We start from the raw sequence: 57,671 nt of genomic DNA on the forward strand, positions 1-57,671 counted from the left end.
TCTCCTCTCCCATTTCAAATATAGGAAATTGCACTCTCGCAGATGGGCAAATATAAAGGTATAAACACCATGCCACGGCCGACGGCCTCGCACGCTGTTTATACGAGACCGTTGGCGGTAATAGAAAACAAAATTAAAAATGAGTAAATATGATGAAGGTGAGTTAAATAAATTAAACCTAATGGTTGTTGCACTTTACTGTAGATACAGAAAGAGGGAAGATAGCTGGCTAAGCGGATTTTGGGCGAGGTCAGTAGTTGGTGCAGCCATAGTATTTCTGTTATTAACTTTGCTAGAAGTTGGACTAGTTTTATATGGACATGCGGGTTTAAGGACGTTTATTACCGATGCCTATTTATTTGTGTTTTTCATTCTATGGGGAATTAGCACGTTTAGTGTTTATAGGTTATCAATTCCAAACGATTTGCTATACAAAATATATTTACCTGAAGAGGATTATGTTAAAGGAAATATTATTGCCTTTTTATTTCTCTTTACAGCTTTATCTATTTGTGTGTCTGTCATGTTCTATACTGACAATATGTAATATTAGTAATAAGCATAAAACTACAACCGCCAACATTGTATAAAAATCATGCTACGGCCGACGGCCTTGCACGTTTTTTATACGAGACCGTTAGGTAAAATTATAAGAAATGAATCAATTCCAGGTACTGTTCGGACGATTGAAAAGAAAAGTAGATGAATTAGGAATTGTATTCAATAAACCTGCCACAGAAGAAGAAATATTTAAATTGGAGGAATCGGTTAGTCAAAAACTTCCCAATGAAATTCTCGAATTCTACAGTTTATGCAACGGATTTGAATCAGACGACTTCCTTTTTCGTGCGATTCCAATTTCAGAAATACTTGAATATAAAGCAGAGTTAGAAACATCTTCTTTTTACTTTTCAGAATACATGATATACAGCGACTCGTGGACAATTCAACTAAAAAGTGAAAAAGAATATTACATAGTAAATGGGAATCATGATACTGAAGAAGAAGTAATTCTCACTCAGTCACTCTATGAATTTATAGAAAAGTACCTAACGGAAGAAGGCATATTTGGGGACAATGGTCTTTATAGCTGGTTTGAAGAAATCAAAAAAGAAAAAAATAACTTTACCTAACACTGTATAAAAACCATGCTTCGGCCGACGGCCTCGCACGTTTTTTATACTAACCGTTATGTGCAATTGTAAATAGAAGTTATCGCGACGGCAAGCAAAAAATCAGCAGAAGCCGTCAAAAAATCAGGAATTGCTGCAAAAGTGAACCGGCAAAAGGTTAGATTACTTCAGCAAAAGAAAAGGAACACCGCCCGACTTTCATCAGCTAATGTTGCAGAAGAGGAATTGACCAGGCGTTTGAGCAAAAGGAATTTATCGGCAACGCGTGCAAACCGACCGATTCAAAATGCGTTTCTGGCCTCGTTTTCGGAAATGAAGGCAAAAACAGAAAGATAAAAGAAGCGGCTGATTCCCGTTTTTGGGCTCGTTTCCTGAAATCAGGCCAAAAACAGAGAAAAGTAAAATAGAAATCGGCTGCGGGCGCAAAGAAACAACTGCACATAACAACACCTAAACGTCACGCTTCGGCCGACGGCCTAGCGCGTCGTTTAGCATAGACGTTGGCATAAATGCTAAAAATGAAATATTTAATAGTAATAACCTTGCTTTTCACGTTCAACTTAAGTTTTGGACAAGTAAAAGACCCATGGAAAGGTAAGCCAAATTCTATTGAGGATAGCTTTCTGTGCCTCGACAGGATGTTTGGGGATACTGCAAAATACACATTTGCGACTTTGCCAGAGGACATATCAACTTTTCGACTTCACCATGGATTCGGCACATGGATAAGGAATAATTGGGGGCTTTGGGGCTCTAGTAAATTGAAACAAGAGCTAACTGGTTTAGGCTTTGTCCATCCAGATGATATGTCTTCATTTTTACTAAAAGCTTACCACCGAAGACTAAATAACAAACCGCTCCAGATAGAGGAAGAAGCAAAAGCTTACCAGGCTTATTGGAATAAAGCTGGCAGAGAAGGTTTTTCGGCAGGCGATTTAGGGAATGACCATACGAAGCGCACTACAAACCAAGAACTACTAGATTATTTTCCAGTGGGAGATACAATTGTCGTTAATCTCTACGCAACTCATAAAAAGCTATTCCAAAATTATGCATCTAGTGTGGAAGGCATAGCTGTTATAAAATCCCATAATACCGAAAAATTGAACATTAGGCTACTGTCAGTAAAACAAAAGGAAAAGCATTTGCCAGAACACAAAGCAGGACAAGAGTTTGAGATCTCTCCTATCAGTTGCAGTTTGATACCACCAAAAGGATGGAACGTTAAAAAATAAAAAGCACTTATGCCAACATTGTGCAAACACCATGCTACGGCCGACGGCCTTGCACGTTGTTTGCACTAGGCCGTTACCCGCAATTGAAAAAATAAAATCTGGAGCCGCTCCTGAAAAGAATCGCGGACTTCAGGAAGAAGAAATCAGAAGAGTTAGATTAGTCTTAGTAACGCCGACGGACGCAAAATGTGCGGGAAGAATTTATCAGCAATGTGCGCAAAACGGACGGACGATTCTGCGAGCGTTTTCGGGCTGTTTTTCCGAAAACAGGTCAAAAACGGAAAATTGAGAACCCCGATTCTGACCTGCAAAAAAGCAGGAACGGACGGAAAAAATAACGAAGTGCAGACTTAAAAAGGAATTGCGTTTCTGGCCTCTTTTCACGAAATGAAGCCAAAACTGGAAATCCAAGAATATAAGCAGAAGTTAAAAGAACAACAGCGGGTAACAATGTGTAAACGGCAGCTGGGTTTTATCCAGGCCGACGTTCCATCTCTGCCTGCCAGCGGTCAGCCGTCCGACATGAAACTGCGTTTCAGTCTCCCAGCCGACCGCTTACACGAGGCCGTTGTGTGGTATTATAAGAATTTAAAATAAATGGCTCTTGACTTTTATCGCCTTGATAATAAAGAATATCTATTTGGCTTAAATGACAAACAGTTTGATGAGCTAACAGAAATCTTTACAGATTTTCAATATCAGACAGGATTTGTAATTGACCAGTATGGCGACTTTAAAATGACTGTAGAAAATCAGGGAGCCATTATCAGAATCATCGACCGATACATTGATAAGACTGATTTGAATAAGAACAAATCTAAAACTTTGACAATTATCGAATTTAGGACTCTTTTAAAATATTACTCCCAAAGAAGGTTAGAACTGCAACTAAAAGGTGATTAGAATAAGAATGGAAATTATATACAGCATAGTAAAAAGAAAATAACACCACACAACCACAGCTAAACGTCAGCTCGGCCGACGGCTCTCGCCGCCGTTTAGCTAAGTCCGTTAGGTCTAATTTTAAGAATAAATCTAGTGCAACTGATAAGGCCAAAAATTATAGGAACACTTAAAATTGAGACGATGATGGCGGGCAATCTCGCGGTCATTAACGACATTAAAAATGCCCCAAATAAAATAATCATTCAATGCCGCTCGATTGAACACGGCGAGGAAATCATCAGAAAAATTAAAGCTGCGAAACCAGGCGAAAAGATTTTTCTATAGAGAACAAAAATCCACATTGTGTAAACCCGACTTCAGGAATGCATTTCTGGCCTGTTTTTTCGTATTTCAGGGCAAAAACGGGCGCACTGGGAAAGCAGGAAAGTTGATTACTCTCGGCAAGCTGTTTTCGGGCTCATTTTTCCAAAACAGGCCAAAAACAGAAAAAGACTTGCGGTCATCGCATAGAAAAAACTAGGCCTAACAACGTGTAAACACCAGCTAGGCCGACGGCCGTCGCCGCCGTTTACACAAGTACGTTATGGGCAATTATAAAAATTAACCTTTGAAGAAAATACTGATAGCAATATTGCTTTCATTTGCGAGCTGCAAATCAATTTTTAGGCAAAAATACGTTGAACCTTCTTGTGAGCTGGTAAGCGTAGAAAATGAAACACCAGTAGACAGCAGTAGTTTTTTTCAAGTTCACTACAAAAGCTTTGCAAAATCAGCCGAGCCAGGAATAATGTGGTATTCAAGAGGTAATGGTAGCGCAAGAATAGCTGTGTTTCAAGTTACTAATGCTGATATTTTCGGTAGTGTAGTAAGCGAAAGCGGACATAAGCAAAGTATTAGTTTCTTTGGTGAGGAAAAGCAGATATACGATAGACTTCTTTCCGACATTAAGTATCTAAACGTTGTTCAGGATTGCAAAGAATCTTTACCGACTCATGTCACCGTTACTGATGTTTACATAAAAGATAAAATCTCAATTAATTTTACCTACTATTCATTCCATTCACCTTTCAAATTAGGTCAAACCTCTAGAATGAATTTGGGAAACGCTTACAAGCTAATGGAATTGACTTACTATAAGATGCATAACCCAAATAGTGTAAAAAAATAACAGCCCATAACAACACCTAAACACCAGTCTCGGCCGACGGCCTCGCACGCTGTTTACACGAGACCGTTGTGCGTGATTATAATTATGAAAGAAGAAGATCTATATGATAGCTATAGATGCCCCAACTGCAATCTATCAAGGAAATTAAATGAGTTGACACATCTATTTAAATGGAATGAGCAATTCAAATCTCCCTACATGATTTCAGTTCTGGCTGCAGCAAGGCAAGGTCATCTGAAGTGGGCATGTGATGATTGCATTAAGAGTGAGAAGGTCATCGTGGGCAAGCCAGAAGAGCAGGATTGGAACGGAATCACTTATCCCTTCTTCACCCATAACGACGAAACACTAGAATGCCAGACCTGTAGATGCATGTTTGAGTTTTCCAAAGAAGAAAAGAAGTTCTGGTATGAGGACTTGAAATTCATAGTATGGTCATACCCAAAGAACTGCCCCTAATGTAGAAGAAAGATAAGGGAGCCAAAGGTAAAAAGTAAGAGGCTCACCGACCTGATTACAAACATTGAACAAACCGACTCTACAGGAATAGAAGAAATAATTGACATTTTCTTGAAGTACGGAAATTTTGAAAAGGCAAGATATTACCTGTCTGTATTGAAAAAGAGAGAAACTGCAGATGAAGGCAGAATAAATCTTATTAAAAAAAGAATAAATAACCTCGCACAACAAAGTGCATAAGCCATGCTCCGGCCGACTACTTACACGCAGCCTATACAAGTTTGTGGCGCGTCTTAAAAATGACACCGCATAAAAGAGGTACTATCTTTAAAGACAGTACCTCTTTTTTATTATAAATCTTCCAACTTCAGGACTTGATTTCCGTTTTATCTTGCCACTTAAAATCGCCTACTCTTCTGGAAACTAACCATCTATCGTTTACCCGAATGTAGTCATCTTCATAGGTAGCCCCAATGGTGGTCTTCATTTTCCTCCCCTTATCATTGCCTATGAGCGTTATCCAACAGTACCATTTTCCTGTAGCCTTATTGCCATCGATCTCAACCACCTGCTGGCCGTTACAATGATATACAGTTTCCATATCATGGAGGAATTCTGCAAAGGCCTGCGCCATTTCTTTTCTTCCTTCCAGCTTTAAAATTGTTTTTCCTTCTACTATCGTTTCAGAGATCGCATTTTCAGAGAACAGTTGCACCTGTCTTTCAAAATCCTTTGTATCCCCAAGAATTGAAATAGTATCAACGAGTTCCTTTAGTGCAATTCGATCGGCTAATTCATGTATCTCCACCTCTCAATTGATTAGATAGTAAGTGCTATTTTCCCTTGTATATGCCCTTCCGCTGCTCTTTCGTGCGCTTTACGAGCTTCGGCTAACGGAAAAACACTGTCTATCACAACTTTAATGGTGCCATCATCTAGCAAATCAGCTAGTGCTGAAAGTTGGGCGCCGTTTGAACGTACTTGGGTGGCAGAGACAGTAACGCCCAGTTTCTCCGCTTCATCAGCACCAGCAAATCCTAACGGGAAAATTGGAAATAAAGCCCCGCCTTTTTTAAGTGTTTTTAAGAAGCGGCCGGTGGTGGAACCGCCAACAGCATCAACGACCAAATCTAAATCAGACACAACCTCTTCCGCGTTGTATTTGGTGTAGTCAATAAATTCATCAGCACCCAATTCCCGCAACATACTTTCTTGCTTTGCTGAGGCAACGGCAATAACGTGTGCTCCTTTCCATTTTGCCAACTGCAATACAAAATGCCCAACTCCGCCGCCAGCGCCATTGACAAGAACTTTCTTGCCCGCCAGAGGAACAGGTTCATGGCGGCTAGGTTGAAGTGGATTAGGTTCATTGTGGCCAAGGTCAATTAAAAATTGCCAGGCAGTAAGTAAGGACATGGGCGCAGCAGCCGCTTGAATGAAATCAATGTTTTTGGGCTTTAAGGCTAATTCTGTAACGGGTACACGAACATATTCTGCATAGGCTTGACTCGGGCCGTAACTGGGAAACCGGACCATGGCATACACCTCATCACCAACAGAAAACTCCTGTACACCCTCACCCACTTCGACAATTACCCCCGAAATATCGGTACCCAAAATAATAGGAAATGGTACTTGGGGTTGCCATTCCGGCGGTAGCATTTTATATCCGTCTCGCAGATACCAATCGGGCGGATTTAGCCCGATCGCTTTCACTTTCACTAAAATTTCTCCTTTTGTTATTTCTGGGACAGGCGCATCTTCATACCGGAGAACTTCGGGACCGCCAAATTCGTGTTGTCTGACGGCTTTCATGATAGCAGGTCTGTCATTTTTCTGTTCTAAACTCATTTTCTTCATTCTTCAGTGAGCTTCAAAAGTAAAATGACAGCATACTTTCGGCAAGTATGTACTTTTTTGTATGCTACCTACCAGAAATAATGTAATATTGAGTATCAAGCATTTAAAATGAAAAAGAAAGAGAAGATTTGTCCGGAGGTTGCCACTTGTTCTGTTGATTACGCCTTCAAGCGGATTGGAGGAAAATACAAAGGCAGAATCTTATGGTATTTGCACGAACACGCCATTTTGCGGTATGGCGAGTTAAGCAGAACGCTGCCTGACATTACAACTAAAATGCTGACCCAAACTTTAAGGGAATTAGAGGCAGATAATTTAATTGATAGAAAAGTATACCACGATATTCCGCCCAAAGTAGAATATACCTTGACCGAAGTAGGCAATGAACTCATCCCCTTTATTAGTTACCTAAAAGAATGGGGCGACAAACAAATCAAAGAGGAACAGAAAAAAGCGCTATAAGCACGATGGCACAACATCGGTTTTGCCTAACGGCTGGTTAAGTGTGACCATTCAACATCGGTAATTCAGTTCCGCCACGATGCAAAGCCGTCAACCGTTGGCAAACAAATTATTACTCTCTCTTTAAATATGGAGAATGGATAAATCGAACGGTTAAGAAGAGATAGCGACAACTTTTATCAACGCTCGCGGAAGGACCATTGGAGTAACATCGGTTCGTAACTGGGTTCGGACACTGCCGCAAAATTCTACTGTACTAGACCTTGGCTGCGGAACGGGAATTCCGATCTCCAAGGTATTGCTGGAGGAAGGCATGACCGTTTACGGAGTTGATGCCTCACCCACGTTAGTGAATGCTTTTCGGCAACATTTCCCTCATTCACCTGTGATTTGCGAATCAGTAGAAAACTCTTCATTCTTCCAGAGGAAGTTTGACGGCGTTATAGCATGGGGGCTACTGTTCCTGCTGCCGAAGCAAGCACAGGAGAAAGTAATAGAGAAAGTAAGTGACACCCTGGAAATTGGAGGGAAATTCTTGTTTACTGCTCCTGCAGAAAAGACTCAGTGGAAGGATGTATTAACCGGGTACCATTCCATCTCACTTGGAGCAAAAACATACAAAGAAATAGTAGCAGCATCTGGATTATCTTTGATAGAAGAGTTTGAAGATGAGGGGAGAAACCATTATTACATTACAGTTAAAAGTTAACCAAACCATTCCCTAATCGGCACACAAAAAGAAACGACTCCATTTTCCGCTGACAGCTAACAGCTACAAACAGGAGACCGATACCGGCTATAGAACTTATATGAGATACAGAGAAGCGAACATTGAAGACATCAAGCAAATACAGGTTGTTCGTCATTCAGTAAAAGAGAATGTGTTATCAAATCCTGAGCGGGTGACAGACGCTGACTGTGAGGAGTTTTTGACGAAGAGAGGAAAAGGTTGGGTCTGTGAAATGGAGGATTTGGTAATAGGATTTGCCATTGCGGACCTAAAGGAAGACAATATCTGGGCCTTATTCCTGAAACCCGAATTTGAAGGAAGAGGAATTGGCCGTCAGTTACATGACCTGATGCTGGACTGGTATTTTTCCATCGGAAAGGAAAACGTCTGGCTGGGAACCTCCCCAAATACCCGGGCAGAAAACTTTTACCGGAAAATGGGTTGGACACAAACCGGCCGCCACGGTGAAAGCGAAATCAGGTTCGAGATGACCAGAGAAGATTGGCTAAAAAAGAAGGGTAGCACTCATTTCCTGAAGTAAAGAAACACACCAGGCATTTGGTTTCAAGCAGTTTCATTCAACCTTCTTGCCACTGTTAAATCAAGGCGTTATTAGTGCGCAGTCACAACCCATAGGGCAGTCAAAATAAACTTACTTTATTAGCTCTTTGGATTAAATATCTATATCAAATAAAACATGAAATACATACTAGCTTTTGTATTGATATTGTCCTCCCTGAGCTCAATGGCGCAGGTCAAAAAATATGTAAACAGTCTGTTCTTTCTACCTAATATACCAACTGAGAAATACGCGGGTAGCAATTATCGATTTAAGATTGACATAAAGTCTCAGCCAGAGGATACGTTGAGCAAAGTAACCATCTACGCTCTTCAAGTGGGTAAAGGCGATTATGATTTTCTGGAATACAACCATCCCACCAGTTTACCACAAGACACCCTGTGGAATACATACACCATCCATGGCAAGCTATCTGAACAAACCCGTAAAATTTGGTTCTATGTGAATCAAGTAGGGAATGGTAAGTTCTTCATTGACAACTTGACCCTACAAATCTCAGATAAAGGCACTTGGCGCACGATTGACATCCCAGACGGAGACTTTGAGAAAGTTGATCCCGCAAATCCATTGAAGAAGTTTGAGAAAAGCCTCAAAATTCCAGCAGGTACTCGCTTGTCCATTGAGCAGGTGTCAAATCCCACTCCGTCCAAGGCCCTGCTAGTAACAGCCTCGGGCGGGAAATTGCATTGGATAACACAGTACGGCTCTAATCCCCCGAAAGGAAATTACTGTTCCATCAAAGGGACACCTGTATACTATGAAACGTACGGTGAGGGAGAACCCTTGCTATTACTACACGGAAACGGACAATCCATTGGAGCATTCTCCAGGCAGATCCCTGAACTAGCGAAGAAATACAAAGTAATCTGCGTGGATACGCGGGCGCAGGGCAAAAGCATAGACTCCTCTTCAGCGCCCTTGTCATACAACCTATTCGCCGATGACATGAAAACGTTGCTGGACTCCTTGAACTTACGAAAGGTCCATGTAGTAGGCTGGAGTGACGGAGGAAATACAGCCCTAACGATGGCTATAAAGTACCCTGCTTATGTAGACAAAATTGCGGTGATGGGGGCAAACCTAAACCCAACTTCTGCTGCCGTACTGGAAAGCATGCTGAAGCAGACATCAAAAGATCTGGCCAGGTTGAAAAAGCAGGATGATTCAAAATCCAGACAATCTTCCAGGCTTCTTACCCTGCTTCTAACAGAGCCTAACATCCCGGCACAAGATCTGAATAACATACAGGCCAGAACCCTGGTCATGGCGGGTGAAAATGACGTTATAAAAGAGCAACACACTAAGTTGATAGCTGCTAACATCAAGGGCTCTAAACTGATTATTTTCAAAGGACAGACGCATAATCTACCTAAAGAGAACCCTGCTTTGTTCAATGAAGCCGTACTGCAGTTTCTTGCAGGCCAATAATCTTATGATGGTGGAAGGGCTTTATGAACGTTGTGATTTTATTGATAAGAGGGATATTAAACAGGGCACGATGAAAGCAAACAAACTGATGAGACAGATTCTGAAACCAACAAAAGATTTCTACCTGGCTGCTTCTGATTGATGCTTGTGCAAATAATTGTTTTGTAAGTTTTCTACTGGAGAATCGGTCTATTTCCTCATAAGCCTGCTCATACCGTTTTAAGCCTGTTTTCCAGAAATCAGGCTCAAAACGAGGTTTTCTTGAGAAGCCCTATTCCCTTACTACTTCAACCTTTACTGATAACAGATCAACCTGCGGGCCATGCTCGGCCAAGAGCGTGTTAATGGCAGAAAGCACCTGATTGATTTAGTTACGGTCCTCTGGGTTGGTGATACTTTCGTGGGCATCGTCCCTGATCACCCGTACTTGTCTGTAGAGGCCTTGGGTATACTCATGCCGTTGCTTGTCTGCGTGGAGCATGTGTCTCAGGCTGAGCAATAACTTTCTGACCACCATCACGTCTGCTTTTCCATAGGTGCGAATGGGGGTGAAAAAACGGTAGAGGAGCGTCTCCAAGGGAGTAGGTCGTTTGATGACCCGTAGTTTTCTGTTCTCATCAAGCAGGCCGTTGTGGGTGATGCTTTGCATGCGTTTAATGAATAACAGCGTTAAAAAGTCGATGGCGCTGAGAGCCGTCCCGGGGTCATTGATTCCTGGGCTGAGGGCTTTCACTGCTACTTCAGAAATCTGCCGAAGGCCGTTCTCGAAATCTACCACGGGTACTTCCTCCAGAGAGAAAATAAAGCAATTCTGCACTTCCTCCCGCAGCTCTTCCTGGTCCTGCAGGTCTCGGTTTGCCTGCACAAAGGGAAAGCCGGGTACAATGAATTTCCCAATAGACACAGTTATTTCAAAGATGAGATCCTCCTGCTGCGCCAGTTTATTCAGACTCTCCAACTCTATCACTCGCAGATAACCTCCTTCGGTGCTATGAATAGCATACCAGCTTTCTGGATCTCTCTGCTTTTTAAGTTCTTCATTCTCCTGCGTTTTCTGGGCCTCTTCTTCCAACGCCGCTTTGGTGGTTTCATAGATGCGCGTAAGAATGGTATTGGGTTGGATGGCGCGGGAAATGGAGTGAATGAAGTACACAAACAAGACCACGCAGCAGACGGCAAACAGCATGGCCAGCAGAATGCCAATCATAGGTACACTGGCGTTATCCTCGCCCTGTTTAAAGCTCAGGATTAGAATAAGTGTGTAAAGAATGGTGCCTATGTTGACGCCCAACACCAGCTGGTTCATCTTATCTGAAATGAGGCCCGGAATCACCCGGGGCGTCAGGTTAGAAGATGCCTGGCTGAGCACAATCATTACCATGGAGAAACTGAAGACCATTAAACTGATGGTCCCGGAGACAATGGTGGTGAGAATGGACCTGGCATTTTCTGGCTCAGAGTTGAGCGAGGAAAGAAAGTTCTGCTCCAGGTAAACGCCAACATGGGTTCTTTCAAAATATGAAATAAAGAAACTCAGCAGCAGAAAGCTTACAGCAATTACCGAGGGCCATAACGCAATACTACCTGTAATGAGAAGGAGGAGTTTGTGGAGCTTTTTGTAAAGTCTGTTCATAGGGAATCTTCATTCCTAGAAACGGAAGAAGCCTAGAGGGCGATGAACGAATAAGTACGGAAAACTTTGGGAGTATGTACGGTTTTAAGTAAACTGAGACAGAAACGCATGAACTTTCTAAGAACGAGTCCTGCAAAAATTGCATCTTTCATGAAGCCTTCTTATCAATAATCAGAAGCTTTCGCCTTTATGCGAAGGAAGGTATCTGCTAGAATCTTATATAGAAAAGACATTACAATACTTTATAAACCCCAATGAGTCACCAGCCTCTCCTGCTGATGGCACCTATACAATAAGCAGAAAAAAAAATGAAGAAAAACCTGATTCCGCTCATCATCCTACTACTGGTTGGCATACTTTCCTATAGCTACAACGTGGTGAGTCTTCTCTTGCTGGTCACCATCGGCTTGAGCTTGGCCAGCCTTCTGGTGGCCTGTTTAGTTAGAGTTTTCCGCCCCAGCCTAGGTTCAAGGTGGGTGAGCGTGCCCTTGGTCATCCTGGGCATCAGTATATCAGGGGTTTTGGTTGGACTGCTTCGCCCCTTGGCGCCTGCCGTAAGTAGCACCGGCGAGGCGAGCGATAAGTTAGCGTACGCCTACCAGATGGATCAGGCCGACCGGATGACCATTAAAACGCACCTCGGTCTGCCTAATGACAACATGAAGGAGCGAGACAGTGTGCGGCTGGAACAAGTCCAGCAACTCTACATGCAAAATCAGATCAGCAAACCCATAGATAAATTCCACGCCGCTTTTATATTCCACCACAGCAAGAAGAGCGCGCTGTTTGAAATAGCTCAGCAGCTGGCGGGTGAAGCGGCTTCCGTAAACGAGATTAAGAAGAACTACGTGGTGCAATGGCTAGCCAAAGCCACCTATGACAGATGGATGGTCTCTTTAGGGAAACCACAGAAATACGGAACCCAGGATAAGTTTAGCGTTAGTGTAGAATAATCGCCTTCAAACATCAGGAGTAATCCTTTTTTCATCTGCTTTCAGAAAAACAGGTCGGCTAAACTATAAATTTCGCTATTAAGTGACATCTTCACAGTAGGTACGCTGCCACTTCCCTCCCCTTTATGAGAAAAATGTTGTTGATGTTCAACCTTCTAATTGCTACCATCAGCTACGGCCAAACCAAAGTATGGCTGATTGGGACGGCACACGAAGAAAACAAGTACATAAACCCAGATAGCCTACTCAACATCTTCCATACAATCAAGCCAGATCTCATTCTGCTCGAGCTGGAAGACGAGCACTTCACTAAGGACTTTCAGTACAACGTAGAGAAATACCCGCTGAAGTACTTTCTCACCACAAATGAAAACATCGCCAGCTACAAATACCAACAGCAGAATGGAATCCAGCTTCGGCCGTTTGACCTCAACGGGAGACACGACTTCTACAAGAAAGAAAACTACCTGGAACAAGAAAACAAGCTATTCAGAGAAATGCTTGACCTGTACAAGAAGGACAAGTTTTCTGATGTCTGTAAAGCTGATTTTGAAATTTTACTTACCGTCTTGCAAAGCAACTCAGAACTCAACTTCCATTCCTTACGCGAGGCAAACACAGCTGCCGCAACCAAATTCCTGGCACTTAAGAATAAAGTCAGTTTTGACCTGATGCTTTCCATTGTTCTGCGCACCAACGAATTGAAAAATTGGCTCAGGTTTGCCAAACTTCGGAAAGATTATTGGGACGTTAGAAACAAAGCCATGGCTGAAAACATACTTCGCTACGTCAACGAGTTTAAAGGAAAAGAAATCATAGTATTGGTGGGTAATGACCACAAGTATGCCTTGCTTGATCTCCTGAAACAAAATAATCTGGAAGTAAAAAACTTCTATGACTAACGGCCACTGCTGCTTACCACTCCTAAACGCCAGCATGAGTGAACGGCCTCTCTCCTGATTCACACAAGGCAACCAGAAACCTCTATCCCGAATGAAAAAAGCTATTGCGCTTACCTCTATTCTTGTTCTTACCCTTCTGAAATCATTTGGGCAAACTTCCGATTTTGAGGAAGGTCTGAAATCCTTTGATGCGAAAGACTACAAAAAGGCCATTACGTTATTGAAGCCTTATGCCGATAAAGGCAACTGCACCGCCCAGTTTGTGATGGGCTACACGTACCAATATGGACTAGCCGTGGAGAAAAATGACGCGCTGGCCTTGCATTGGTTAGCAAAGTCTGCCGAACAAAAGCAGCCAGCGGCGATGGGACCACTAGCGGCCCTTTTGTTTAGCAATGCCCTTAAGGACAGGAAAGTTATAGTACAGGCGTATCTTTGGGCCATGCTGGCTGCCGAGTATTCTGTCGTCCAAAAACACACCTCTACCAGATACGTCATCAAAGGCCATTTAAAAGAGGACGAAATACAAGCTGGTGATCAGTTACTTGAGAAATACAAGCTCAACTGGAAAAACAAGGAAAACTGCAACTAACCGTGCCTTAACGTTGTGAAAACAATATTGTAAAGGGTAGAAACACCTGTGGCTTAGAGGAACCTCTAAGCCACAGGTGTTTGGTAAAAAAATAAGGTTTTATTAAGAGTCCCCTACTGCTTCTTCGCCTTTTTGGAGCGTTTTGTCTTTTTCAGGGCCATTTCGTTGTCTTCTAGTTCCTGCCCAAAATCCGGCATACCGTCTTTGGTCCATCTCAGTACCCGGGCGCGGGTATGGCGGTTGGGGTCGTAGAGCGGTTCGCCTTTGATGTCTTTGTAGTCGCGGGCATGGTAGATCATGATGTCGGTTTTGCCGTCTTCGGCCACAATAAAGCTGTTGTGCCCCGGTCCGAAACGCTTCAGGCGTTCATTTGTGTAAAAAACCGGCTCGGGTAATTTGTGCCAGGAAGCAGTATCTAATAAATCGGCTCCCTCCTCGGCCCAGAGTAAACCCAGGCAGTAGTTTGCGTCGGTGGCGCTGGCCGAGAACGTCACGAACACTTTTCCGTTCCGGATCAAAACGGCCGGGGCTTCGTTCACGCGGTGACCTTGAATCTCCCAGGCAAATTCCGGTTGGGTGATGATCACCTGTTTGTCATCCAGGGTGGTGGGACTCGTCATCCTGGCAATGTACAGGCTGGTGTTCGTCACCTTGTCGGGTGCTCCGCGGTCCACCCAAATCATGTAGCGCTGGCCTTTGTGCTCAAAAGTGGTGGCATCCAGGGTGAACTGATTGGGTTGGCTGACAATCTCCCCTTCCTCTTTCCACTCGCCCTGGGTGGGATCTGCCGATGCATTTGACAAGGCGTACTTCCGAATTTTCCATTTGTCTTCCGCCGAGCCAGCCGCAAAGTAGATGTACCATTTCCCGTTGATCTGGTGCAGTTCAGGTGCCCAGATGTGGTTGCCCATGGGACCTTTCTCGTGCTTGCGCCACACCACCACCGGCTTTGCCTCTTTTATGCCATTGATGGTCTTGGAACTCCTGATCTCCAGGCGATCGTACTCCGGCACGGTGGCCACAAAGTAATAGGTGCCATCCGAAGCTTTCCAGACGTGCGGGTCGGCCCGCTGCAACGCCAGGGGGTTGTTGAATTGGTTTTTCTTTAGTTTCTGCGCATGCACGGCTCCTCCACTCAAAAGGAGCATTACCGCGAAGAGGAATGTTAAAAGTCTGCTGGCGTTCATAAAGCTGGTTAACGTATCTACTATCTAAACTGAAACAGGTGAGTAATCTTGTTTAAAGATAAGCGTAGTTTTTACATTTATAAACAAAACGATTTGTCATTCCCTCCTTTCTCCCCCGGCAGACGTCTTCTTTTGACATAACTTCCCATTTTGCCGTGGTCCGTTCGATGTGCGGAGCGGGCAAAGCCGCACACATCCGTACCAAAGCTGCTCTTACCCCTGCCGGAGGCTTCCACTCGCCTCTCCAGTACTCACTTCCACCATCTTTCACTATTCAGGAGCCAACCGTGACTTGGGCGAACTATTGAAGATAGACAGCCGCATAGCTTCCGGGCACGTTTTAGGGCAGTTTTCAGAAAAAGAGGCCTAAAGCATTTTCTCGTTATATTTACCCCCTCCAACGGCTGGGCGCCATTAGCCCGCCTTCCTCCTGAACTCCTTTCCCATGGTTAACTACAACCCCAAAGAATGGTTTATCTTCATCTTTCGGTTTTCACGGTCAGACACCTCCCGGCGGTTGCTGCCGCTTTTGTGTGCCGTGGGGGCTTATGCCGGGCTGGTGGCGTATATTGAGCTGAACCATCCGCGGCTTTTCAATTCCACTGAGCTGAAAAACGTGGGGCTGATGCACAGTGTGCTGGGTTTTGTGATTTCGTTGCTGCTGGTGTTCCGGACCAACACGGCCTATGACCGCTGGTGGGAAGGACGTAAAATCTGGGGGAGCCTCACCAACAGTTCCCGCAACCTGGCCCTGAAACTGCAAGCCTGCCTCCCTGATCCGGAGGACCGCCATTTCTTCCGGAAGACGATTCCCAGCTTCGCCCTGGCCCTGAAAACGTCGCTCCGCCAGAACGAGGATTACCATGACCTGGACCCGGTACTGGACCTGAACCCGGCCAAACACATGCCCAACCAGATTGCCTCGGCCATCTTCCGGCGCGTGAACGAGCTGCACGTCTCGGGCGCCATCAGCACCGGCCAACTCATGATCCTGGACCAGGAAATCAAGGTATTGACTGAGGTGACCGGCGCCAGCGAGCGCATCAAAAACACGCCCATTCCTTTCACCTACAGTGTTTTCATCAAGAAATTCATCTTCCTCTACGTCATGACGCTGCCCTTTGGGTGGGCTTACAGCATGGGCTACTTCGTGATTCCGGTGGTCATGCTCATTCTGTACGCCATGGCCAGTCTGGAACTGATTGCGGAGGAAATTGAGAACCCGTTCGGGACCGATGACAACGACCTTCCCCTGGACCAGATCTGCCAGAACATCAAGAAACACGTGGGGGAATTGCTGGAGTAGTACATCCGCTCATTCCGTTTTACGCCTGAAATTGCGAAAAGAGCCGTAAAACAAGAAGGATAAAAAAGGCCTCGGGCATAAAAACCATTGCAGTTTTTATGTCCGAGGCCCTTTTACGTTGGTGACCTCTGCTTTATTGAGGACCCGCTTTGGGATCTATGTTCTTGGTCAGGTAACGGGTGAGCAAACTGCCTACGGCCCCAGATCCGGCGTATTTGGCCAGGTTGTCCAGCAGGTCTACCTGTTCTTTGGTCAGCCACTTCCAGTCTTCGGCGGCAATCAGGTGGAAACCCCTCACCCCTAGGCAGATGGCAATGATGATACCCGCCATGATGATGTTGGCCTGAATGGCCCAGTGGATGATGGTTCGGGCACCCTGCTCGCGCTGGTGCTCCCTCTTGCGCCGGTCGCTGGCAAACCATTCATCTTCTTCTCTGGCCTTGCGTAACGCTGCTTGCGGGGGTGGCGAGGCTCTGATGGCCCCCAGGTCAAGGGAAGGAGGAGAACTAGGCTGATTGGGCTGCATGGGGGGCGTTCACTAACTTCTGGTAATAGTCTTTGATGACATCATTGGGGATGATCACGTTGTTGCTGTGTTTTCCCTGGGTATCCCAGACCTGTTTCCAGGGGGTATGGTCCTGATGCGTCATGGCTGATAAGTCAATGCCGGTGAACTTCCCGTAGACCTCCCAGATCTTGTCCAGAAACGGTACCAGGGAAGCATCGGCGAGGGGAACCGCGGCCGTTTCACTTGCATTGAACCCGGTGGCCATCTGCCGGATGGAATCGCCCCCGAAATCCTTGAAACTGTAGTACACCGACGGCACCACTGGGCCATATTTCCAGGCTTCGATGGGCTCGGTGAGGAGTGGTTCGCCGGCCAGGCCCAGATACCACCCGTGCGCGATGTACACCAGCTTCACCAGCTTCATATTGGTAACGGGTTCGCCGGTGTCAAAAGACTTCTTGATAAAGTAGTTGGCAATGGCGAGGGCATTTTCCATGAGATGATGATAACGTATGCTTTCCAATTCAACAACCGGCTATACAAACCAGCTGGTCAAACACTTTTACAAAAATATAACAAAATCGCAGGGAAAACAAAGCCTGCCGCAGCGTTTATCGCCTGAAAAGCAGAAAGATAGCCTAAACCAATTTCCGCCTGCGGATGATGGAAACCAGACTTACTAAAAAGCAAAAAGCCTGCGCTCAGGAAAGGCACAGGCTAGTAAAATCCATCAGGGAGAAAGGCGCGCTTAATTCAACGCCTGCACGTAGAGGCGGCACTTCCAGAGATCCAGTTCGTCCATCACCAGTTTGGCCATGTACTCCAGGGTAAGCTGGTCATCAGCGGAAAAGGTTCTGGGCGCTTTGTCCACGATGCACACCGAGCCCAGGTGGAAGCCGTCATAGGTGGTGATGGGAACTGCCGCGTAAAAGCGCAGCCCAAACTCCCCTGCCACCAACGGATTGGTCAGCAGACAAGGCTCCAGAAGCGTATCCTCAAAAACGGTGGCCTCGGGCCGCAAGATGGCCAGAGAACACAGACTCACGCCTCGGTCTACCTCAGAGACTCCTTCCATGCCCACATTCCCTTTGAACCACACCCTTTCAGCATCTACAAACGAAACCAGGGCGATGGGCACCTTGAACACGTGGGCCGCCAACTCCGCGATGTGCTTGAAAGGTCCTTCGGTCTCGGTGTCTAAAATATGGTAATTATGCAGCTTCTGGATCCGTTCCGCATCATTCTCAGGGATGATCTCCACCCCAAATGTATTCTTCATTCCCATGTACTCTCACGCTTTGATCTTCGCTCATGACGAGCAGATGCAGACTGTACGTGCGCTTTTCCGCAAGGTTAAATGAAATTTTAAATATTTCATCGGAATAATTACAAGTAACTCTCCTCCAAGAGTCTGCTAAATATTCAAAAATAGCTATACTAGCCCATCCCTGATCTGAAAACCTGATGAAGCGATTGAAACACAGGCGATCTGTTTTAAGCCTCTTTTCTCAAAAACACCCCAGAAACAAATTCCGCAAAAACGAAGAGAGGAGCCGGTTTGGTGGGCTCCTCTCTTTTTAGGGGGACTGGCGGCAGAACTTAGGCCTGCTTCACCAGCTGGATTTCGGCATTCAACCGGATGTCATCGCTCACCACCACGCTGCCTGCTTCGGTCACTGCGTTCCAGGTCAGCCCGAACTCTTTGCGGCTGATCTTGCCGGTGATGGTGAAGCCCGCCTTGGTCTGGCCGTACGGATCTACCACAATACCGCCGAACTCAACGTCTACGGTGACCGGTTTGGTAGTGCCTTTGATGGTGAGGTCGCCGTGCAGTTTGGCAGAGTCTCCGCCGGTTTGCTCGTAGCGGTTGCCCACGAACCGAATCTCACCGTGGGTATCGGTGTCAAAGAAATCGGCTGATTTCAGGTGGGTGTCACGCTGCTCGTTGTTGGTGCTGATGGAGTTGACATCGGCGGTGAACACCAGCTGCGAAGCCGTACTGAAGTCATCGTTCTCGGTTTCCACCTCCACGTTGAAGGTCTGGAAATAGCCAGTCACGGTGGTGATCATCAAGTGCTTCACCTTGAACTGTACTTCACTGTGCATGGGGTCCAGAGACCATTTGGTTGTTGCCATAGTAGTTATCTTTAAATGTTTCCCCGCCCGGAATGGCCGTGAGGGCACTTGCCTCCTTGATTCCAAGGCTTAAATCAGTGTATCTACATAGATATGTATTCTATCCTTCAAATCAAAATGTTACCTACGTTTTGGGGGTGTTTTCCAGAAAACACCCCCAAAACGCTAAGAACGGGCCTTGAGCAAAGCTTACGCCTTGGCAGCGAAGCCCAACCAATTCCCTTAGCTTACCTGCTCTGCTTTGAGTTGGGTGGTAAGCTTGGTGATGTCCGTGGAGACTTTCCGGATAAACTCCAGTTGTTCTTTCAGCAGCAGCTCGTCTGACGTGAGGGAGGTTTTCTCCGGCACCTCGGCCTCGGTGGGTTGCCCCAGGTGCTCGGGCACTTTGAACGCCGGGTCAAGGTTCTGCAAGGCCTCCGTGAGGGAGAACAGCGCGCGCCGCATGGACCGGAGCAGGCTTTTGGGGTGACAGACCGGTTCGCGCTGCGTCTGCGTGGAGACGATGGTGGCGATGTAGGAAGACAGAATGTGGTTGAGCACCACAAACTGGTAGATCTCCTGCCGGTGGCGCTGCTTGCTTTTGGGCTCGCCGGCCATGCGCTGAAACGCCGCCGACAGGTTGGCCGCGTTCACGTACACCTCTTTGCGGGCCAGTTTGTACTGCATCTCGGCCACCGCTTTGCCGGCCAGCCCATCGGCTAACACCTGCAGGTAATTCAGGTTGGCCTGCACCATGTTTTTCAGTAATCGGCCTACTTGCTTGGACTCCCAGTTGGGGAACACAAAGTACGTGGCCGCAAACGCGATGGCGCAGCCCACCAGCGTATCCACCACCCGTTCCTGCACAATGGTGAGCCCGCCGCCGCCCAGAAAACTGAACAGAATGAGCATGAAGGGCGTCATCAGAATCACGCTCAACACGTAATTAATGCGCTGCACGCTGTAGAAGCTGGTCATGAACACCAGCATGAAAAAGAACTGCAGCGTATGGTCCTCCACCAGGTACAGCACCAGCAAACCCAGCGCCCCGCCCACCACCGTGCCAATGACCCGCTCCTTGTTGCGCTGCTTGGTGAGGCTGAAGGCCGGTTTGAGCAGGAAAATGACGGTGAGCAGCACCCAGTAACTGTGCTGCCCGTACGGGAACAGCTTGGTGAGAATGTAGGCAAACAGCGCCACCAACGCCACCCTGAACGAGAAACGGAACACCGAAGACTCCATGGTCAGGTTGCTCAGGAACAGCTTGGGGTCCAGGGTCTGGTGCGAGATGAAAGGCGAGAACTCCAGTTGCCGGGCCTTTTGCCGCACATCGGGCTGGTCAGAGGTGAAGTACGACCGGATGTCTGAAAGCCGCTGCGCGATGGACCGCACATTCACGAAGATCTTTTTCAGGGCCAGGTGACCCGTGGGCCCTTCCCGCTCCTCCAGCGCATCGATGCGGGTTTTCAGCTGGTCCAGTTTTCCGGTGACATCCACCCGGTTGCGGTGCGGCTGGTTCGCCTGAATGGCAAACCCGATGTTATCCAGTTCATCGGCCAGGGCCATGATGGTAGCGGCAAACTGGGGCAAGATGCCGGTAGGCCCGTATTTCTCCCGGATGCTGGCGTAATCATAATGGATGGCGGTCACCTGCTCGTACAGATCCACCATGTCTACAAAGGTCATCACCAGCGTGTGCCCCCGGTTGGTGGATTCCTTCATCATTTGGCGGCTTTTGAAGAGCAGCTCGCGCAGAGCGTCCTGCTTGTCACTCACCAGCACCTGCTGCGCGATCACCTGCCGGTAGCCCTCCTCCAGATTGGCCTGGGGCTGGTAGAAAGAGGCTTTGATCCGGATGAACTTGGCCACTTCCCGGAGGCACTCGCCCAGGGCCTGCTGGGCCGGGCGGTACGGCATGAACGTATTGGACAGCAAACTCAGCACCAGGTACCAGCCGCCGCCCGCCATCACCAGCCCGCTGTAAAGCAGCACCTCGCGCGGCTCCATGGGTCGGTCCATGGTCAAGACCAGCACCATCAGCCCGGCCAAGCCAATGAACGAGGCCCGCATGCCGTAGACCAGCAGCATGGACAGCACAAAGCAGGAAACCAGAATGGCCAAACCCATGGTGACCACGTGCATGCGCGCAAACCCCGTGACCAACGCCATCAAAGTACATACCCCGATGCACAGCAGCATGCCGTTGCGCTTATGGCGCTCGGGGCCCGGCGAATCGGCGAGGCTTACCCCGATGGCGCCCAGTGACATGGTGACGCCCAGCTCAAAGTGCCCCAGTTGCGAAAACACCAGCGAAGGGATGAGCGCCGCCACGGTGGTGCGGATGCCGTCATAGAAGTTCTGGCTGTAGAAAAAGTATTGAAGCTCCCGGACTTTCCTGTTCATTCCCTGATATACCTATTTTTTTCGTGCGATTCCTGATGGGCCATCTACGGCTCTTCCTTCGGTTTAGGGCCTGTTTTCAGAAAACAGGCCCTAAACCGGTTTCTCAGGATTGGCTTTTCTACTAACGGGAATGTGCTAAGGCAGGATATAGCAAGTCACCCTAGAGGTGTTTTCTCCCGTTTCGATTTCGTTCAAAGCCCACGTCCTGAGCAGTTTCCGGGGAGGCGTTTTGCGCTTGTTTTAAGGAAAGCAGACCTAAAACGGCGCGCTTTCGTAGATTTGCAGCATGCGTACTTCTTCAGAACTGGACATTGTGATCATCGGGGCGGGGCCCATTGGGTTATCCTGCGGCATTGAAGCCCAACAGGCAGGCCTAAGTTATGTGATTCTTGACAAAGGCGCGCTGGTCAACTCTTTGTATAACTACCCGGTCACCATGTCGTTTTTCTCCACCTCTGAGAAGCTGGAGATTGGTGGCGTTCCCTTTATCTCTGACAACCCCAAACCCCGCCGGAACGAGGCGCTGGAATATTACCGGCGGGTCACGCTCAAGTTCCAGCTGAACCTGCGGCTGTTTGAGGAGGTGCTCCAGGTGCAGAAATCCGGGGAAGGGTTTGAGGTGCAAACCAGCAAGGAGACGTACCGCGCCCGCAAGGTGATCATTTCCACCGGGTTCTATGACCTGCCCGCCACCATGGACGTACCCGGCGAGGACCTGCCGCACGTGACCCACTACTACAAAGACCCGCATTACTACGCCCTGCAGAAAGTGGTGGTGGTGGGCGCGAGCAACTCGTCTGTGGATGCCGCCCTGGAGACCTACCGCAAAGGAGCCGAGGTGACAATGGTGGTGCGTGGGCCCGAGATTGGCCGCCGGGTGAAATACTGGGTTCGGCCGGATGTGGAGAATCGCATCAAGGAAGGCAGCATCAAAGCGCATTTCAACTCGTCCATCACGGCCATCCGCCCCGGCGAGGTAGATATTATAACCCCCGAGGGTCCGCTCACGCTGGCCAATGATTTTGTGTTGGCGCTCACCGGCTACAAACCCAATTTTGAGCTGCTCCGGAAGTTTGGCGTGCAGCTCTCCCCTGACGAGAAACTCTACCCGCAGCACAACCCTGAGACCATGGAAACGAACCAGCCGGGCCTGTACCTGGCGGGCGTGGTCTGCGGCGGCATGGACACCCACCTCTGGTTCATTGAAAACTCCCGCGACCACGCCGGAAAAATCATCCAGCACATTCTGGCGCAGGACCGCGCTTCTTAGCTCCCTCCGTTTAAAGCTTGTTTTCCGAAAACGGGCCCTAAACGGCTCGGGCACCCACCGCACACACCAGAAGCAATTGGTAGTAAGGCTCTTGTTACAACATCAGGCGTGATCGCTTGCTTTGAGGACGTTTTCAGGAAAATGGCCCTGAAACGGTTCTGTTCCTCGGTCAACCATCGGGTTCTTCCTCCTCTTCTGCTAAAAGGAAACCGCCGGACCTGTTCTTATCTTCCGGTCTCCCTCTCCTGTTTAAGCCCCTGTGTTTTTGTGCCTTATTCGTAAAAAAAAGCCGAAAACAGAAATTTATGGCAATTCCTACTTGATTTTGGTTTCTCAAAAGAAACCGGAGCTCCAACTATTGTAAAACATTCTAAACCATTTAGTTGTATTCTACATCAATTCCCTAACGCGGTTGTCTTGAATAATTCTAAATAAAAGCGTTTTATCTCTGGTTTTGTTTTCCGTTACTTTGCGCCACTGAATGAACGTTCAATAGAGAGAGGAGATACGCCTTGGAGATGATAGCAGAGAAGAAGAAAGCGATTCTGGAGAGCACGCTGAAGTTAATTAAGGAAAACGGGTTCCATGGAACTCCCATGAGTATGGTGGCGAAGAAAGCTGGCGTAGCGGCCGGCACCATTTACCATTATTTTGACAGCAAAGACACCCTTATTATGGAACTGTTTGTCTATACGCAGTACCGGGTACAGGAAGCCATGCTGAAGAACCTGCGCGAGGACATGGACCTGAAAGAGAGTTTCTTCATGCGCTGGATCAGCCGCTGCCAGTTCTACATCCAGAACCCAGACATGCTTTTCTTCATGGAGCAGTTTGTCAATTCACCCTACTACCCCCGTTGCCCACAGGAACACAATGAGCGCGTCCAGAATGAAATTAAGCAGTTTATTGAAGTGGCGCAACAGCAGGGCATCCTGCGGGAACTGGACTTCAAACTGATGGCCATCATGATCCACAGCAGCATTATGACCGCCGCCAAAGTCCACCTGGACGGCAAGGTGCTGCTGGGAGACAAAGAATTCAACCAGTTGGCCCAAATGGTGTGGGACAGCATCCGTGAGTTATAAACCCAACAATCACCCTCTTACCTTTTATTTATCAGTACCCTATGAAAAAAACAAACTATCTGCTGCTTCTGCTGCTGAGTTGCCTTTTGGTTCCGGCGGCGTTGCAGGCACAGGTGACCCCAGATAGCACCGCCGGCAGGCTTACGCTGGAGCAATGCGTGGAGTACGCGTTGAAAAACCAGGCGCAGGTGCAACAGGCCCAATTAGATGAAGAGATTGGCGAGCGTCAGATCAAGGCGCAACTGTCGGGATGGCTGCCCCAGGTCACGGCCCAGTTTGCCGCCGTGCGCAACATTCAACGTCCCCGCTTTGTCATTGGGGACGAAGTGATCACCACTGGGCAGAACTACACGTCCAACATCAATTTCCAGGCCAACCAGACGCTGTACAGCAATGACCTGTTGTTGGCTAGCCGGGCGGCCCGGTTCACCAGATCATCGTTGGACCTGAACACGCAAAACACCAAAATCAATACGGTGGTGGATGTGAGCAAAGCGTTCTTCAACATCCTGCTCAGCCAGGAACAGCTCCGCATTCTGGACGAGAACATCGCCCGCCAGGAGAAACAGTACCGCGATGCCCGCGCCCAGTATGAGCAAGGCTTGGTAGACAAAACCGATTACCAGCGCGCCAGCATCACCCTGAACAGCATTCGCTCAAACCGCAAGAGAACGCAGGAAGCCATCAAGGCCAGCACGGCTTTGTTACAGGAGCTGATGGGCCTGCCGGTGGGCTCGCCGCTCACGCTGGCCTATGACTACAACCAGATGCAGCAGAACATCCTTATTGACACCACGCAGAATGTGACGTTCGCCAACCGGGTAGAATTCCAGCAGATACAGGTGCAGCGCCAGATCCAGGGGTTGAACACCAACTTCTACCGCTGGGGCTTCCTGCCAACGGCTTCCATCTATGGCAATTACAATCCGCAGTTCTTCGGCAGCGAGCTTTCCAAGCTGTACAATGACATCTACCCTACCTCACAGGTAGGATTGCAGGTAGGTATCCCTATTTTCCAGGGGGGTAGAAGAATCCAGAACGTGCGTATCTCGCGCTTACAGGAAGACCGCCTCAGCATAGACCTGCAGAACATCCAGCGCCGCATCAACACCGAGTACCAGAGCGCCCTGGCCAGCTACAAAAGCGATTACAATGACTGGCTCACCCTGCAAAGCAACGTGCAACTGGCCGAGGAAGTCTACAACGTGATCAAGCTCCAGTACAACGAAGGCATCAAGACCTACCTGGACCTCATTGTGGCCGAGACCGACCTCAGAACTGCCCAACTGAACTATTACAATGCCCTGTACAATGTGCTTTCCAGCAAGCTGGATGTGCAGCGTGCCTTGGGAACCATAGCCGTTAATTAACCAGAGAAAAACCATTAGCATCATGAAGATACATTTCCCCACCCTGGCTGCGCTTACCATATCCAGCGCCCTGTTGGTTTCCTGCGGCAAGAAGGATGCCGCACCCCAAGGCCCCATGATGGGCGGTCCGGTTCCCGTGAACACCTATACCGTTTCAGAAGAGCACGTAGTCGGGACGGATTCTTACCCCGGCACCGTGGTACCGCTTAACGAAGTGGAACTGCGCCCTCAGGTGGCCGGCTATATCACCCAGATCTTTGTCAAAGACGGGCAGCGCGTGACCAAAGGCCAGAAACTCTACGAGATTGACCGCACCAAATACCAGGCCGCCTATGGTCAGGCCCAAGCCAACGTACGCAGTGCCCAGGCCAACCTGAACCGGGTGCAGAAAGACCTGGAACGTTATGAGAATTTGGCCAAGCAAGACGCGATAGCCCGCCAGCGCGTGGATTACGCCCGTGCCGACGTGGAAACTGCCCGTGCTCAGGTAGCCGTAGCCCGCGCCCAGGTGGCCAGCGCCGGAACTGATTTAGGGTATTCTATCATCACTGCCCCGTTCAGCGGTACCATCGGTATCTCGCAGGTACGGGTGGGCTCGCAGGTAAGCCCCGGCCAAACCCTCCTGAACACCATCTCCTCTGAAGGACCCACCGCCGTTGATTTCGTGATCAATGAGCAGGAACTACCGCGCTTCAACCGCCTGCAGCAAGGCAAGCAGCCCGACTCTACCTTCACCCTCACCCTGGCAAACGGTTCACGCTATCCGCACACCGGGAAACTGTCGGCTATTGACCGGGCAGTGGGCCTGCAAACGGGTACCATCACGGTGCGCGTGAGTTTCCCTAACCCAGACCGCCAGCTGGTGGCAGGCATGACGGCCACCGTGAACGTGCTCAACCAGGACATCGGGCAGCAGATCACGCTGCCGTTCAAAGCCGTGACCGAGCAGTTGGGCGAATTCTTCGTGTACAAAGTGCAGGGAGACTCGGTGCAGCAGCAGAACATCCAGTTAGGAACCCGTTTCCAGGAGAAGATTGTGGCCCGTGAAGGCTTGAAGGCCGGAGACGTGATTGTCGTGGAAGGTATCCAGAAACTGCGCCAGGGCGCGAAAATCCAGGTGGGTGCGCCGCAAGCCGCCGGAGGTGCCCCAGCCGGAGCCAGATAATATAATTTTCAAGTAGCTTTTTCAGAACGAGTATGATATCTGATGTATTTATAAGACGGCCCATCACCGCCATCGTGATCTCCATTGTGATCGTGTTGGTAGGGTTGCTGGCCATGATGAACCTGCCCATCACCCAGTACCCGGACATTTCCCCGCCCACGGTATCGGTGTCGGCGAACTACACGGGGGCCGATGCGCAGACCATTGAGCAGACCGTGGCCACCCCCATTGAAACCCAGATCAACGGTACGCCGGGCATGGCCTATCTGACCTCTACCAACACCAGTACCGGCCAGATGAACATGACCGTGACTTTTGAGGTGGGCACGGACATCGACATCGCCACCCTGGATGTGCAGAACCGCGCCAGCGTGGCCGAGCCCACCCTGCCCGAGGAGGTACGCCGGTTAGGGGTAACGGTCCGGAAACGGAACCCAAGTATCCTGATGGTGGTGGGGATTTATTCCCCTAAGAAAACCCACGACATCCAGTTCCTGGACAACTACGCCAACATCTACCTGAAAGACGCTTTGTTACGGGTGCAAGGAGTGGGTGACGCCACGTCCATTGGGCAGGACTTCAGTATGCGTCTGTGGCTGCAGCCGGATAAGCTGGCGCAGTACAACATGAACGCCAACCAGGTGGTAGCTGCCATTCAGGAGCAAAACATGCAGGTAGCGGCCGGTACGGTAGGTGCCCGCCCGCAATATAACACCCAGGCGTTCCAGTACCCTATCACCGTGACGGGCCGCTTGACCACGAAGGAAGATTTCGAGAACGTCATCATCCGCACCAACCCAGAAGACGGTTCTTTGGTGTACCTGAAAGACGTGGCCCGGGTAGAGTTCGGGCAGTTTGACTACGGACGGCAAGCCACTATCAACGGGAACCCGTCGGCCATCATGCTGATCTACCAGGCCCCGGGCTCTAACGCGGTCTCCACGGCCGAAGGTATTTATGCCGCGCTGGAGGATATGAAGAAATCCTTCCCTGCTGACGTGGACTATATTGTCTCGTTTGAGTCAGTGACCGTGGTGGAGGTTTCCATCAACGAGGTGGTGCACACCCTGGTGGAAGCCTTGATTCTGGTAATTGTGGTGGTGTTCCTGTTCCTGCAGAGCTGGAGAGCAACGCTGGTGCCTATTCTGGCTATTCCGGTGTCCATCATCGGTACGTTCATCTTCTTCATCCCGCTGGACTTCACCATCAATACCTTAACCCTCTTCGGGTTTGTGTTGGCGATTGGTATTGTAGTGGATGATGCCATTGTGGTGGTGGAAGCGGTGCAGCATTACATTGACCATGAGCGGCTCTCGCCCAGGGAAGCTACCCGCAAGGCCATGAAAGACATCACCGCGCCGGTAATCGCCATCGCTTTGATTCTCGCCGCGGTATTCATTCCGGTAGGTTTCATTCCAGGGATTGTGGGCCGTCTGTACCAGCAGTTCGCCATCACCATCGCCATTTCGGTACTGATCTCGGCGTTTGTGGCCTTGACCTTGACCCCGGCGCTTTGCTCTCTGATGCTGCGCCCCATGAACGTGAACCGCGAGTCCAGAGGTCTGAACAAGTTCTTCTACAAGTTCAACAACTGGTTTGCCAGAACCACCGAGTCTTACTCCGTAGGCGTGCGTAAGAGCATCAAAGCCGCGCCGTTGGCCTTGATTCTGTTGGTGTGTCTGTACGTGGGTACCGTGGGGTTATTCGCCAAGAAACCAACCGGCTTTATCCCGACGGAAGATGAAGGCCGTCTGTTTATCTCGGTGGAGTTACCAGAGGGTTCTTCGGCGAACAGAACGCAGGAGATTCTGGAGAGAATGGCCGGTATTCTGGGTGAAGTGAAAGCCATCAAAAACGCGACGTCCATTTCTGGTCTGAACGCGATTAACTTCTCCTTCAAATCAAACAGTGGTACGTTCTTCATCCAGATGCGGCCCTGGGACGAAAGACAGGAGGCTTCTCTGCAATTGCAGGGGGTAATGGCCGAGCTGAACCAACGCTTTGCCGCTATCAAAGAAGCGAATATCATTGTGGTGGCTCCTCCGGCTATTCCGGGTCTGGGCCAGTCAGGTGGTTTCAGCTTTATGCTGGAGCAGCGGACCGCCGGTGACATCAAAGAGCTGGAGCGCGTCATGGGGCAATTCCTGATGGCGGCGAACCAACGGCCTGAGATTGCCATGGCGTACAGCTTCTTCAACACCCGCACGCCTGGCTACCACGTAGACGTGGACCGCGAGAAAGTGAAGAAACTGGGCATCAGCCTCACCGATGTGTACGCCACCATGTCTTCGTACATGGGTAGCCGCTACATCAACGACTTCACCCGCTACGGCCGTAATTACCGCGTGGTCGCCCAGGCAGACACCGCCTACCGGATGGACATCAAGGATATGAACCAGTTCTACGTCCTGAACCAACGGGGAGAATCGGTGCCGCTGAGCGCCCTGGTTACCAGCAAAGTGGTGGAAAACCCGGCGGTAATCTCCCACTACAACCTGTTCAGATCGGTGGAGATCTCAGGAGGTGCCAAACCGGGGTACAGTAGCGGGCAAGCCTTGCAGGCCCTGCAAGAGGTAGCCGCCCAAACCCTGCCGGCCGGTTACGGCTTTGACTTCTCAGGCCTCAGCCGGGAGGAGTTATCAGCGGGGAACAGCACCATCTACATCTTCGCGCTGTCTATCATCCTGGTGTTGCTGTTACTGGCCGCCTTGTATGAAAGCTGGAGTGTACCGTTCTCTATCCTGTTTGCCATTCCGCTGGGGATGTTCGGGGCGATTCTGGCCCTTACCTTCCTGCCGAAACTGGAAAACAACGTCTATGCCCAGATTGGTATGATTACCCTGATTGGTCTGGCCGCCAAAAACGCCATCCTGATTGTGGAGTTCGCCAAAGAGCGGGTAGATCGCGGCATGGAACTGATTGAAGCGACCATTGAAGCGGTTCGGCTGCGTCTGCGTCCCATTATCATGACCTCCATGGCCTTTATCTTAGGGGTGATTCCGCTGGTGACGGCCTCCGGCGCCGGGGCGGTTTCCCGCCAGACCATTGGCTGGGTGGTAATCGGTGGTATGTTGGCCGCTACGTTCCTGGCCATCTTTATTGTTCCGGTGTTGTACGTAGTGATCACCCGTCTGGCCTACGGTAAAAAAGGACTAGCCGAGCTGCAGAACCGCTACAAAGACGTTGACTTTGACCATCAATAGATTTCTTTAACTTCGTTTCAGAAAAGCCCGGACTCCCAGAGCCCGGGCTTTTTTCTAAACAAAACCTGTTATTCCTATGAAACTCCAACCTGCTGCTTCTTCCCCTAAAACTTCCCCGCTGGTTTCCTTTCTGGCCTTTTACCAATTGGCCGGCGGAGCGCTGGGGCTGGGTTTATTCCTCAAACTGATTCCGCAGCTCCATAATCCATCCACCTCTACCTGGGTAGGAATTTTACTGGCCGCGCTGCTGTACAGCTATTCCATTTTCTGTGGCTTCTCATTGCTGAAAAGAACCCGTCGCGCCATTGGGGCTTCACTGGTCAACCAGGTGCTGCAGGTGTTCAGCTTCGGTATGGGCGGACTGGCCTATAATTTTGTGGCCGGGGTGAAAGTGGGCGTGGGCATTGAATTCCTTTCCAGCTGGCTGTTCAAACTTCGGTTATCGTTATCATCCTTTCAGTTCAGCCTCAACGCCAATACCGGGGCATCTTTTGTGTCTGTGAACCTGCTGGCCCTCCTGCTGATTTACCTCCTGGAGCGGGCCCGCGACGAAGCCCAAGAAAAGTAATCCATAACGGAGAACGCATCTCTTCTGCCGGTGGAAGGCTCTATTGCACGGCCGAAGTAAGCAGCCAATGCCCTTTATAGAGCAAAAAACCTGAATTGAGCCTCTTTTTCAGAAATGACACCAAAAACGGCTCATCGCTCATATCTCATCTATATAGGCCATTTACAAGAGGAATATGCATTTTACAACCAATTACAGCTCAAACGGTTGAAAATTTATTTTCGAAGGCTTTTGCCAACTTCGTAATCATGAGTTCCGTTTTCGGGCTGAAATTGAAAAAACGTGCTGAAAACGTGTTTTCCGTTGATAATAAATTACTACTAACGCTTGTTCGTTAAAAAATCATTAAGATTTCATTTGATTCCTTGACAAATATTTAAGAAATTACTGATTCACCCTTACCCTTACGAACAAACAAAGGAATGAATCAGGCCGATGAACTTAATAGAGGGCTCTACACGCCCGAGTTAGAGCACGACGCTTGTGGTGTTGGTTGTGTTGTCAATTTAGATGGTCATAAATCACACGCCACGGTCAAGGACGCGCTTACCATGCTCAAAAACATGGAGCACCGCGGAGCCACCGGCAGCGACCCCGAAACCGGCGACGGAGCCGGGATTTTAGTGCAATTACCCCATGACTTTTTCAGAAAGGAACTAGCCGAGTTTGCCATCACCCTGCCTCCTCAGGGAAGCTATGGCGTGGGCATGGTCTTCTTCCCCACCGTCTATGAACTGCGGGAGAAATCCCGCAAAGTGCTCAACAACTGCCTGCGCAAGCTGGGCCTCAGCCTGATTGGGTACCGCCTGGTGCCGGTCAACAGCCAGGTGCCCGGCCACGGAGCCAAAGCCGTGGAGCCATACATTGAGCAGGTGTTTGTGCAGCCGGTAGACCCCACCATCAAGGGCGAAGACCTGGAACGCAAGCTTTTTGTGCTGCGCAACCTCATCAGCAACGAAACCCGCAAAAACGTGCGTGGCGAGAACGGCACCTTCTACATCGCCAGTTTCTCTTCCCGTACTATTATCTATAAAGGCCAGCTGAAAACCGATCAGCTGGAACGCTATTACCACGACCTGCGCCACCCAGATTTCAGGTCGGCGATTGCGGTGGTGCACTCCCGTTTCTCTACCAACACTTTCCCCAACTGGCGTCTGGCCCAGCCGTTCCGGTTCATCGCGCACAACGGCGAGATCAACACCATCCGGGGGAACGTAAACAAAATGAAGTCCAAAGAGGCGCTCATGTCTTCTCCCCTCTTCACCGAGGAAGAGATGCAGTGGCTCCTGCCCGTGACCAACCCAGAGGATTCCGACTCCGCGAACCTGGATGCCCTGGTGGAGCTACTCACGCTTTCTGGCCGTCCGTTGCCGCACGTGATGATGATGCTGGTGCCCGAGGCCTGGCAGAACAACGAGCACATGGACACCTATAAAAAGGCATTCTATAAATTCCACGCGTCCTTGATGGAGCCCTGGGACGGCCCCGCCGCCCTGTTCTTCACCGACGGCACCCAGATTGGCGCCACCCTGGACCGGAACGGCTTGCGCCCCGTGCGCTACTGCCTCACCAAGCAAGGTCGCCTGGTCATGGCCTCTGAAGCCGGTGCCCTGTGCGTAGATCCCAGAGACGTGATCAAACGCGGCCGTCTGCAACCCGGCAAAATGCTCCTCGCCGACATCTCCCAGAACCGCATTTTTGAGGATGACGAGATCAAGCAGCTGGTTTGCAATGACAAGCCGTATTTTGACTGGATTCAGAAAAACCGCATCAAACTGAGACTTCGGCCAGAGCCCAGCATTCTGCTGCAGCCCTGCACGCCAGAAGAGTTGCGCCAGCGCCAGAAAGCGTACGGCTACACCCGCGAGGACCTGAAAATGGTGGTAGAGCCCATGGCCGCCACCGCCTATGAGCCCGTGGGCAGCATGGGTTCTGACACGCCCTTAGCCGTTCTTTCGCAGCAAAGCCAGCACGTTTCCAATTATTTCAAGCAGTTCTTCGCGCAGGTGAGCAACCCGCCCATTGACTCCATCCGGGAGCGGCTGGTGATGTCCTTGTTCACCCGTGTGGGCGAGTCTCTGAACATTCTGGACGAGTCTGAGCTCCACACCCGCCAGATTCATATCTCCCAGCCGGTCATGGACCCGGTGGAGTTCCAGAAACTGGTGTTCCTGAAGGAAGAAGGCTTTGAGCATGAGACCCTGGATGCGACTTTCTCCACCCGCGAGACCGGCAACCTGCAACGCGAAATCGACCGCATCTGCGCCGAGGCAGAGGCTGCTGTACGGGCGGGCAAGAAAATCCTGATCATCTCCAACCGTAACATCACGGCGCAACGGGCGGCTATTCCGTCTTTGCTGGCCGTTGGGGCCGTACACCATCACCTCATTGAGAAGCGCATCCGGACCAAAGCGGGTCTGGTAGTAGAAGCCGGCGATGCCTGGGAAACCCACCATTTTGCCACCATCATTGGCTACGGGGCCAGCGCGGTGTATCCGTTCCTGGTGTATGACACCATCAAAGGCCTGCATGACCAGCACAAACTGGACAACGCCCACCCATACACCCACTACTTCCAGAACTTCATTTACGCGGTGGATAACGGCCTGCTGAAAATCCTGTCCAAGATGGGCATCAGCACGCTGCAGTCTTACCAGAGCTCGCAGATCTTTGAGATTCTGGGCCTGAGCCAGGAAGTGATTGAGAAATGTTTCAAGGGCACCACCAATCGTCTGGAAGGCCTCAACTTTGAGGATCTGGAGCGCGAGGCGCTGACCAAGCACCAATCGGCGTACCCAGACCATGAGAACCTGCTGGAGTCCGGCGGCTATTACCAGTGGCGGCGCGACGGCGAGGAGCACCTGCTCACGCCCAAGGTGATCCACCTGCTGCAGAAATCGACCCGTCTCAATGATTACCTCTTATATAAAGAGTACTCCAAATCCATAAGGGAGCACCAGCAGGAAACGGCCATCACGCTGCGCAACCTGTTCGAGTTCCGGAAACGGCAGTCGGTTCCGTTGGAGGAAGTAGAGCCAGTTTCGGCCATTCTAAAGCGTTTTGCGACGGGCGCTATGTCGTTCGGGTCCATTTCTTACGAGGCGCACACCACGCTTGCCATTGCCATGAACCGCATCGGCGGCAAAAGCAACAGCGGCGAAGGTGGCGAAGACGAGGCCCGCTACACCCGCAAACCCAACGGTGACTCTGAGAACTCGCGGGTAAAGCAAGTGGCCTCCGGCCGATTTGGCGTGACCAGCCACTACCTGGCCAATGCCGACGAGATCCAGATCAAGATTGCCCAGGGCGCGAAACCCGGCGAAGGCGGTCAGCTGCCCGGCCACAAGGTAGACCACTGGATTGCCCGCGTGCGCTGCTCCACCCCAGGCGTGGGTTTGATTTCGCCGCCGCCGCACCATGACATCTATTCTATTGAAGACCTGAAGCAGTTGATCTTCGATCTGAAGAACGCCAATCCCAAAGCCCGCATCAACGTGAAGTTGGTGGCTGAGGCTGGGGTGGGCACCATCGCCTCGGGCGTAGCCAAAGCCAAAGCCGATGCCATCATGATCTCGGGGGCCGACGGCGGTACCGGGGCCAGCCCGCTGAGCTCCATCCGGCACACCGGCTTGCCTTGGGAAATTGGCCTCGCCGAAGCGCATCAGACCCTGATCAAAAACAACCTGCGCAGCCGCGTGGTACTGCAGACTGATGGCAAGATTCTGACCGGCTATGACCTAGCCGTGGCTACTTTGCTGGGTGCGGAAGAATACGGCGTGGCCACCGCCGCTTTGATCACCGAAGGCTGTATCATGATGCGGAAATGCCACCTGAACACCTGCCCAGTAGGAATTGCGACGCAGAACCCAGATTTGCGGGCTCTTTTCACCGGTGACCCCGACCACGTGGTGAATCTGTTCACGTTCATGGCCATGGAACTGCGGCAGATCATGGCTTCTTTGGGCTTCCGGACCATCAACGAAATGGTGGGTCAGTCCCAAGTACTCAAAATCAGAACCGACCTGAACCACTGGAAACTGAAGAACCTGGACCTCTCCCCTATCTTCCACCAGGAATATGCCCCGCGCAACGTGGGTACCTACAAGCAGATTGAGCAGGACCACGAGATTGGCAAAGTGCTGGACAAGAAACTCATCCGGGACCTGAAAAAAGGCAATACCGAGGTAGAGTACCGCATCAACAACGTAGACCGCGCGGTGGGCACCATGCTCTCGTATGAAATCTCCCGCAATTTTGGGAAACACGGTTTGCCGGAAGATAGCTTCCGAGCTACGTTCTACGGATCGGCGGGGCAAAGCCTGGGGGCGTTTCTGGCTCCGGGCATTACCTTCAAACTTTATGGTGAGGCCAATGACTACATGGGAAAAGGTCTCTCGGGCGGTAAACTGATTTTGCAGCCTTTCAAGGAAAGCCAGTACCTGGCGCATGAGCACATCATCACCGGCAACGTGGCCCTTTACGGAGCTACCGCCGGCAAAGTGTACATCAACGGCATGGCCGGGGAGCGCTTCTGCGTGCGCAACTCCGGGGCCGAAGCGGTGGTGGAAGGCATTGGCGACCACGGCTGCGAGTACATGACTGGGGGAAAAGTGCTGGTGCTTGGCGAGATAGGCAAGAACTTCGCGGCGGGCATGAGTGGCGGGATGGCGTATCTCTACGCCCCCGATCCCAATCATGTAGACCAACTGAACCTGGACATGGTTGGCCTGGAGGAACCAGACACCGAGGATCTGCTCTGGATTGTGCAGAAACTACAGGAGCACGTGGGATACACCGGCAGCGTGCTGGCAAGAGAATTCCTGGAGAACTGGGAGCTTCACCGCGACCACTTCCGGAAAGTGATGCCGCATGACCTCAAAAAAGCCCTGCAATTAAAAGATAAAGAAACTGAAAGAATTTTGGCGTAATGGGAATAGCAGACGGATTCTTGAAATATAACCGGGAACTACCCGGTACCCGCGACCCCAAAGTGCGGGTGAACGACTCAAACGAGATTTACCTTCCTTTTCCGGAAGACAAGACCAAACAACAGGCCTCCCGCTGCATGGACTGCGGCATTCCTTTCTGCCACAACGGCTGTCCGTTGGGCAACCTGATTCCGGATTTCAACGATGCGGTCTCGGAAGGGGATTGGGAGCGGGCCGTGCGCGTGCTCTACAGCACCAACAACTTCCCGGAGTTCACCGGCCGCATTTGCCCCGCCCCTTGTGAGAGCAGCTGCGTGTTGTCCATCAACAAACCGGCGGTGACCATTGAGCACATTGAGAAATCCATTGCCGAGAAATCCTTTGAACTGGGCTTGGTACAACCACAGCCGCCCCTGCAAAGAACCGGCAAAAAGGTAGCCGTGGTAGGCTCTGGTCCGGCCGGATTAGCGGCGGCGGCCCAGCTGAACAAAGCCGGGCACAAGGTCACCGTGTACGAAAAAGATGAGAAAGCCGGCGGTTTGCTCCGTTACGGCATCCCTGATTTCAAGCTGGAGAAATGGACCATTGACCGCCGCCTGGCCATTCTGGAGGCCGAGGGCATCAAGTTCAAGTACAACCGCAAGATTGGGCAAGACACCACCCTTAAAAAGCTGTACCGCAAGTACGACGCGGTGCTGCTCTGCATAGGGTCTACCAAACCGCGCGCCATCTCCATTCCGGGCAATCACCTGAAGGGCATCCACTTCGCCATGGATTACCTGGGCTTGCAGAACCGCCGGGTAGACGGAGCGCAGATTGCGCCGGAAAACGACATCAACGCCTTTGGGAAACACGTGCTAGTCATTGGCGGCGGCGATACCGGCTCAGACTGCGTAGGCACCGCCAACCGCCATTTCGCCAAATCCATTACGCAGTTGCAGTACCGATTTATGCCGTCCAGCGAGCGGCACCCCACCAATCCCTGGCCTGAGTGGCCGGTGACGTTCTCGTCTTCCTCTTCCCACGAAGAAGGCTGCGAGCGCAGCTGGGGCTGGCTGAACAAAGAATTCATCGCCGATGAGAACGGGCACGTGAAAGGCCTGCGCGTGGTGGAGCTGGAATGGAAAAACCAGTCTGAATACACCGAGAAACCCAACAGCGAGCGCATTCTGCCGTGCGATCTGGCCTTGATCGCCATCGGGTACGAACGCCCCGAACACGATGCCTTCACCGCTAACTTCAAATTTGAGCTGGACCGCCGCGGCAACTTTAAACTGAACGACTGGCAAACGAACGTCCCGGGCATTTTCTCCGCCGGAGATGCGTGCCGCGGTCAATCGCTGGTGGTCTGGGCCATCTCAGACGGCCGCGAAGCCGCCCGCGCCATTGACGTCTACCTGATGGGCGACTCTGAATTACCTTCCAAAGAGCTGTCTAAGTACCAGCTGTTTTAATAACCGATTGTCCGTATTGGATATCGAGGATTAGGTAGTACGATAGAAGTTATACAGAGCCCCGGCTTGCCGTTTGGTGAGCCGGGGCTTTCTGTTTCAATGCGTTTGTGGGCTGTTTTTTGAAAAAAAGCGTTGAATCGCCGATGGCATAGACACTCGCAGGTCCTCCGGACACTCCAAGGTCTTTAAAGTGAGCGGAAAGGTGGGTTTTAGGGCCGATTTCCGGAAAACGTGGTTAAAACAAACTTCTATGAAGCAGAAAGACACCTGCTTTTTTCTTGACCGGAAACTCGGATCTGAGCTCCCGCAAAACTGCTCGAGTCTCCCGGCGAGTCTGGAGACTCGCATCATCCTTTGTCACGAGACTAAAGTCTCGCGCCAGCTCCTTCTATGATCAGACTCAGGACTCACGACTCAGGACTCACGACTCAGAACTCATCTTGGCCTCGTAGTGTGCGCGGCTCCTACGAGTGTCTTTCCGTTTCTGGTCCGTTTTCGAAAAATCTGGCCTAAAACGGAAAAGCTGGCGGTTTACTCGTAGAAGTCTATAAAACTTGCGCTATCCTATGGAAACAAGGACAACCTTTTACCGCACCAATGGAGTCCGGCTGCATGTGGCCGAGGCAGGTTACGCCAACGAGAAAGTCATTTTGTTTCTGCACGGTTTTCCAGAGTTTTGGTACGGCTGGAAAAAGCAACTCCAGTTCTTCGCCGAGAACGGCTGGCGCGCGGTGGCACCAGACCAACGCGGGTATAACCTGAGCAGCAAACCGGAAGAACTGGCGGCCTACACCATTGACCAACTCACCAGAGATATCGTGGAGCTTATTCCTCAGATCAGCGCGGGGAAAGTAGTGCTGGTGGGGCATGACTGGGGCGGAGCCGTTGCCTGGAATCTGGCCTTACAGCACCCCGAGCTGCTCGAAAAGCTGATCATCCTGAACATGCCGCACCCCCGGGTCATGCACCAGCATCTAACCCAGAACCCCAGGCAGATGCTGCGGAGTTGGTACACCGGTTTTTTCCAGATTCCCTGGTTTCCCGAGATCGCGAGCAGTGCCTTTGACTTCCACTTGCTGGAAAGTACCATGACTGGCTCGGCGCTGCCCAACACCTTCACCCCCGCCGATATAAAAGCCTACAAAGAAGCGTGGGCGCAACCGAATGCCCTCACCACCATGATCAACTGGTACCCCGCCTACAAACAACACCCGATAAAAGCGCCCCGCCCAGTCAAGGTGCCCACCCTTATGATCTGGGGCAAGCAGGATCCATTCCTGGACACTGAACTGGCCCGGCCCAGCATTGAGCAATGCGCCAAAGGCCAGCTTATTCTCCTGGGAGAACCTACCCACTGGTTGCACCATGAACAACCCGAGAGAATCAACAGACTGATGCTGGATTTTCTGGTGGAATAGAGAAAGAGGTTCACAAAACGTAAAGCCTCTTGTTTCTTCAGGCTGGCTTTAGGCCGAACCAGCAAAGCCGGTAATGTTGTTTAAGGCTTGTTTCCGTAAAAGAGGGCTAAAACGGAAATTCCTCCCGCTACCAGCTCAGTTTTCCAAGCACCTCAAACGCCCTCCAGCAAACAGCCCTACAACAAAAAACCGCACCTCAAAGAAGTGCGGCTTTCCCATCATTCATTAAATCAAAACGTGTTAATTTCTTCCGCTTCGGCTGGACTGTCTTCCTCCGGAGGAAGATTCCTGGCGGGGAGCCGCTTGCCGTTGCACAGGCGCTGAGGACGGAGCCATTTCCTGGCGGCTCCGTTGCTGGTACTGCCCCGGAGCGCTTGGCTCCTGCCGGGTACGGTCCTGGGATTGTACCTGAGCCGCGGCTGCCTCAGACCGACGGGAATAGCTGGTACTTTCGGAGCGTTGCGCGGGTGCCTCATAGGACGAGCGGGTGCGGATCTGCGGGGAGTAGGTTTCAGAAGAACGTTGCGGGTATTCCCGGTTTTCTGAACGGGTACTGGCTCTCTCCTCTCCGCTGCTTTCAGCATTCCGTATGCCTTCCCGGGTCCGGATACGCTCGGTGGCGGTGCTTCGGAGTTCTGAGGAGGCCTCTACCTCCGCACGACCGCGGGAAGTGTTGGTTGTCTCTTCAGAACGGCTTCTGACAGCGTTGCTGCTCCGGTCGGTTCTGCCCACCGCCTCATTGGCGTTGGACGAGCGGGAACGGGTAAGGGAGTTTTCCCTAGCAATCACGCGGGTAGGCGCTTCTTCACGGCGGGAGTTCACCTCTGGACGGTAAATCCGGACGGAGTTCTCGGCCAGCGAGGTTCTGCCGGGGCGGCTGTCCTGGTCTACGCGGTAGACATTCACCTTGCGGTTGGTGGCCCGCTCAATATCCTGGTTCCGGGGTCCGTACACATAGCGGCGGTTATCGCGCTCATAGTAGTTGTTGATAATTGTGGTGTTGTGGTAGATGTTCACTACCCGGGTTCTGGGCACGCAGTACGAGTAGATTCTGGGGCTGGAGATATACATCACGGGCACAAACACCCAGCGTACCGCCGGCACAATGTAGGTTACCCGAGGCCCCATAGGCGCCCAACCGTAGTAGCCGCCGCCGTTGCGCCAGTCTACCCAGGCCGGTCCCCACTCAGAACCCGGTATCCAGAGCCAGCCTTCGTAGTCGTCATAGATCCAGCGGCCGTAGTGGAACGGAGCCCAACCCCACTCGTAGTCAGACACCCAGGTGTTGCCATACTCGGTCATGACCCAGTGGCCTCGGGTGCCGTACGGCTGAAACCCCCGCTCTACGTTAGGCGACCACACATAGCCGTACTCCCTATCATTGATCCAGCGGCCATGGGCATCCAGCTCATCGTAAAAGGTCTGGAAAGACACCCGGTCTCCCGGACGAGCCTGCGCTTCAGGAACCTTGAGCAGGCAGAAAGCCATGAGAGCCATCACTCCCATGGCCCACAGACGTGGTAAAAAAATTTTCATTTGGGTTAGTCTTTATATTGGGCAACGGCGCGAAAAAAGGATCACGTTTGCTGCTCAATTTGGTTTAAAACAGAAGACAAGTACTTTCTCAACTCAATCCAAAAATCTTGCCAAAAACCTGCTTTAAGCTGGAGTATTCAGGATAAAAGTTCCCTTCTATAAGCAACTCATTTTCAATAAAGAAGCCGTTCAACGGCGTATGCTTCCAGACTCCTGACATTAGCGGCAAACCAGCATAGGATTATTCCTCCACTCCGGTGAAAAACAGTGTGTATTTTTGTCAAAGAAAAAAGGACTTTTCGCTACCTTTAGGCCTTCTATTTGTCCTCTGGCCTGGGCAGTAGCTCGTTGTTTTCAATACCGGAATTCAGTTGAAATTTTACTTTTTTAATGCGCCTGCCCCCGCTTCTCTAGAGGTGTTCCGGCAGGAGTATGTCTCTCAAAACCTAAAAAAACTTAGGCTGGCGGCCTACTTGGCGATGTCGGTTTCCTGCGGGATCATCATGCTACCGCTGGTGTTTCCGGTTCTCAACCAAACGCGGCACGCCACCTTCTACCGGGGGCTGAATATTTCCCTCATCTTCTCTTCTGCCCTGGCACTGGGTTTTGAGCACGTTTTAACCAAAGGCACCAGAAAACAGCCGCCCTACTGGGTAGGCCAGCTCCTTTGCCTGGGTTTTGCCTTTGCGTTTATCTGCAGCTGCCTGGGCATCACGTTCATTGCGCAGTCCAACCCTAAAAACACCCTCACCATGTACCTGCTGGGCCTGGGAACGGTGGCTTTTCTCTGGGATTTTGACTACCTGGAGACGTTGGTTTTGGTGGCGCTCACCTCGCTGGCTTTCACGTTGGTCGTTCAGCTTTCGTTCCTGAGCCCTGAGCAAGCCCTCCTGAACCACTGCATGTCTTTTGTGATTCTGGTTTGCTTTTATTTTCTTTCCCGCATCATGTACAGCTACCGGGCAAATCATTTCCTGCAGCTAAAGGAGATTGAGGAGAAAAACCTGGAGATTCAGAAAATGAGTCAGGCCAAGTCTGAAATTCTGGGCGTGGTGGCGCATGACCTGCGGAGCCCCTTCAACAACATTGAGATGATCACCTCGCTGCTGCAGAAAAAGAACCTCACGCCGGAGCAGGAACAGCAATACCTGGGCCTGATCTTGACCAGTTGCCAGACCTCCCGGAACACGATCAACGAGCTGCTTTACCTGGCGCGGGAAGAACAACTAGAAGCCATTCCGCTGGAACGACTGGATATCTGCGAGCTCCTGCAGCAGGTGCAACAAGAATGGCAGTCTCAGCTGCAAGGCTCCAAAGACCTGAAACTGCTGCATCCGCCGGCGCCGCTCTACGCCCAACTGAACAAAGACCGGTTTCACCGCATCATGGACAACCTGCTCTCCAACGCGGTCAAATTCACGCCCGCTAACGGCAAAATTCTCATCCGGGTACGCGAAGAAAAGAAAAAGCTCCAGCTGGAAGTTACTGATGAAGGCATCGGGATACCGGAGCGAATCAGGCCACTGTTGTTTGAGCGCTTCTCCAAAGCCCGGAGGCGCGGTTTGCAAGGCGAAAAGTCCACCGGTTTGGGCCTGAGCATCTGCCGCCAGCTGGTGGAACAACACGGCGGCTCCATTGACGTGGAAAGCGAAGAGCGCAAAGGCACTACCTTCCACATCACCTTACCGGCCGTGAAGTAAAACCGCCAGCATTCCAACGTCATCAGCCGCACGCAAGCAAGATCGGCCCTGCCGTTTTTAAGCTGATTTCCGGAAATCGGCCGTAAAACGGAAAGCATTCTCTTCCATCTTTATAAATGAGAACCACACTGGCGCGGCGATAAAATCTGAATTACCAACGTGATTTACGGCATCTGTATCGCTTTGATTGCGAAAGGGAAATTCTTCTTTGAAGCACAAGAGCAACGAACATCCGTTTTGGGCGTGAAAAGATGAAAACAGGCCAAAAAGAGAGGCAAGCCATTGTGGCTTGCCTCTCTTTTTTAGATGCTTTACCGTTGATTAGCCGTTCTGCTGTCTTCTGGATTGGTGGTCTCTGGCTCCGTCTTTGCCTTTGCGGTTAGCGCGGTTAGCCTGCATTTGCTTGCGGTCAGCTTCGTACTGGGCATATTGCTTTTTGTTCACGATGCTTTTGAACTCTTTTTCCCAATCGGCTCTGAGGCGTTGCATCTGCTCACGGCCTTGCTCGTTGCGGCCTTTGCCTTGGGCAAACTGTCCTTTCAGGCTCTCCAGCTGTTGGGCTTGTTTCAGGTTAAGCTCTTGCAATTTTCTTTCCTGCGACTTGTTCAAACCCAGTTTTTTGGTCAGCATCTCGGTGCGTTTGGTGGCGCGTTGCTCGGGAGTTACCTTGGCGCGTTTGTCATCGCCCCGGCGGAAATCCCCCCGGTCTCTTCTTCCCTGCTCCACGCGGTTCTCCGCGTTTCTGCCTTGTTGCGGCGTAGTTTGGGCGTAAGAAGTTCCGGCTACTGCCAATCCGAGGGCCATCATTGCAACTAACTTTTTCATGATCTTTTAGATTTAGGGTTTACGTTTTTCTGTTTTTTCTCTGGCGATGTCGCCTGCTTGACTTACCATTTGCAAAGCAGATGCCAGAAAACAACCTAAAACCTTCCAATTCCACCAACCGGACAAAGGCAGAAGTGAAACGGACAGTAAAGGCCCGCGAAACGGGCACTATGAAAATGAGCCGTTTTCCGGAAAAGAGCTCCAAAACGGGAAGAGACCTTGGAATAGACGAAAAAATCATGGGGAACGCCTCCTCAGCGCAATGCCAGCGAGGAAGCCTGCACTACGGGATTTTCCTTGGCAGCAGTTATTTACTTCCCAGCCAGGTAAGGAAAAGCGGGCTTTTGGCTTTGCTGATAATGATTTCCTCTGTGAACGGAATGGTGAGGGTGATGGCGAGTTTGCGCCCGAAGTACTGCGATGCCTCCTTGATGGCCTTGTAATGCACCAGGAACTGCCGGTTGGCCCGGAAGAACTGCTGCCCGCAGATGGCTTCCATCTCCTCCATGTTCTGGTTGAGGGTGAATTTGCGTTGGTCGAAGGTGATCGCGTGCGTCACCAGATTCTGCGAGTAACAGACGGCCATCTGGTCCAGCGGCAGCGGAATGATCTTGTCCCGCTGAAACACCAAAACCGACTGCGGTTTCTGCACCAGGCGGGCATCCAATAGCTGCATCAAAGCGTGGTAATCTGATTTCTCTGCTGCGTGGTTTCCCTGCAGCTGCTTGTATTTCTGAAGCGTTTTCTGGATAGTAGCCTGGTTGAAGGGCTTGAGAATGTAGTCAATGCCGTTGGCTTTGAAGGCATCCAGGGCGTACTCATTATAGGCGGTACAGAACACCACCGGCCTGGTGATCTCAACGTTCTGGAAGATCTCAAAACTGAGGCCATCGCCTAGTTGGATGTCCGAGAAGATCAGGTCGGGCTGGGGATTTTCCCGGAAATAGGCCGTGGCCGCTTTCACCGATGCCAGCACGGCCACAATCTGCGCGCCGGGCTCCACCTCCAGCAAGGTATCGGCCAGGTCCTCGGCGGTGAGGGGTTCGTCTTCAATGATGACAATCTTCATGCTACAATAACGTAAGTTCAACCGAGAAATACTGCTCTGCGTCTGTGATGGTGATGCCGTGGCCGCTGATCACCTGGTACCGCTCAGACAGGTTCTTGAGCCCGATGCCCGAGGACGGCTCCAGCGTCTGCTTCGCTTTTTTGTTGTTTCGCACCACAATGGAACCCGGTTCCTGGTACGTGATCTGGATGGTGAGCGGTTCCTCTGGGGTGAAGGCGTTGTGTTTGATGGCGTTCTCCACCAGCAGTTGCAGCGAGAAAACCGGCAGGCTCCTCTGCGAGAGCACCTGGTCCGGCACGTCTATCTGGTACCGGAACGAATCTTTAAACCGCACTTTCTGCATCTCCAGGTAGTCTACGCACAGCTTGAGTTCGTCCTTTAGGGGAATAGTGGTTTCCTGGTGGGCGGTGATGGAGGCCCGGAGCAAATCCGATAACCGCACCAGGTACTCCTCGGCCTCGGGCCGCTGCTTCTTGATGAGCGATTTCAGGGTGTTAAGCGAGTTGAACAGAAAATGCGGCTGCAGCTGGTGTTTCAGGTGCTGGTGCTGCGCGATGGCGTGGTTCATCTTCAGTTCGCTGTTCTCTACCGCAATCTGGGCGCTTTTCCGTTGCAGGATAATTAAATCCATGAGCACGATGATGATGGTGTTGTTGGTGAGGGCCACAATCAACGGGAAAATCCGGAAATGGGGCCCCTCTGCCACCAACAGAATCAGCGCCACGCAGAGGTAGTACGCCACCACGGCCATCAGGAAACTGAGCGCGTACCGGATGAGGTTCTTCGTCTTATCACTTCTATGGAAGGTACTCACCCACTGGTAGAGGTACATGTTCATCAACCAGAGCGACAGCATGAAGCACGTGATGATGGCCCCGGAAACGAAGGCGTTCTCGTCATGCGCCGGAAAAGGGAACTCGCGGGACAGGCGCGGCCTGGGCCGACGATCGTCAAAAAAGAAGGGCTTTCTGGCGTTGATCATCGGGAACTTACTGATCACGCCCCAGGCAACGGAGCTGATGAGCGCAATCTTCCACAGTCCTTTTTTATAGGAATCGGGTTGTATCATCTTTAAAACTACTAAATTCTCCCACATAGGGGCGCGCTCCCGTTTACCGGAATTAGCCGTGAACCCGCCGAATCTGTGGGTTCTAAAGAGCAAACTTCGCCTCTGTAAACGCCCGGCACCAGCCAAAAAGCAGCAAGACAGGCAATTTACCAGGTGAAGTGACTGTACCGGTGGGTGTACTGCCTGCTCCTCTGGTCGCCAACTCGCCTCTTAGTCCAAACATTACGGGGCTTACGGGGTTATGGACTAGAACCTCGTCTTTGCCCGCGGAACCTTGCCGGGCAATGAAGCCGGTTTTAGGCGTGATTTCCTGAAAACGGCCCCAAAACCGAAATCGCTCCGGAGCACGGGACCGGAATCGGCCCGTGAACGTCTGCGGTGATTTTTGACCTCGGAAAGTGACAGACAAAATTTTTCCAAGAATGGAACAGATTTTGCAATTCCCTTCGTTGTAGCTACAATTATCATCATTTAGATGGTTTTTCTGATTTTGTTTACTATATTCAATTATTCGCCGTAGAATCAGATAACCGATCAGGCGTTTACACAAGTAGTAAAATTCATAGAAGGGAGAGACAGGCTCTGTGAACTTCGGGCTTCTTACCAGATAAGGGGCTGATCCTGGGGACTTTTATTTTTAAACCATGACTACCAAAACCGTTTCTTCCATCGCTTCGCTATTGAAAGAGTTGATTTCAAGATTAACTGGCCCTACGCTGCAGCCCATTCCCGTTCCGGTTCGTCAGCAATCGCGCTAAGGAACCGGGCTGAAGCTCGCAGCTGCGGTTCAGTTGAAGCCCTCCTACTGCTATCATTCACCACCATTTCATAAAATAGAATCCCTGCCGTCTCTTGCGGCAGGGATTTTTTGTTTCCACTCCTGCCGAGTGCTCTCCTGCAAGACTTCCTGCATGCAGCGAAGAACCTTTTTCCTGTTTTAGCGGTCTTTTTCCTAAACCAGGCCTAAAACCCACGCTCATCAGCGTAGCGTAGAGCAATCAGAAAGTTCTTCCGCAAGTCAGAAAACACAGGGCTGTTTCAGGGCTGCTTTGGAAAAACGGGCGCTAAACGCCAGTGGAGTTCTATTTCAGGAACCTGTTTAGCTAATCCACAGCAAAATACCATCTCCCTCGGCGTGCTGTCAACAGCCAGCGCAACGGCCGCTGCCGCCGGAGTGTTGGTGAGAACACGAAGAACGAAGCAGATTTGCCTCTGAGAGGAACAAGTCTGTTTTAGGGGCATTTTCGAAAAACCGGGCTTAAAACGCTGCGAGAGGTTTTATCTTGGGCATGTTTCTGCGTTGCGTGCTTCTCGTTCTGCGGATTTTAGTAAATTCCCTGCTTAAACCCCTACCCCATGCACTCCTTCTCAGACCATTCGCGCCGAAGTTTTATCAAGAAAGCTGCCCTGGGTAGTGTGGCAACCCTGGGCATTCCGCAGATTCTCACCGAGGCCTTCGCGGCGGAAAAGCCCAAGACGATCTCCTTCAAGAAAGACAGCGTTCTGCTCTTCCAGGGCGATTCCATCACCGACGCGGGCCGCAAGCGGGAAGACACCGGCTACAACAGCAGTCAGGTATTAGGCAGCGGTTACGCCATGCTGGCCGCAGCCGAGTTGCTGCACACCCACGCCGACAAGAACCTGAAAATCTACAACAAAGGCATCAGCGGATTCAAGGTGTACCAGGTGGCCGAGCGCTGGAATACGGACACGCTGGCCCTGAAACCCGACGTGCTGAGCATTCTCATCGGGGTCAATGACTTCTGGCACACGCTCTCCTTCGGCTACAAAGGCACCCTGCAGACGTATCAGCAGGATTTCAGGGCCTTGCTGGACCGTACCAAACAAGCCTTGCCCGAGCTGCAGCTGGTGGTGGGCGAGCCCTTCGCGGTGAAAGGCATCAAAGTGGTAGATGAGAAATGGTTTCCGGCCTTTGATGCCTACCGGCAAACCGCCCGCGAGATTGCCCAGCAGTTCAACGCCACGTTTATTCCTTACCAGAGCGTGTATGAGAAGGCGCAGAAACTTGCCCCGGGCGTGTACTGGACCTATGATGGCGTGCACCCCACCTTAGCCGGCGCGCAACTCATGGCACAAGCCTGGTTGAAAGCGGTTCAACGTTAAACGCTTTATTTTTCCATTCTATTGATCATTCACTCTTATATAATGAAATACAAAGCTCTTCTTGTAGGTGCCCTGCTTTTTTCGGGCACTACGTTCGGTCAGTCGCTCTCGCTGGACAAAGATGTGACGCAGCAGCTCAACACGGTTCAGCCCGAAGCCCTCAAAGCGCACATCCGGTATCTAGCCGATGATAAATTAATGGGTCGGCTGCCCGGTACGCCCGGCTACCAGATGGCCGTAGATTACGTGGTGCAGGAATTCAAAAAGCTGGGCGTTCAGCCGGGCGGAGAAAACGGCACCTACCTGCAGAAAGTGAGAATCAGGCGGGCTTACACGGGCAAAGACGCCACTCTTGCTTTCACCTCGGCCCAAGGCGTCAAAGCGTTGGTACAGGGCACTGATTTTGCCATTTACCCCAATCCGCAGAACCCAACCGTTACCCTGAATGCTCCGCTGGCCTTCGCAGGCTACGGCATCACCGCCCCCGAAGTAGGCTATGACGATTACGCGAATCTGGACGTGAAAGGCAAGGTGGTGGTGATTCTGCGCGGGGCGCCCAAGAATTTCCATTCCACCATTGCCGCCGCCAGCATGCATTTCTCCACCATTCTGCAGAATGCCGTGAACCACGGCGCGGTAGGCGTGATCATCGGCAACAACCAGCCGCAGGCTAAGGTGCCCAACCTGAGCCGCGGCGCCAACAGCGTGATGGCCGCGAACGGAAAAGTGGCCGCCTCAGGCTCCTTTGTCTCTGACCAGTCCCAACTCCTCGCGTCTATCAACGCCGCCACTTTTCATTCCCTGCTGCAAGGCGCGGGCCTGGACACCGCTCAGGTGGTGGCGAAACTGCAAAAAGGTACGCCTTCATCGACCTCCTTACCCGCCAACGTGCAGGCCAAGTTCACCTCTACCTATCAGGACTTCGATTCTTATAATGTTGTGGGGAAAATCACCGGCTCAGACGCTACCCTGCGGAATGAGTATGTGGTGCACAGTGCCCACCTGGATCACATGGGCATCAGCACGCCCGTGAAAGGCGACTCTATTTATAATGGTGCGCATGACAATGCCTCTGGGGTAGCCAGCGTGCTGGAAATCGCCAAAGTCTACTCGCAGTTGAAGCAGAAGCCCAAGCGTTCCCTCCTGTTTGTTTTAGTGACCGGCGAAGAGATGGGTTTGTTGGGCTCGGCTTACTTTGCCCGGTACCCCACGGTGCCTAAAGAAAAGATTGTAGCCGACATCAATACCGATATGCCCACCATCATTGCTCCCCTGCTGTCAGCGGTGGCGCTGGGGGCTGAGCATTCCTCGCTGGCGCAACCCGTGGCAAAGGCCGCCGCTCACCTGGGCATTGCGGTGGAAGCAGATCCGGAGCCAGACCAGAACCGGTTCATCCGCAGCGATCAGTTTAGTTTCGTGAGCCAGGGCATTCCGGCTTTGCACATCAAATACGGGAACAAGACCAAAGACGGGCAAAACAACCTGAACAAGCAGGTAGAAGTATGGCGCGCCGAGTTCTACCACAAACCCCAGGATGAACTGAACGACAGCTTTGACTTTGAGGCGGGCAAGCGCTACGTGCAGCTCAACTTCCTCATCAGCTACCAGGTGGCCCAGGCTGCCCAGCGCCCCACCTGGAACGCGAACGATTTCTTTGGCGGGCGTTACCAGAAGTAAGCCTCGTCACCTCTTCCTACATCCTGCTTTGGGGCCGTTTTCGTGAAAACAGCCCCAAAGCAGGATGTATGCCGTTCAGCGGGATTGTAAACCCAATAACAATTTGATATATCAGAACATCCATTCATCCTTACATTCCACAAACAACTCATAATCAATCGGTAAGCATTGGTTTACTAGCAACAAATCAACCCTTCGAAAATATAGTTAATTTTTAGTTCTCAAAATTATGAACTAAAGAAACTAACACATACCTTTGTGCTGTTCTTAAACAAATGAAAGGAACCATCGTGGCAGAATTAACACAAGAACAAAGACAACTAATTGAGAAAATGGGCATTTACCATGAGCAGCAGGGCTTTCCGCCCGTGACAGGCCGCATCATGGGGTTGCTATACGTTACCGACAGGCTGCACCTGAGCTTTGAAGAGATTGTTGAAACGCTGCATATCAGTAAAAGCGCTACCAGCAATGCCCTTCAGCTTTTACAGCAGATGCACCTGATAGAATACACGACCTACTCCGGAGACCGGAAACGGTACTTTGGCGCTCTCCTGGAAAACTGGCATGAAGAGGTCTTGAACAAAATGGAATCTATCTTGGGTTTAAGCAAACTGCTTCGGCAAGCCAATGAACTGCGGGGCGATGCAAACCCCACCATGAACCAGAAAGTAACGGAGCGGATTGAGTTTATGGAATTCCTTTCCAGAGAAGTTCCGGCCCTCATGTACAAGTGGCTCCAGGTGAGAAAAGGCTAATTTTTTTACCCAGTTAGTTCTTTTAATTCTGAACTAATTATATAGACAAAAACCAATTAATTAAAGTAAAACCGTGAATAAGAAGCATTTCCTACTGAGCCTCCTGCTCACCTTAGTGGCGAGTTTCAGTTATGCGCAAACCCAACCACAGGGCAAAGTACTTACGCTGAAAGACGCGTTGACTTTTGCCGCCGCCAATAACATTGGCGTAGCCCAAGCGCAATTGGATGAGCAAAGCGCTGAATACCGAATCAAGGAAACTAAAGGCTCTGGCTTACCGCAGTTAACGGGAACCGGGCAATTGAGCATCTATCCGTCTATCCCTACCCAGCTTTTGCCCGGGGAAATCATTGGACAGCCCGGCACTTTTGTACCGGTGCAGTTTGGTACCAAGTACAACGCCAACGGCGGGGTGGAACTCTCCCAGCTGATCTTCAGCAAATCCTACTTTGTAGGTCTGGAAGCAGCGCAAACCACCCGTGACCTGTACCGCCTGCGCACCCAGATGAACAGAGAAGACGTCATTTACAACGTGAGCTCGGCTTATCTGCAGGCGCTGCAAACCAAGGAGCAGTTCAGCACCATTGAGGCCAACTACAACCGCCTGGTGCAGCTGGAGAAAATCCTGACGCTGCAATACAAGAATGATTTCGCCAAGAAGGTAGATGTGAACCGCATCACGGTAAACAAAACCAACCTGGAGAACCAGCGCCAAACCCTCGCCTCGGCGTATGAGCAGCAGAAAAACGCCCTTAAGTTCTTCATGGGCATGCCCTTGGAGCAGCAGTTTGAGATAGAAGACTCTACGACCCTGGCAAATACGGCACTTCCGCTTACCTCCAACGCCAGCGAGATTCTGGCCCAACGCGCCGACTATCAAGCGCTGGAAACCCAGAGAAGACTGTATGGCCTGAACGTGGAGAACATCAAAGGCGGCGCTTTCCCTACTTTGGCGGGTTTTGGTCAGTACACCTACAACGCCCAACGCAGAGAGTTCAACTTCTTTGACACCAGCCAACCTTGGTTTAAGACCTTTGTCCTGGGCGTGCGTCTGAACATCCCCATCTTTGACGGCTTTCAGCGCAAGAACCAGGTGAGACGGGCGCAGATTGACGTGAAAAAGACCGAACTGGACATGCAGAACCTGGCGCTTAACACCCAACTGAGCCTGGACAATGCCCTCCAGCAGATCAATACGAGCCAGTTAGCCATTCAGAACCAGGAACGCAACGTGCAACTGGCGCAAGAGGTGTATGATACCACCAACCGCTTATACAAAGAAGGCCTCTCGCCTTTGACAGATTTACTCGAAGCGGAAGTGAGCCTGAGAGAGGCCCAGACCAACTTGAACAACGAACGCTTAAAATATAAAATCTCGCAGCTGAACTACATCAGAGCCCGCGGCGAATTGAAAAACCTAATCCAATAACACTTTTCGGTACACTCTAAAAAAATGAAAAAACTGATTTATATCCTGGTTGCTGTTCTGCTCATTGGTGGGGTGGCTTATACCCTGAACAAGAACAAAAAGGAAATGACCGAAGCTGCTGCCGTGGCCGAAATCAAAAGCGAAGCCATTCCGGTAACCTTAACCGAGGTTCAGAATGCCAAGCTGGACAAGTCGTTCACTGCGCAAGGGAACTTTAGACCGGTGCAAAGCTTAACCCTGATGGCCGAAGTCTCTGGCCAGATCCAGCGCGTGTACAAACGCAAAGGAGACAAAGTAAGAGCCGGTGAGGTATTGATTCAGGTGGAAGACAACACCAGCAGTGCCAACTTAGCCACCGCTCAAGCCAACTATCAGAGAGCTCTGAAAGACCTGGAGCGCATGAAAAACCTGATTGCCGGTGATGCGGTGACCAAACGCCAGTTGGAAGAGGCGCAAATCAACGTGAATTCCACCCGCGCCCAGTTGGTAGCCGCCCGCCAGAACCAGTCCAATGCCCGCGTGACCGCCCCTATCAATGGCGAGATCAACGAAATGTACATTGAAGTAGGGTCTTACCTGAACGCCAATGCCAGCACCAAGCTGTATGACATTGTAAACGTTGACCGTCTGAAACTGAACGTGAAAGCCTCTGAAGCCGAAGTGCTGTTGATCAACCGTGGTCAGAAAGTGAAAGTGACCGCCAACGCTGGCGGGGCCCAGGAATACGAAGGTACCGTGACCGCCATTGGTGCCGCCGCTGACGCCAGCCTGAAGTTTGACGTGGAAATCGAGGTGAAGAACACCGCCAATAACAACTTGCGTGCCGGTATGTACGGTACGGCTTTCTTCCCGGTAAATGCGCAGCGTGATGCCCTGTTGTTACCACGTGAAGCCATTGTGGGAAGTATCCAGGACCCAAGCGTGTGGGTGGTGAACAATAACAAAGCCAACCTGCGCAAAGTGAAAGTAGGCGTGGTCACCCAAGACCAGGTAGAGATCCTGGACGGCGTTCAGCCCAATGAGAAAATAGTGCAGAGTGGCCAAATTAACCTGCGTGAAGGTATTCAGGTGACCGCCCTTAAGTAATAAGTACCTTTTCTATATACTGAAGACGTTTAGAAAATGAACATAACCAAATTATCCATACAGCGGTCAACCTTGGTGGTGGTGGTCTTTACCGTCCTTACCCTGCTAGGTGTTGTCTCCTACAATTCCCTCAACTACGAGTTGCTGCCAAAGTTCAGCCCTCCGGTGTTGACCATTACTACCCTGTATCCGGGGGCTTCACCCAATGAGGTGGAGAACTCCGTGACCAAAGAGATTGAAGATGCGCTTTCTGCCCTGGAAAACGTGAAAGAGATGAAGGCCACCTCCTTAGAGAGTTTCTCCATCATCACCATCCAGCTGAACCAAGGAACCAACGTAGACTTGAGCTTGCAGGACGCGCAGCGGAAAATCAACGCCATTCTGGCCCGTTTGCCCGAAGACGCAGATCCGCCCACGCTGAACAAGTTTGACTTTGACGACTTGCCCATCATCAAGATGGGAGCCACGGCCAACATGCCGGCCACGGAATTCTTCGATTTGATTGAAAACAAAATCAAGCCTGAACTTTCCCGGGTGCCGGGTATGGCCCAGATCAAAATCCTGGGTGGTGCTGAGCGCGAGATCAAGGTGAATATTCAGGCTGATAAACTGGAAGCCTACGGCATCTCCATCCTGCAGGTGCAACAACGCATCAAGAACTCTAACCTGGACTTCCCTACCGGTAGAATCAAGAACGAGAACGGACAGACCCAGCTCCGCTTGTCAGGTAAATACCAGGACTTGAACCAGCTCCGCAACTTGGTCATCAAAGACGATCAAAACGGCGTGGTTCGGCTGTCAGATTTAGCCGAGGTGCAGGATACCCAGAAAGACGTAGATGTATTGAGCCGTATCAACTCCAAAGCATCCGTGGGTATCACTATCCAGAAGCAGTCAGATGCCAACGCCGTGGAGGTGAGTGCCCAGACCAAAGCCGCTTTGGCTAACCTGGAGAAAATCTACGAGAAGGAAGGCCTGAAATTCAACATTGCCTCAGACAGCTCTGACTTTACCCTGGAGGCCGCTGACTCCGTGATCCACGACTTGGTGATTGCCGTTGTGCTGGTGGCTGTGGTGATGCTCTTGTTCCTGCACTCGCTGCGTAACGCCGTAATTGTAATGGTGTCTATTCCGGCTTCTTTGGTGGCGACTTTCATTGCCATGTATCTGCTGGGCTTCTCACTTAACTTGATGTCCTTGCTGGCGCTCTCGCTGGTGGTAGGTATTCTGGTGGATGATGCCATTGTGGTGATTGAGAACATTTACCGGCACATGGAAATGGGTAAAAACCCGGCGCAGGCCGCCTATGACGGTATCAAAGAAATCATGGCCACGGTTACTTCCATCACGCTGGTAATTGTGGTAGTGTTCGTGCCGATTGCCTTGTCCACCGGTCTGGTATCTGACATCTTGCGGCAGTTTGCCGTGGTAGTGGCCGTAGCGACAATGATTTCGCTCTTCGTAGCCTTCACCTTGATTCCGTTGCTGGCCAGCCGTTTCTCCAAACTGGAGCACGTCTCTGACAAGAACATGTTCGGGCGGTTCATTCTGAGGTTTGAGCGTTTGCTAGACAAAATCATTGAAGGTTTTACCGGTGCGCTGAAATGGGCATTCAACCATAAGTTTATCACGCTGGCGGCCACGTTCCTGCTTTTGATCGCTTCGTTTATGCTGATTCCTTTCGGGTTCATCGGGAACGAGTTTATCCCGGCGGGTGACCGCGGGGAAGTGAGCTTGCAGTTAGAATTACCTAAGAACGCCACGGTAGAGCAAACCAACTTCGCCACGAAACAAGTGGAAGAGTACCTGAACGGTATTCCGGAAGTAACCCGGGTGTTTACCACGGTAGGTACCACGGCTTCGTCACAGCAAGGACAGACTTCTGCGTACCAGGCCGAACTATCTGTGACGCTGGTAGACGTGAAAGAGCGGACGTTCAGTACTCAGCAGTTCAGCCGTCAAGCCAAAGCCGATATTGAGAGTAAACTACCGAACGTGGAAGTAACCCCTGTACCGGTAGGTCTGGTAGGAAACGCCCAGGCACCTATCCAGGTGGTGTTGTCCGGTTCTAACATTGACACCTTGATCTCCTTCTCCCAACGTGTTACCAAACTGGTGGAAGGCGTGGAAGGAACCGTTGACGTGGAAGTGTCTGTGGAAGGCGGTAACCCTGAGATTGAAGTAGTGGTGGACCGTGATAAGATGGCCAGCCTTGGCATGACCCTGGAAAACGTGGGTGCCGGTATGCAGATGGCCTTCTCCGGTAACACCGACGCTACCTTCCGTTCCGGCACCGAGGACTATGACATCAACATCCGTCTGGATGAGTTTGACCGCCGCAACGTGACCGATATCGCGAACCTGTCTTTCGTGAACAACCAAGGCAAAGTGGTTCGTCTGGGTCAGTTCGCTGACATCAAGCAATCTACCGGTCCGTCTCAGTTGGAGCGTACCAACCGGGTTACCTCGCTGAACGTGAACTCGCAGGTAATCGGTCGTCCGTCTGGTTCCGTGGGTGCCGATATCCAAACCAGAATGGCTGAGATCAAAGTACCCAACGGCGTGACCATTGACTACGCCGGTGACTTGAAAAACCAGAGCGAAGGTTTCGGTACATTGGGAGTGGCCTTGCTGGCCTCTATCATCTTCGTGTACCTGATCATGGTGGCCCTGTATGACTCGTATGTGTATCCGCTGGTGGTATTGTTCTCCATTCCGCTCGCGATCATTGGAGCCTTGCTGGCCCTGGCCCTGGCCGCCCAGTCTCTGAGTATCTTCTCTATCCTGGGTATTATCATGATGATTGGTCTGGTAGCCAAGAACGCCATTATGGTGGTGGACTTTACAAACCAGATGAAGAAGGAAGGTCACCACGTGAAAGACGCCTTGCTGGAAGCGGTGAGAATCCGTTTCCGCCCGATCCTGATGACCACCCTGGCGATGGTGATTGGTATGTTACCGATTGCCTTGGCCGGTGGCTCCGTAGCCGCGACCAAGAACGGTCTGGCCTGGGCCTTGATTGGTGGTCTGAGCTCGTCCATGTTCCTGACCCTGATTGTGGTTCCGATCATCTACTATGGCTTTGACCGTATTCTGGCCAAGTTTGGCTGGGACAAGCAAACCGAGATTGTTCTGATTGACAAGACCGCCGAAGAGTTGGAGCGTGAAACTGCTGAACTGGAAAGCAAGAAAGAAGGACACGGCCACCCGGCCATGGCTTAAAGAGTACATTACCACCTGAATAATGAATGATGAAGAAAGACGGGCGCATCTTGCGCCCGTTTTTATCACTTTCTCTTATGATACCGCCAGAAATAGCAGATAAACCGGGGACTGTCGTACATTTGTACCTACAATTATCTTCTGCTCTTCCGGGGTCCAACGCAAACAGCTCCACAGGAAACCAGACCTTGATTGCACCAACCCGTTATCTGTCCATTAAAGCAGCTTTTTATAGTAAACGTTTACCAAATCGTATGATAGCCTTAGCCAAGCCTTCCGTTAGCCAGAAGGTTCTACATATTATCAGCCAAGTGAGTGAAATCAAGCCTTCAAGGCTTAAGACTTCCTCTCACCTCAACAAAGAATTCTCCCTTGACAACCTGGATGTGGTCAACATCATCTGGGAACTGGAGAAGAGCTTTAAAATTGTGATTCCGGACGAAGTGCCCCTGAATACCGTGGGAGACTTCGTGGAGATTGTGTCAACCCAAACTGAGAAAAAAGGATAGTTTTACCAAAACAGGCTAAAAACCGGATGCGCTGTCGTCTGGTTTTTAGCCTCTTTTTTTGAAAGCGAGCCCAAAACAGCTTCCCCTTTCCACCGGTACTGATCACTGCTTCTCCCCCTCCTGTTTGATCTCCGCCCGATAGCGCTTACACCCCCTTCTTTTCCGCTTTAAACCAGTTTTTTACCAGGCACGCACTATCGTAAAGGATACCAGATAATAGTTGACTTGGTCAACTATTCTTCCCACCTTTGCTGAAGTAAAAGGAAAAGAAATGAACGAAGCCTCACATCTGGGTCTACTGATTGCCAGAACCGGTTTGGTGCTGGGCAAAGCCGTAGAAAGGGAATTTGAGAACGCAGGGCTGGAGCTTTCTTATCAGCATTTTATCTTCCTGAACCTGCTGTCTAAAAACAACAAACTCATTCAGCAAGACCTCGCCGACATTGTAAAGATTGACAAGTCTGCGGTGTTGCGGGTGATTGCCGCCCTGGAGGAAAAGAAACTGGTAGAGCGAACGGGTGACACCTGTGACCGAAGAAAAAAAATGCTCCACCTTACCACCGGAGGAAAGACTTTATTAAAGCAGGCATTACAGATAGAGAACAAAGTGAACACCAAGATGCAAGCAGGTTTAACCAAAGAAGAAGTTTCCACTTTTATCAAAGTAGCTTTGCACTTACGGGATAATATTTAAAATTTTTTATATATTTAGTTGATAAAATCAACTAAAATAGAAGGAATAGCTGATAAATCTATAAAATCCATAAAAGCTGATCCCCTATTCTTCCCCACGTTTCCTTGGAGAAACTGTTTAAGAAATTCTGCACGTGCGGCTATTAAGAGACTTGTAACTGTCAAGTAACATGACAAAAAAATTAAGCGAAAAACTGGCGAATCGGGAGATGGGTGCTACCGAGCAAGCCGTGGAGGCGGCCAGAGATTCAGGGGCTTATCCTTATTTCAGATCCATTGAATCTGCGCAGGATACCGAGGTCATCATTGATGGCAAAAAAGTGTTGATGTTTGGCTCCAATTCCTATCTGGGCCTCACCAACCACCCTAAGATTAAGGAATCCGCCAAGCAGGCCATTGATGATTACGGCACCGGCTGCGCCGGCTCCAGGTTCCTGAACGGCACCCTGGACATCCACCTGGAACTGGAAAGAAGACTAGCCGCTTTTGTGGGCAAAGACGCAGCCCTGGTGTTCAGCACGGGTTTTCAGGTGAATCTGGGCGTGATTTCTAGCTTAACCGGGCGCAACGACTACATCCTGCTGGATGAGTTCAACCACGCCTCCATCATTGACGGCAGCCGCCTCTCCTTCTCCAAAGTGCTCAAGTACAAGCACAACGACATGGAGGATTTAGAGCGCAAAATCAGCAAACTGCCCGCCGAAGCCATCAAACTGATTGTGGTAGACGGCATCTTCAGCATGGAAGGTGATTTTGTGAAGTTGCCGGAGCTAGTAGCCATTGCCCAGCGGTACGGCGGCAGCATTATGGTAGACGACGCGCATAGTTTAGGCGTGATTGGCGAGCGCGGCGCCGGAACCGCTTCCCACTTCGGCCTCACGGACAGTGTGGACCTGATCATGGGAACGTTCAGCAAGTCGCTGGCTTCCTTGGGTGGCTTTATCGCCGCAGACCATGCCACCATCCAGTACCTGAAGCACCACGCCCGTTCGCTTATCTTCAGCGCCAGCATGTCTCCGTCTTCGGTAGCTAGCACCTTAGCCGCCCTGGACATCATAGAAACTGAACCCGAGTGGATGGAACGCCTGTGGGCCAACACCCGCTACATGACCCGGCTTTTACAGGAAGAAGGATTTGAGTTAGGCCCCACGGAGTCGCCCATCATTCCTATTTACGTGCGGGACAACCCCAAAACCTTCCAGGTCACGAAACTCCTGCAGGACAAAGGCATTTTCGTAAATCCGGTGGTTTCGCCGGCGGTACCAGCAGACTCTACCCTTATCCGGTTGTCAGTGATGGCGACCCACACGTTTGCGCAGATAGAGGAAGCCGTATCCAAGCTGACCGAGTCGTTCAAGGAACTGGAGATCAACCTTAAGCAAGAAGTATATGTGGCAAGTACTGCCCGTTAATTCTAAGTCACAGCTCAAAGCTTTTATAGACTTTCCGCATGCGCTTTTCAAGGGTGATCCTAACTACGTGCCGGAGCTGTTTATCGCCCAGCGCGATCTGCTCACCCCCGGAAAGCACCCGTTCCATGAGCACTCCACGGTGCAGCCGTTTCTCGCTTATGAGGGAAACAAGGTGGTAGGCAGAATTGCCGCCGTGCTCAACCGGAACCACAACCAGACTAATCATCAGAATGATGGCTTCTTTGGTTTTTTTGACTGCATCAACCATCAGGAAGTAGCCAACCTGCTGTTTTCGCAGGCGGCCAAGTGGCTGAAGGAACAGGGCGCCGAAACCATGATCGGTCCGGTGAACCCGTCCACGAACGAAACCTGCGGCCTGCTGGTGGAAGGGTTTGACTCTCCGCCGGTGGTGATGATGACCTACAACAAGCCTTATTACCTGGACTTGCTGGAGCGCGCCGGCTTAACCAAACAGGTAGATTTGATTGCCTACCAGTTCACCGAGCACTACAACGAGCGCCCCTTCCGGATGACGAAAATC

At 50.9% G+C, this 57,671-nt stretch carries 48 protein-coding genes (1 of these 48 running past the window's edge); 35 read left to right on the forward strand and 13 right to left on the reverse strand.

The genetic code is table 11. The features are described from left to right. The first annotated feature begins 139 nt into the window (after positions 1–139). The 6 genes from H7U12_RS06480 (at position 140) to H7U12_RS06505 (ending at position 4,901) form a co-directional block, all read left to right on the forward strand. Positions 140–547, forward strand: coding sequence for a hypothetical protein (locus H7U12_RS06480; RefSeq protein WP_186634791.1), 408 nt, complete (start codon positions 140–142; stop codon positions 545–547). Positions 548–656: 109 nt separating this feature from the next. Continuing rightward, complete coding sequence (locus H7U12_RS06485) at positions 657–1,133, forward strand: SMI1/KNR4 family protein (protein ID WP_186634794.1); 477 nt, start codon at positions 657–659, stop codon at positions 1,131–1,133. Between the two features lie 518 nt (positions 1,134–1,651). Further along, positions 1,652–2,368 carry a DUF6794 domain-containing protein gene (locus tag H7U12_RS06490; protein ID WP_186634797.1) on the forward strand — a complete coding sequence of 239 codons (717 nt, stop codon included), beginning with the start codon at positions 1,652–1,654 and terminating at the stop codon, positions 2,366–2,368. Between the two features lie 597 nt (positions 2,369–2,965). Next, positions 2,966–3,271 carry a hypothetical protein gene (locus tag H7U12_RS06495; RefSeq protein ID WP_186634800.1) on the forward strand — a complete coding sequence of 102 codons (306 nt, stop codon included), beginning with the start codon at positions 2,966–2,968 and terminating at the stop codon, positions 3,269–3,271. 610 nt (positions 3,272–3,881) lie between these two features. Next, positions 3,882–4,442 carry a hypothetical protein gene (locus H7U12_RS06500; protein ID WP_186634803.1) on the forward strand — a complete coding sequence of 187 codons (561 nt, stop codon included), beginning with the start codon at positions 3,882–3,884 and terminating at the stop codon, positions 4,440–4,442. 84 nt (positions 4,443–4,526) lie between these two features. Beyond that, complete coding sequence (locus H7U12_RS06505) at positions 4,527–4,901, forward strand: hypothetical protein (RefSeq protein ID WP_186634806.1); 375 nt, start codon at positions 4,527–4,529, stop codon at positions 4,899–4,901. 367 nt (positions 4,902–5,268) lie between these two features. Here H7U12_RS06505 and H7U12_RS06510 read toward each other — a convergent pair whose 3' ends face one another. Together H7U12_RS06510 and H7U12_RS06515 are read right to left on the reverse strand one after the other, a co-directional pair. Then, the gene (locus H7U12_RS06510; RefSeq protein ID WP_186634809.1) at positions 5,269–5,709 is read right to left on the reverse strand and encodes a nuclear transport factor 2 family protein; all 441 of its coding nucleotides are present in this window, start codon (positions 5,707–5,709) and stop codon (positions 5,269–5,271) included. 11 nt (positions 5,710–5,720) lie between these two features. After that, positions 5,721–6,761 (reverse strand): NADP-dependent oxidoreductase, encoded by a 1,041-nt coding sequence (locus H7U12_RS06515; protein ID WP_206683894.1) that lies wholly within the window; start codon positions 6,759–6,761, stop codon positions 5,721–5,723. Between the two features lie 108 nt (positions 6,762–6,869). Between H7U12_RS06515 and H7U12_RS06520 the strand changes: the two genes are divergently transcribed. The 4 genes from H7U12_RS06520 to H7U12_RS06535 all read left to right on the forward strand — a co-directional run bounded on the left by H7U12_RS06520 (position 6,870) and on the right by H7U12_RS06535 (position 9,961). Further along, positions 6,870–7,223, forward strand: coding sequence for a winged helix-turn-helix transcriptional regulator (locus H7U12_RS06520; protein ID WP_186634812.1), 354 nt, complete (start codon positions 6,870–6,872; stop codon positions 7,221–7,223). A 235-nt stretch (positions 7,224–7,458) separates the two neighbouring features. Further along, positions 7,459–7,932: a class I SAM-dependent methyltransferase gene (locus tag H7U12_RS06525; protein WP_194362509.1), complete on the forward strand. Its 474-nt coding sequence runs from the start codon at positions 7,459–7,461 to the stop codon at positions 7,930–7,932. 100 nt (positions 7,933–8,032) lie between these two features. Beyond that, complete coding sequence (locus H7U12_RS06530; RefSeq protein WP_186634815.1) at positions 8,033–8,494, forward strand: GNAT family N-acetyltransferase; 462 nt, start codon at positions 8,033–8,035, stop codon at positions 8,492–8,494. Between the two features lie 156 nt (positions 8,495–8,650). Next, on the forward strand, positions 8,651–9,961 hold the full coding sequence (locus H7U12_RS06535; RefSeq protein ID WP_186634818.1) for an alpha/beta fold hydrolase: 1,311 nt from the start codon (positions 8,651–8,653) through the stop codon (positions 9,959–9,961). Between the two features lie 367 nt (positions 9,962–10,328). Here H7U12_RS06535 and H7U12_RS06540 read toward each other — a convergent pair whose 3' ends face one another. Continuing rightward, positions 10,329–11,594 (reverse strand): DUF2254 domain-containing protein, encoded by a 1,266-nt coding sequence (locus H7U12_RS06540; RefSeq protein WP_186634820.1) that lies wholly within the window; start codon positions 11,592–11,594, stop codon positions 10,329–10,331. Between the two features lie 308 nt (positions 11,595–11,902). On the opposite strand from H7U12_RS06540, the gene H7U12_RS06545 reads away from it, so the two are divergent. The 3 genes from H7U12_RS06545 to H7U12_RS06555 all read left to right on the forward strand — a co-directional run bounded on the left by H7U12_RS06545 (position 11,903) and on the right by H7U12_RS06555 (position 14,041). Further along, on the forward strand, positions 11,903–12,547 hold the full coding sequence (locus H7U12_RS06545) for a hypothetical protein (RefSeq protein ID WP_186634822.1): 645 nt from the start codon (positions 11,903–11,905) through the stop codon (positions 12,545–12,547). A gap of 143 nt (positions 12,548–12,690) precedes the next feature. Then, entirely contained in the window at positions 12,691–13,449 is a 759-nt protein-coding gene (locus H7U12_RS06550) for a hypothetical protein (protein WP_186634824.1), read from the forward strand. Between the two features lie 91 nt (positions 13,450–13,540). Further along, positions 13,541–14,041: a tetratricopeptide repeat protein gene (locus H7U12_RS06555; protein ID WP_186634825.1), complete on the forward strand. Its 501-nt coding sequence runs from the start codon at positions 13,541–13,543 to the stop codon at positions 14,039–14,041. Between the two features lie 113 nt (positions 14,042–14,154). Here H7U12_RS06555 and H7U12_RS06560 read toward each other — a convergent pair whose 3' ends face one another. Further along, the gene (locus H7U12_RS06560; protein ID WP_186634827.1) at positions 14,155–15,228 is read right to left on the reverse strand and encodes a glycoside hydrolase family 43 protein; all 1,074 of its coding nucleotides are present in this window, start codon (positions 15,226–15,228) and stop codon (positions 14,155–14,157) included. A 445-nt stretch (positions 15,229–15,673) separates the two neighbouring features. On the opposite strand from H7U12_RS06560, the gene H7U12_RS06565 reads away from it, so the two are divergent. Continuing rightward, positions 15,674–16,534: a bestrophin family protein gene (locus H7U12_RS06565; protein WP_186634829.1), complete on the forward strand. Its 861-nt coding sequence runs from the start codon at positions 15,674–15,676 to the stop codon at positions 16,532–16,534. A gap of 133 nt (positions 16,535–16,667) precedes the next feature. Here H7U12_RS06565 and H7U12_RS06570 read toward each other — a convergent pair whose 3' ends face one another. Then, positions 16,668–17,060 (reverse strand): hypothetical protein, encoded by a 393-nt coding sequence (locus H7U12_RS06570; RefSeq protein WP_186634832.1) that lies wholly within the window; start codon positions 17,058–17,060, stop codon positions 16,668–16,670. Continuing rightward, positions 17,041–17,538, reverse strand: a complete 498-nt coding sequence (locus tag H7U12_RS06575) for a Panacea domain-containing protein (RefSeq protein WP_186634835.1) — start codon at positions 17,536–17,538, stop codon at positions 17,041–17,043. Before H7U12_RS06575 ends, H7U12_RS06570 begins: the two co-directional genes overlap by 20 nt. 16 nt (positions 17,539–17,554) lie before the next feature. On the opposite strand from H7U12_RS06575, the gene H7U12_RS06580 reads away from it, so the two are divergent. Further along, complete coding sequence (locus H7U12_RS06580) at positions 17,555–17,725, forward strand: hypothetical protein (RefSeq protein WP_186634838.1); 171 nt, start codon at positions 17,555–17,557, stop codon at positions 17,723–17,725. Positions 17,726–17,790: 65 nt separating this feature from the next. Here H7U12_RS06580 and H7U12_RS06585 read toward each other — a convergent pair whose 3' ends face one another. The 3 genes from H7U12_RS06585 to H7U12_RS06595 all read right to left on the reverse strand — a co-directional run bounded on the left by H7U12_RS06585 (position 17,791) and on the right by H7U12_RS06595 (position 21,560). Next, a complete protein-coding gene (locus H7U12_RS06585) occupies positions 17,791–18,321 on the reverse strand; it encodes a GAF domain-containing protein (protein ID WP_186634841.1) in 531 nt (176 codons plus the stop codon). 320 nt (positions 18,322–18,641) lie between these two features. Continuing rightward, on the reverse strand, positions 18,642–19,178 hold the full coding sequence (locus tag H7U12_RS06590; protein ID WP_186634844.1) for a YceI family protein: 537 nt from the start codon (positions 19,176–19,178) through the stop codon (positions 18,642–18,644). Positions 19,179–19,400: 222 nt separating this feature from the next. Next, positions 19,401–21,560, reverse strand: coding sequence for an FUSC family protein (locus H7U12_RS06595; protein WP_186634847.1), 2,160 nt, complete (start codon positions 21,558–21,560; stop codon positions 19,401–19,403). Between the two features lie 286 nt (positions 21,561–21,846). On the opposite strand from H7U12_RS06595, the gene H7U12_RS06600 reads away from it, so the two are divergent. From H7U12_RS06600 to H7U12_RS06640, 9 genes are all read left to right on the forward strand, one after another. Continuing rightward, positions 21,847–22,830: a YpdA family putative bacillithiol disulfide reductase gene (locus tag H7U12_RS06600; protein ID WP_186634850.1), complete on the forward strand. Its 984-nt coding sequence runs from the start codon at positions 21,847–21,849 to the stop codon at positions 22,828–22,830. A 518-nt stretch (positions 22,831–23,348) separates the two neighbouring features. Beyond that, the gene (locus tag H7U12_RS06605) at positions 23,349–23,915 is read left to right on the forward strand and encodes a TetR/AcrR family transcriptional regulator (protein WP_186634853.1); all 567 of its coding nucleotides are present in this window, start codon (positions 23,349–23,351) and stop codon (positions 23,913–23,915) included. 41 nt (positions 23,916–23,956) lie between these two features. Beyond that, a complete protein-coding gene (locus H7U12_RS06610; RefSeq protein ID WP_186634856.1) occupies positions 23,957–25,285 on the forward strand; it encodes a TolC family protein in 1,329 nt (442 codons plus the stop codon). A gap of 22 nt (positions 25,286–25,307) precedes the next feature. Further along, a complete protein-coding gene (locus H7U12_RS06615) occupies positions 25,308–26,450 on the forward strand; it encodes an efflux RND transporter periplasmic adaptor subunit (RefSeq protein ID WP_186634859.1) in 1,143 nt (380 codons plus the stop codon). A gap of 32 nt (positions 26,451–26,482) precedes the next feature. Further along, positions 26,483–29,653 (forward strand): efflux RND transporter permease subunit, encoded by a 3,171-nt coding sequence (locus tag H7U12_RS06620; RefSeq protein ID WP_186634862.1) that lies wholly within the window; start codon positions 26,483–26,485, stop codon positions 29,651–29,653. 76 nt (positions 29,654–29,729) lie between these two features. Then, a complete protein-coding gene (locus H7U12_RS06625; RefSeq protein WP_186634865.1) occupies positions 29,730–30,221 on the forward strand; it encodes a hypothetical protein in 492 nt (163 codons plus the stop codon). Positions 30,222–30,643: 422 nt separating this feature from the next. Continuing rightward, positions 30,644–35,149 carry a glutamate synthase large subunit gene (gltB, locus tag H7U12_RS06630; RefSeq protein WP_186634868.1) on the forward strand — a complete coding sequence of 1,502 codons (4,506 nt, stop codon included), beginning with the start codon at positions 30,644–30,646 and terminating at the stop codon, positions 35,147–35,149. Beyond that, the gene (locus tag H7U12_RS06635) at positions 35,149–36,603 is read left to right on the forward strand and encodes a glutamate synthase subunit beta (RefSeq protein WP_186634871.1); all 1,455 of its coding nucleotides are present in this window, start codon (positions 35,149–35,151) and stop codon (positions 36,601–36,603) included. The genes gltB and H7U12_RS06635 overlap by 1 nt, the downstream gene beginning before the upstream one ends. Positions 36,604–37,169: 566 nt before the next feature. Further along, positions 37,170–38,021, forward strand: coding sequence for an alpha/beta fold hydrolase (locus H7U12_RS06640; protein ID WP_186634874.1), 852 nt, complete (start codon positions 37,170–37,172; stop codon positions 38,019–38,021). 240 nt (positions 38,022–38,261) lie between these two features. Here the strand turns inward: H7U12_RS06640 and H7U12_RS06645 are convergent, their stop codons facing one another. Next, entirely contained in the window at positions 38,262–39,557 is a 1,296-nt protein-coding gene (locus H7U12_RS06645) for a DUF6600 domain-containing protein (protein WP_186634877.1), read from the reverse strand. Positions 39,558–39,928: 371 nt separating this feature from the next. Between H7U12_RS06645 and H7U12_RS06650 the strand changes: the two genes are divergently transcribed. Beyond that, positions 39,929–41,257 (forward strand): sensor histidine kinase, encoded by a 1,329-nt coding sequence (locus tag H7U12_RS06650; protein WP_186634880.1) that lies wholly within the window; start codon positions 39,929–39,931, stop codon positions 41,255–41,257. Positions 41,258–41,578: 321 nt separating this feature from the next. On the opposite strand, the gene H7U12_RS06655 is transcribed toward H7U12_RS06650, so the two are convergent. From H7U12_RS06655 to H7U12_RS06665, 3 genes are all read right to left on the reverse strand, one after another. Continuing rightward, a complete protein-coding gene (locus H7U12_RS06655; protein ID WP_186634883.1) occupies positions 41,579–42,082 on the reverse strand; it encodes a DUF4890 domain-containing protein in 504 nt (167 codons plus the stop codon). 307 nt (positions 42,083–42,389) lie between these two features. Then, entirely contained in the window at positions 42,390–43,151 is a 762-nt protein-coding gene (locus H7U12_RS06660; RefSeq protein ID WP_186634886.1) for a LytR/AlgR family response regulator transcription factor, read from the reverse strand. Between the two features lies 1 nt (position 43,152). Further along, positions 43,153–44,220: a sensor histidine kinase gene (locus tag H7U12_RS06665; protein ID WP_186634889.1), complete on the reverse strand. Its 1,068-nt coding sequence runs from the start codon at positions 44,218–44,220 to the stop codon at positions 43,153–43,155. A 1,356-nt stretch (positions 44,221–45,576) separates the two neighbouring features. On the opposite strand from H7U12_RS06665, the gene H7U12_RS06670 reads away from it, so the two are divergent. From H7U12_RS06670 to H7U12_RS06715, 10 genes are all read left to right on the forward strand, one after another. Next, positions 45,577–46,344, forward strand: a complete 768-nt coding sequence (locus tag H7U12_RS06670) for an SGNH/GDSL hydrolase family protein (RefSeq protein WP_186634891.1) — start codon at positions 45,577–45,579, stop codon at positions 46,342–46,344. A 42-nt stretch (positions 46,345–46,386) separates the two neighbouring features. Continuing rightward, positions 46,387–48,021 carry a M28 family peptidase gene (locus H7U12_RS06675; RefSeq protein ID WP_186634895.1) on the forward strand — a complete coding sequence of 545 codons (1,635 nt, stop codon included), beginning with the start codon at positions 46,387–46,389 and terminating at the stop codon, positions 48,019–48,021. Between the two features lie 275 nt (positions 48,022–48,296). Then, a complete protein-coding gene (locus H7U12_RS06680) occupies positions 48,297–48,779 on the forward strand; it encodes a GbsR/MarR family transcriptional regulator (RefSeq protein WP_186634898.1) in 483 nt (160 codons plus the stop codon). A gap of 73 nt (positions 48,780–48,852) precedes the next feature. Continuing rightward, the gene (locus H7U12_RS06685) at positions 48,853–50,208 is read left to right on the forward strand and encodes a TolC family protein (RefSeq protein ID WP_186634901.1); all 1,356 of its coding nucleotides are present in this window, start codon (positions 48,853–48,855) and stop codon (positions 50,206–50,208) included. 24 nt (positions 50,209–50,232) lie between these two features. Continuing rightward, positions 50,233–51,294 carry an efflux RND transporter periplasmic adaptor subunit gene (locus H7U12_RS06690; RefSeq protein ID WP_186634904.1) on the forward strand — a complete coding sequence of 354 codons (1,062 nt, stop codon included), beginning with the start codon at positions 50,233–50,235 and terminating at the stop codon, positions 51,292–51,294. Positions 51,295–51,330: 36 nt separating this feature from the next. After that, positions 51,331–54,516: an efflux RND transporter permease subunit gene (locus tag H7U12_RS06695; RefSeq protein ID WP_186634907.1), complete on the forward strand. Its 3,186-nt coding sequence runs from the start codon at positions 51,331–51,333 to the stop codon at positions 54,514–54,516. Positions 54,517–54,542: 26 nt separating this feature from the next. Then, on the forward strand, positions 54,543–55,025 hold the full coding sequence (locus tag H7U12_RS22605; RefSeq protein ID WP_241749199.1) for an acyl carrier protein: 483 nt from the start codon (positions 54,543–54,545) through the stop codon (positions 55,023–55,025). A 271-nt stretch (positions 55,026–55,296) separates the two neighbouring features. Continuing rightward, positions 55,297–55,719, forward strand: a complete 423-nt coding sequence (locus H7U12_RS06705) for a MarR family winged helix-turn-helix transcriptional regulator (RefSeq protein WP_186634910.1) — start codon at positions 55,297–55,299, stop codon at positions 55,717–55,719. A gap of 169 nt (positions 55,720–55,888) precedes the next feature. Beyond that, complete coding sequence (spt, locus tag H7U12_RS06710; protein WP_186634913.1) at positions 55,889–57,130, forward strand: serine palmitoyltransferase; 1,242 nt, start codon at positions 55,889–55,891, stop codon at positions 57,128–57,130. Continuing rightward, on the forward strand, positions 57,108–57,671 hold the 5' portion of the coding sequence (locus H7U12_RS06715; protein WP_186634916.1) for a hypothetical protein. It continues 555 nt past the right edge of the window; the window shows 564 of its 1,119 coding nt (coding positions 1–564); it begins with the start codon at positions 57,108–57,110; the stop codon falls past the right edge of the window. The genes spt and H7U12_RS06715 overlap by 23 nt, the downstream gene beginning before the upstream one ends.

The sequence above is a fragment of the Rufibacter sediminis genome (assembly GCF_014269285.1).
Lineage (GTDB): Bacteria > Bacteroidota > Bacteroidia > Cytophagales > Hymenobacteraceae > Nibribacter > Nibribacter sediminis.

Bases quoted from the DNA above. Each gene is read 5' to 3' on its own strand.
- H7U12_RS06480 (WP_186634791.1), top strand. From the start codon at position 140: ATGAGTAAATATGATGAAGGTGAGTTAAATAAATTAAACCTAATGGTT.
- H7U12_RS06485 (WP_186634794.1), top strand. From the start codon at position 657: ATGAATCAATTCCAGGTACTGTTCGGACGATTGAAAAGAAAAGTAGAT.
- H7U12_RS06490 (WP_186634797.1), top strand. From the start codon at position 1,652: ATGAAATATTTAATAGTAATAACCTTGCTTTTCACGTTCAACTTAAGT.
- H7U12_RS06495 (WP_186634800.1), top strand. From the start codon at position 2,966: ATGGCTCTTGACTTTTATCGCCTTGATAATAAAGAATATCTATTTGGC.
- H7U12_RS06505 (WP_186634806.1), top strand. From the start codon at position 4,527: ATGAAAGAAGAAGATCTATATGATAGCTATAGATGCCCCAACTGCAAT.
- H7U12_RS06515 (WP_206683894.1), bottom strand. From the start codon at position 6,761: ATGAAGAAAATGAGTTTAGAACAGAAAAATGACAGACCTGCTATCATG.
- H7U12_RS06520 (WP_186634812.1), top strand. From the start codon at position 6,870: ATGAAAAAGAAAGAGAAGATTTGTCCGGAGGTTGCCACTTGTTCTGTT.
- H7U12_RS06530 (WP_186634815.1), top strand. From the start codon at position 8,033: ATGAGATACAGAGAAGCGAACATTGAAGACATCAAGCAAATACAGGTT.
- H7U12_RS06535 (WP_186634818.1), top strand. From the start codon at position 8,651: ATGAAATACATACTAGCTTTTGTATTGATATTGTCCTCCCTGAGCTCA.
- H7U12_RS06540 (WP_186634820.1), bottom strand. From the start codon at position 11,594: ATGAACAGACTTTACAAAAAGCTCCACAAACTCCTCCTTCTCATTACA.
- H7U12_RS06545 (WP_186634822.1), top strand. From the start codon at position 11,903: ATGAAGAAAAACCTGATTCCGCTCATCATCCTACTACTGGTTGGCATA.
- H7U12_RS06550 (WP_186634824.1), top strand. From the start codon at position 12,691: ATGTTCAACCTTCTAATTGCTACCATCAGCTACGGCCAAACCAAAGTA.
- H7U12_RS06555 (WP_186634825.1), top strand. From the start codon at position 13,541: ATGAAAAAAGCTATTGCGCTTACCTCTATTCTTGTTCTTACCCTTCTG.
- H7U12_RS06560 (WP_186634827.1), bottom strand. From the start codon at position 15,228: ATGAACGCCAGCAGACTTTTAACATTCCTCTTCGCGGTAATGCTCCTT.
- H7U12_RS06565 (WP_186634829.1), top strand. From the start codon at position 15,674: ATGGTTAACTACAACCCCAAAGAATGGTTTATCTTCATCTTTCGGTTT.
- H7U12_RS06570 (WP_186634832.1), bottom strand. From the start codon at position 17,060: ATGCAGCCCAATCAGCCTAGTTCTCCTCCTTCCCTTGACCTGGGGGCC.
- H7U12_RS06575 (WP_186634835.1), bottom strand. From the start codon at position 17,538: ATGGAAAATGCCCTCGCCATTGCCAACTACTTTATCAAGAAGTCTTTT.
- H7U12_RS06580 (WP_186634838.1), top strand. From the start codon at position 17,555: ATGCTTTCCAATTCAACAACCGGCTATACAAACCAGCTGGTCAAACAC.
- H7U12_RS06585 (WP_186634841.1), bottom strand. From the start codon at position 18,321: ATGAAGAATACATTTGGGGTGGAGATCATCCCTGAGAATGATGCGGAA.
- H7U12_RS06590 (WP_186634844.1), bottom strand. From the start codon at position 19,178: ATGGCAACAACCAAATGGTCTCTGGACCCCATGCACAGTGAAGTACAG.
- H7U12_RS06595 (WP_186634847.1), bottom strand. From the start codon at position 21,560: ATGAACAGGAAAGTCCGGGAGCTTCAATACTTTTTCTACAGCCAGAAC.
- H7U12_RS06600 (WP_186634850.1), top strand. From the start codon at position 21,847: ATGCGTACTTCTTCAGAACTGGACATTGTGATCATCGGGGCGGGGCCC.
- H7U12_RS06605 (WP_186634853.1), top strand. From the start codon at position 23,349: ATGATAGCAGAGAAGAAGAAAGCGATTCTGGAGAGCACGCTGAAGTTA.
- H7U12_RS06610 (WP_186634856.1), top strand. From the start codon at position 23,957: ATGAAAAAAACAAACTATCTGCTGCTTCTGCTGCTGAGTTGCCTTTTG.
- H7U12_RS06615 (WP_186634859.1), top strand. From the start codon at position 25,308: ATGAAGATACATTTCCCCACCCTGGCTGCGCTTACCATATCCAGCGCC.
- H7U12_RS06620 (WP_186634862.1), top strand. From the start codon at position 26,483: ATGATATCTGATGTATTTATAAGACGGCCCATCACCGCCATCGTGATC.
- H7U12_RS06625 (WP_186634865.1), top strand. From the start codon at position 29,730: ATGAAACTCCAACCTGCTGCTTCTTCCCCTAAAACTTCCCCGCTGGTT.
- gltB (WP_186634868.1), top strand. From the start codon at position 30,644: ATGAATCAGGCCGATGAACTTAATAGAGGGCTCTACACGCCCGAGTTA.
- H7U12_RS06635 (WP_186634871.1), top strand. From the start codon at position 35,149: ATGGGAATAGCAGACGGATTCTTGAAATATAACCGGGAACTACCCGGT.
- H7U12_RS06640 (WP_186634874.1), top strand. From the start codon at position 37,170: ATGGAAACAAGGACAACCTTTTACCGCACCAATGGAGTCCGGCTGCAT.
- H7U12_RS06645 (WP_186634877.1), bottom strand. From the start codon at position 39,557: ATGAAAATTTTTTTACCACGTCTGTGGGCCATGGGAGTGATGGCTCTC.
- H7U12_RS06655 (WP_186634883.1), bottom strand. From the start codon at position 42,082: ATGAAAAAGTTAGTTGCAATGATGGCCCTCGGATTGGCAGTAGCCGGA.
- H7U12_RS06660 (WP_186634886.1), bottom strand. From the start codon at position 43,151: ATGAAGATTGTCATCATTGAAGACGAACCCCTCACCGCCGAGGACCTG.
- H7U12_RS06665 (WP_186634889.1), bottom strand. From the start codon at position 44,220: ATGATACAACCCGATTCCTATAAAAAAGGACTGTGGAAGATTGCGCTC.
- H7U12_RS06670 (WP_186634891.1), top strand. From the start codon at position 45,577: ATGCACTCCTTCTCAGACCATTCGCGCCGAAGTTTTATCAAGAAAGCT.
- H7U12_RS06675 (WP_186634895.1), top strand. From the start codon at position 46,387: ATGAAATACAAAGCTCTTCTTGTAGGTGCCCTGCTTTTTTCGGGCACT.
- H7U12_RS06680 (WP_186634898.1), top strand. From the start codon at position 48,297: ATGAAAGGAACCATCGTGGCAGAATTAACACAAGAACAAAGACAACTA.
- H7U12_RS06690 (WP_186634904.1), top strand. From the start codon at position 50,233: ATGAAAAAACTGATTTATATCCTGGTTGCTGTTCTGCTCATTGGTGGG.
- H7U12_RS06695 (WP_186634907.1), top strand. From the start codon at position 51,331: ATGAACATAACCAAATTATCCATACAGCGGTCAACCTTGGTGGTGGTG.
- H7U12_RS22605 (WP_241749199.1), top strand. From the start codon at position 54,543: ATGATGAAGAAAGACGGGCGCATCTTGCGCCCGTTTTTATCACTTTCT.
- H7U12_RS06705 (WP_186634910.1), top strand. From the start codon at position 55,297: ATGAACGAAGCCTCACATCTGGGTCTACTGATTGCCAGAACCGGTTTG.
- spt (WP_186634913.1), top strand. From the start codon at position 55,889: ATGACAAAAAAATTAAGCGAAAAACTGGCGAATCGGGAGATGGGTGCT.